This window comes from Mojavia sp. (genome assembly GCF_059505145.1).
Genome location: NZ_JCACKA010000063.1, coordinates 340,550 through 398,220 on the forward strand (window position 1 = coordinate 340,550; position 57,671 = coordinate 398,220).

Annotated in this window: 47 protein-coding genes, 1 tRNA gene and 1 CRISPR repeat array (2 of these 49 running past the window's edge); of the genes, 20 read left to right on the forward strand and 28 right to left on the reverse strand. The window is 41.9% G+C overall.

The features are described 5' to 3' along the window. The 4 genes from AC5JL8_RS13790 to AC5JL8_RS13805 form a co-directional block, all read right to left on the reverse strand. Positions 1 to 1,859, reverse strand: the 5' portion of a protein-coding gene (locus tag AC5JL8_RS13790) for a CHASE2 domain-containing protein (RefSeq protein ID WP_495880333.1). It extends 394 nt beyond the left edge of the window; the window shows 1,859 of its 2,253 coding nt (coding positions 1-1,859); its start codon is at positions 1,857 to 1,859; the stop codon falls past the left edge of the window. 333 nt (positions 1,860 to 2,192) lie between these two features. Next, positions 2,193 to 2,265 (reverse strand) — tRNA-Ala (locus tag AC5JL8_RS13795). Between the two features lie 72 nt (positions 2,266 to 2,337). After that, entirely contained in the window at positions 2,338 to 3,090 is a 753-nt protein-coding gene (locus AC5JL8_RS13800; RefSeq protein WP_495880334.1) for an HAD family hydrolase, read from the reverse strand. Next, positions 3,087 to 4,001, reverse strand: a complete 915-nt coding sequence (locus AC5JL8_RS13805; RefSeq protein ID WP_495880335.1) for a class I SAM-dependent methyltransferase — start codon at positions 3,999 to 4,001, stop codon at positions 3,087 to 3,089. Before AC5JL8_RS13805 ends, AC5JL8_RS13800 begins: the two co-directional genes overlap by 4 nt. Positions 4,002 to 4,326: 325 nt before the next feature. Between AC5JL8_RS13805 and AC5JL8_RS13810 the strand changes: the two genes are divergently transcribed. Together AC5JL8_RS13810 and AC5JL8_RS13815 are read left to right on the forward strand one after the other, a co-directional pair. Further along, positions 4,327 to 6,474 carry an intein-containing RctB family protein gene (locus AC5JL8_RS13810; protein WP_495880336.1) on the forward strand — a complete coding sequence of 716 codons (2,148 nt, stop codon included), beginning with the start codon at positions 4,327 to 4,329 and terminating at the stop codon, positions 6,472 to 6,474. A gap of 177 nt (positions 6,475 to 6,651) precedes the next feature. Next, complete coding sequence (locus AC5JL8_RS13815; protein ID WP_495880337.1) at positions 6,652 to 7,212, forward strand: sugar O-acetyltransferase; 561 nt, start codon at positions 6,652 to 6,654, stop codon at positions 7,210 to 7,212. A 27-nt stretch (positions 7,213 to 7,239) separates the two neighbouring features. Here AC5JL8_RS13815 and AC5JL8_RS13820 read toward each other — a convergent pair whose 3' ends face one another. Together AC5JL8_RS13820 and AC5JL8_RS13825 are read right to left on the reverse strand one after the other, a co-directional pair. Next, positions 7,240 to 7,620 (reverse strand): calcium-binding protein, encoded by a 381-nt coding sequence (locus AC5JL8_RS13820; RefSeq protein WP_495880338.1) that lies wholly within the window; start codon positions 7,618 to 7,620, stop codon positions 7,240 to 7,242. A 494-nt stretch (positions 7,621 to 8,114) separates the two neighbouring features. Continuing rightward, a complete protein-coding gene (locus AC5JL8_RS13825) occupies positions 8,115 to 8,291 on the reverse strand; it encodes a helix-turn-helix domain-containing protein (protein WP_495880339.1) in 177 nt (58 codons plus the stop codon). A gap of 214 nt (positions 8,292 to 8,505) precedes the next feature. Between AC5JL8_RS13825 and AC5JL8_RS13830 the strand changes: the two genes are divergently transcribed. Both AC5JL8_RS13830 and AC5JL8_RS13835 read left to right on the forward strand, forming a co-directional pair. After that, positions 8,506 to 9,096, forward strand: a complete 591-nt coding sequence (locus AC5JL8_RS13830) for a DUF2087 domain-containing protein (RefSeq protein ID WP_495880340.1) — start codon at positions 8,506 to 8,508, stop codon at positions 9,094 to 9,096. A 204-nt stretch (positions 9,097 to 9,300) separates the two neighbouring features. Next, complete coding sequence (locus AC5JL8_RS13835; RefSeq protein ID WP_495880341.1) at positions 9,301 to 9,762, forward strand: HIT family protein; 462 nt, start codon at positions 9,301 to 9,303, stop codon at positions 9,760 to 9,762. Positions 9,763 to 9,798: 36 nt separating this feature from the next. Here AC5JL8_RS13835 and AC5JL8_RS13840 read toward each other — a convergent pair whose 3' ends face one another. Together AC5JL8_RS13840 and AC5JL8_RS13845 are read right to left on the reverse strand one after the other, a co-directional pair. Next, the gene (locus AC5JL8_RS13840) at positions 9,799 to 10,590 is read right to left on the reverse strand and encodes an ABC transporter ATP-binding protein (protein WP_495880342.1); all 792 of its coding nucleotides are present in this window, start codon (positions 10,588 to 10,590) and stop codon (positions 9,799 to 9,801) included. After that, positions 10,580 to 11,713 (reverse strand): branched-chain amino acid ABC transporter permease, encoded by a 1,134-nt coding sequence (locus AC5JL8_RS13845; RefSeq protein ID WP_495880343.1) that lies wholly within the window; start codon positions 11,711 to 11,713, stop codon positions 10,580 to 10,582. The genes AC5JL8_RS13840 and AC5JL8_RS13845 overlap by 11 nt, the downstream gene beginning before the upstream one ends. A 197-nt stretch (positions 11,714 to 11,910) precedes the next feature. On the opposite strand from AC5JL8_RS13845, the gene AC5JL8_RS13850 reads away from it, so the two are divergent. The 5 genes from AC5JL8_RS13850 to AC5JL8_RS13870 all read left to right on the forward strand — a co-directional run bounded on the left by AC5JL8_RS13850 (position 11,911) and on the right by AC5JL8_RS13870 (position 15,285). Next, entirely contained in the window at positions 11,911 to 12,108 is a 198-nt protein-coding gene (locus AC5JL8_RS13850; RefSeq protein WP_495880344.1) for a hypothetical protein, read from the forward strand. A 163-nt stretch (positions 12,109 to 12,271) separates the two neighbouring features. Continuing rightward, entirely contained in the window at positions 12,272 to 12,529 is a 258-nt protein-coding gene (locus tag AC5JL8_RS13855) for a cytotoxic translational repressor of toxin-antitoxin stability system (RefSeq protein ID WP_495880345.1), read from the forward strand. A gap of 104 nt (positions 12,530 to 12,633) precedes the next feature. Then, entirely contained in the window at positions 12,634 to 14,220 is a 1,587-nt protein-coding gene (locus AC5JL8_RS13860) for a glucose-6-phosphate isomerase (RefSeq protein ID WP_495880346.1), read from the forward strand. 388 nt (positions 14,221 to 14,608) lie between these two features. Further along, positions 14,609 to 14,926: a hypothetical protein gene (locus AC5JL8_RS13865; protein ID WP_495880347.1), complete on the forward strand. Its 318-nt coding sequence runs from the start codon at positions 14,609 to 14,611 to the stop codon at positions 14,924 to 14,926. After that, complete coding sequence (locus AC5JL8_RS13870; protein WP_495880348.1) at positions 14,923 to 15,285, forward strand: aspartyl protease; 363 nt, start codon at positions 14,923 to 14,925, stop codon at positions 15,283 to 15,285. Before AC5JL8_RS13865 ends, AC5JL8_RS13870 begins: the two co-directional genes overlap by 4 nt. A gap of 80 nt (positions 15,286 to 15,365) precedes the next feature. On the opposite strand, the gene AC5JL8_RS13875 is transcribed toward AC5JL8_RS13870, so the two are convergent. The 3 genes from AC5JL8_RS13875 to AC5JL8_RS13885 are packed head-to-tail and all read right to left on the reverse strand — an operon-like array spanning position 15,366 to position 19,467. Beyond that, on the reverse strand, positions 15,366 to 16,847 hold the full coding sequence (locus AC5JL8_RS13875; RefSeq protein WP_495880349.1) for a DUF1802 family protein: 1,482 nt from the start codon (positions 16,845 to 16,847) through the stop codon (positions 15,366 to 15,368). A 29-nt stretch (positions 16,848 to 16,876) separates the two neighbouring features. Continuing rightward, complete coding sequence (locus AC5JL8_RS13880; protein ID WP_495880350.1) at positions 16,877 to 18,760, reverse strand: hypothetical protein; 1,884 nt, start codon at positions 18,758 to 18,760, stop codon at positions 16,877 to 16,879. 38 nt (positions 18,761 to 18,798) lie between these two features. Continuing rightward, positions 18,799 to 19,467 (reverse strand): hypothetical protein, encoded by a 669-nt coding sequence (locus AC5JL8_RS13885; RefSeq protein ID WP_495880351.1) that lies wholly within the window; start codon positions 19,465 to 19,467, stop codon positions 18,799 to 18,801. Between the two features lie 679 nt (positions 19,468 to 20,146). Here AC5JL8_RS13885 and AC5JL8_RS13890 point away from each other — a divergent pair. Both AC5JL8_RS13890 and AC5JL8_RS13895 read left to right on the forward strand, forming a co-directional pair. Beyond that, entirely contained in the window at positions 20,147 to 20,638 is a 492-nt protein-coding gene (locus AC5JL8_RS13890) for a hypothetical protein (RefSeq protein WP_495880352.1), read from the forward strand. Between the two features lie 95 nt (positions 20,639 to 20,733). Beyond that, positions 20,734 to 21,114, forward strand: coding sequence for a translation initiation factor (locus AC5JL8_RS13895; RefSeq protein WP_495880353.1), 381 nt, complete (start codon positions 20,734 to 20,736; stop codon positions 21,112 to 21,114). Between the two features lie 139 nt (positions 21,115 to 21,253). Here the strand turns inward: AC5JL8_RS13895 and mdh are convergent, their stop codons facing one another. The 5 genes from mdh to AC5JL8_RS13920 form a co-directional block, all read right to left on the reverse strand. After that, a complete protein-coding gene (gene mdh, locus AC5JL8_RS13900; RefSeq protein ID WP_495880354.1) occupies positions 21,254 to 22,234 on the reverse strand; it encodes a malate dehydrogenase in 981 nt (326 codons plus the stop codon). A gap of 26 nt (positions 22,235 to 22,260) precedes the next feature. Next, positions 22,261 to 22,476 (reverse strand): NAD(P)H-quinone oxidoreductase subunit O, encoded by a 216-nt coding sequence (locus AC5JL8_RS13905; RefSeq protein ID WP_495880355.1) that lies wholly within the window; start codon positions 22,474 to 22,476, stop codon positions 22,261 to 22,263. A 109-nt stretch (positions 22,477 to 22,585) separates the two neighbouring features. After that, positions 22,586 to 23,575, reverse strand: coding sequence for a DNA-formamidopyrimidine glycosylase (locus tag AC5JL8_RS13910; protein WP_495880356.1), 990 nt, complete (start codon positions 23,573 to 23,575; stop codon positions 22,586 to 22,588). Positions 23,576 to 23,919: 344 nt separating this feature from the next. Further along, on the reverse strand, positions 23,920 to 24,132 hold the full coding sequence (locus tag AC5JL8_RS13915) for a photosystem I reaction center subunit IV (RefSeq protein ID WP_495880357.1): 213 nt from the start codon (positions 24,130 to 24,132) through the stop codon (positions 23,920 to 23,922). A gap of 301 nt (positions 24,133 to 24,433) precedes the next feature. Further along, complete coding sequence (locus AC5JL8_RS13920) at positions 24,434 to 25,018, reverse strand: PAP/fibrillin family protein (protein ID WP_495880358.1); 585 nt, start codon at positions 25,016 to 25,018, stop codon at positions 24,434 to 24,436. Positions 25,019 to 25,269: 251 nt separating this feature from the next. Here AC5JL8_RS13920 and AC5JL8_RS13925 point away from each other — a divergent pair, with 251 nt between their 5' ends. Together AC5JL8_RS13925 and mraY are read left to right on the forward strand one after the other, a co-directional pair. Further along, complete coding sequence (locus AC5JL8_RS13925) at positions 25,270 to 25,509, forward strand: DUF3134 domain-containing protein (RefSeq protein WP_495880359.1); 240 nt, start codon at positions 25,270 to 25,272, stop codon at positions 25,507 to 25,509. A 79-nt stretch (positions 25,510 to 25,588) separates the two neighbouring features. Next, positions 25,589 to 26,686, forward strand: a complete 1,098-nt coding sequence (gene mraY / locus AC5JL8_RS13930) for a phospho-N-acetylmuramoyl-pentapeptide-transferase (protein ID WP_495880360.1) — start codon at positions 25,589 to 25,591, stop codon at positions 26,684 to 26,686. 67 nt (positions 26,687 to 26,753) lie between these two features. Here mraY and AC5JL8_RS13935 read toward each other — a convergent pair whose 3' ends face one another. From AC5JL8_RS13935 to AC5JL8_RS13950, 4 genes are all read right to left on the reverse strand, one after another. Further along, a complete protein-coding gene (locus AC5JL8_RS13935; RefSeq protein ID WP_495880361.1) occupies positions 26,754 to 27,257 on the reverse strand; it encodes a MogA/MoaB family molybdenum cofactor biosynthesis protein in 504 nt (167 codons plus the stop codon). 81 nt (positions 27,258 to 27,338) lie between these two features. Further along, positions 27,339 to 27,674 carry a photosystem II reaction center protein Psb28 gene (psb28, locus tag AC5JL8_RS13940; RefSeq protein ID WP_495880362.1) on the reverse strand — a complete coding sequence of 112 codons (336 nt, stop codon included), beginning with the start codon at positions 27,672 to 27,674 and terminating at the stop codon, positions 27,339 to 27,341. Between the two features lie 156 nt (positions 27,675 to 27,830). Further along, complete coding sequence (gene dtd / locus AC5JL8_RS13945; RefSeq protein ID WP_495880363.1) at positions 27,831 to 28,283, reverse strand: D-aminoacyl-tRNA deacylase; 453 nt, start codon at positions 28,281 to 28,283, stop codon at positions 27,831 to 27,833. Between the two features lie 78 nt (positions 28,284 to 28,361). Further along, the gene (locus AC5JL8_RS13950; RefSeq protein WP_495880364.1) at positions 28,362 to 29,492 is read right to left on the reverse strand and encodes a CobW family GTP-binding protein; all 1,131 of its coding nucleotides are present in this window, start codon (positions 29,490 to 29,492) and stop codon (positions 28,362 to 28,364) included. Positions 29,493 to 29,737: 245 nt separating this feature from the next. On the opposite strand from AC5JL8_RS13950, the gene cysS reads away from it, so the two are divergent. From cysS to AC5JL8_RS13965, 3 genes are all read left to right on the forward strand, one after another. Continuing rightward, complete coding sequence (gene cysS, locus AC5JL8_RS13955) at positions 29,738 to 31,222, forward strand: cysteine--tRNA ligase (protein ID WP_495880365.1); 1,485 nt, start codon at positions 29,738 to 29,740, stop codon at positions 31,220 to 31,222. A gap of 1 nt (position 31,223) precedes the next feature. Then, positions 31,224 to 32,663, forward strand: coding sequence for a TldD/PmbA family protein (locus AC5JL8_RS13960; protein ID WP_495880366.1), 1,440 nt, complete (start codon positions 31,224 to 31,226; stop codon positions 32,661 to 32,663). Positions 32,664 to 32,758: 95 nt separating this feature from the next. Further along, the gene (locus tag AC5JL8_RS13965) at positions 32,759 to 34,105 is read left to right on the forward strand and encodes a TldD/PmbA family protein (RefSeq protein ID WP_495880367.1); all 1,347 of its coding nucleotides are present in this window, start codon (positions 32,759 to 32,761) and stop codon (positions 34,103 to 34,105) included. Between the two features lie 240 nt (positions 34,106 to 34,345). Further along, positions 34,346 to 36,645: direct repeats of the CRISPR family, unit length 37 nt; unit sequence GTTCCAATTAACTAAAATCCCTATTAGGGATTGAAAC. Between the two features lie 213 nt (positions 36,646 to 36,858). Here the strand turns inward: AC5JL8_RS13965 and AC5JL8_RS13970 are convergent. Both AC5JL8_RS13970 and coaD read right to left on the reverse strand, forming a co-directional pair. Continuing rightward, positions 36,859 to 37,527 (reverse strand): ATP synthase subunit B family protein, encoded by a 669-nt coding sequence (locus AC5JL8_RS13970; RefSeq protein WP_495880368.1) that lies wholly within the window; start codon positions 37,525 to 37,527, stop codon positions 36,859 to 36,861. Beyond that, positions 37,437 to 37,988: a pantetheine-phosphate adenylyltransferase gene (gene coaD / locus AC5JL8_RS13975; protein ID WP_495880369.1), complete on the reverse strand. Its 552-nt coding sequence runs from the start codon at positions 37,986 to 37,988 to the stop codon at positions 37,437 to 37,439. Before coaD ends, AC5JL8_RS13970 begins: the two co-directional genes overlap by 91 nt. A gap of 389 nt (positions 37,989 to 38,377) precedes the next feature. Between coaD and lgt the strand changes: the two genes are divergently transcribed. The 3 genes from lgt to AC5JL8_RS13990 all read left to right on the forward strand — a co-directional run bounded on the left by lgt (position 38,378) and on the right by AC5JL8_RS13990 (position 40,784). Next, the gene (lgt, locus tag AC5JL8_RS13980) at positions 38,378 to 39,289 is read left to right on the forward strand and encodes a prolipoprotein diacylglyceryl transferase (RefSeq protein WP_495880370.1); all 912 of its coding nucleotides are present in this window, start codon (positions 38,378 to 38,380) and stop codon (positions 39,287 to 39,289) included. Between the two features lie 145 nt (positions 39,290 to 39,434). Next, a complete protein-coding gene (cobM, locus tag AC5JL8_RS13985; protein WP_495880371.1) occupies positions 39,435 to 40,244 on the forward strand; it encodes a precorrin-4 C(11)-methyltransferase in 810 nt (269 codons plus the stop codon). 186 nt (positions 40,245 to 40,430) lie between these two features. Then, positions 40,431 to 40,784, forward strand: a complete 354-nt coding sequence (locus tag AC5JL8_RS13990) for a phenylpyruvate tautomerase MIF-related protein (protein WP_495880372.1) — start codon at positions 40,431 to 40,433, stop codon at positions 40,782 to 40,784. Between the two features lie 238 nt (positions 40,785 to 41,022). On the opposite strand, the gene AC5JL8_RS13995 is transcribed toward AC5JL8_RS13990, so the two are convergent. From AC5JL8_RS13995 to AC5JL8_RS14015, 5 genes are all read right to left on the reverse strand, one after another. After that, entirely contained in the window at positions 41,023 to 49,617 is an 8,595-nt protein-coding gene (locus AC5JL8_RS13995; protein WP_495880373.1) for a phytase, read from the reverse strand. 394 nt (positions 49,618 to 50,011) lie between these two features. After that, a complete protein-coding gene (locus AC5JL8_RS14000; RefSeq protein ID WP_495880374.1) occupies positions 50,012 to 50,185 on the reverse strand; it encodes a hypothetical protein in 174 nt (57 codons plus the stop codon). A 396-nt stretch (positions 50,186 to 50,581) separates the two neighbouring features. Beyond that, entirely contained in the window at positions 50,582 to 51,370 is a 789-nt protein-coding gene (locus tag AC5JL8_RS14005) for a COP23 domain-containing protein (protein ID WP_495880375.1), read from the reverse strand. 69 nt (positions 51,371 to 51,439) lie between these two features. Further along, positions 51,440 to 53,122, reverse strand: coding sequence for a M48 family metalloprotease (locus tag AC5JL8_RS14010; protein ID WP_495880376.1), 1,683 nt, complete (start codon positions 53,120 to 53,122; stop codon positions 51,440 to 51,442). A 278-nt stretch (positions 53,123 to 53,400) separates the two neighbouring features. Continuing rightward, a complete protein-coding gene (locus AC5JL8_RS14015) occupies positions 53,401 to 54,603 on the reverse strand; it encodes a PQQ-dependent sugar dehydrogenase (RefSeq protein WP_495880377.1) in 1,203 nt (400 codons plus the stop codon). 286 nt (positions 54,604 to 54,889) lie between these two features. Between AC5JL8_RS14015 and AC5JL8_RS14020 the strand changes: the two genes are divergently transcribed. Then, entirely contained in the window at positions 54,890 to 56,485 is a 1,596-nt protein-coding gene (locus AC5JL8_RS14020) for an iron uptake porin (protein WP_495880378.1), read from the forward strand. Positions 56,486 to 56,573: 88 nt separating this feature from the next. Here AC5JL8_RS14020 and AC5JL8_RS14025 read toward each other — a convergent pair whose 3' ends face one another. After that, positions 56,574 to 57,671: the 3' portion of an alkaline phosphatase PhoX gene (locus tag AC5JL8_RS14025; RefSeq protein ID WP_495880379.1), read on the reverse strand. The gene runs 159 nt beyond the window's last position; 1,098 of the gene's 1,257 nt are visible here — the last part of the coding sequence; its start codon lies beyond the right edge, outside the window — the gene reads right to left on this strand; it ends in the stop codon at positions 56,574 to 56,576.

Consider the following 57,671-nt stretch of genomic DNA (forward strand, 5'->3'; position numbering starts at 1 on the left):
CCAATACCGCCAATTTGATAAATTGTGAGTGGCTGATGTACACCTTTTGGCTGTACCACTTGTTGCCCATCAATTCTAAGTAATGAGCCTACCTCTTTTAAAGTTGATTCTGAAACGAAAATTTGTCCCCCAACGGTATATGATTCGATGCGATAGGTGAGATTAACTTGGTCGCCAACAATACCATATTTAGTACGTTTCTCAGAGCCAATGTTGCCTACCACAACTTCACCAGTATTAATGCCAATACCCATTTCGAGATGAGGTAATCCTAATTGTTGCATGGTTTTGTTAACAGGCTCCATAGCTAACTGCATAGCCACAGCGCAAGCGATCGCTCTGGTGGCGTCGTCTTCTCTAACGGTGGGAGCGCCAAAAAGAACCAAGATACCATCCCCCATGAATTCATCAATAGTTCCTTGGTGCTGGGTAATCACATCAGCCATGTATCCCAAGTAGAGATTGATGATTTTAATTACTTCTTCAGCGGGTAAGCGTTCAGATACGGCCGTGAATCCGCGCAAATCAGAGGTGAGGATAGTAATCTTGCGTCGCTCACCTCCTAATTTGAGCCCTTCAGGACTTTCTAATAAATTGGCAACTACTTCAGTAGTTAAGTAACGACCAAAGGTTTTGCGAATTGCTCCTGCAGTTTTAGCTAGGTAAGCAGTTACCGCGATCGCACTTCCGACCAGAGCTAATAATGGTGGTACAACTGGTATCCACCAGCCTCCTAAAAAAGCTAAAAAAGTCATACCAATTAAAGCGATCGCTGCGAGAAAAGGAGCTACAACCTTATGAAATGAAAGCTTGCTCAGTCCGCCAGTGTATCGCAATTGCCAAATCAGATTAGCACCCACTCCAGACCATAACAAAATCCACAGCCATTCCCATAGTTCAGGCAAAGTTTTGATTAAGGGACGCCCATCAAGTACAGTGCTGAGAATTTGGCTGATGAGATTAGCATGGATTTCTACCCTTGGCGTTCTTTCTATCCCCAAAGGAAAACCACTATTGAAGGGAGAGAAAACAAAATCCTCAAAAATTTCGCCAAAGTTACCAATTAAGATGATGCGATCGCGTCCCCAATCTGATGGTACACGGTCTTTTAATATATCTGCCATCGAAACCGATTGAAAGTACCTTTTCGGCCCCCGATAGTTAAGCAAAATTTGGTATTTGCTAGCATTAGCTCGCACATAACCGCCATCATTAGCTGCAAAAGCCGGAAATAATTTTTTTCCCAATTGATAAGTTGACGACTCAATATTTGGAGAACTAATTCCTTCTTTTTGCAAATAATTTAAAGCTAAAAGCATTCCAAAGCTCCAAAGCTTTTTGTTCTTGCGATCGCTTACAGACAAAAAGCCGCGTCGGACTTTGGCATCTGCATCCAAAATTAAACCATTACCACCTACTTGACCTTTAGCTTTCAACACGGGTGATGGAGGAACATCTGCACCAGTCACTTGCTGAATGCCAATTATATTCGTAGCTTTTTGATAAACTTTGACTAGCTCTGCGTGTCCTGGTTCTACAGGTAAATCGCGGTAAATATCAACTCCAATGGCTCTAGGCTGTTTTGCTTGTAGTTTTACTAGTAACTGAGCCAGGATTTTGTCTGGTATGTAGTCTTGTCCGACAATTTCATGTAAATCTTGTTCATCAATACCAACAATTACAACGCGATCGTCAAGTGGTTCTTGGGGGCGTAAACGCATATATTGATCAAATGCTGCCCATTCCAAAAACTGAAGTACACCAGAGAAACGCAGTAAGATAATCAATCCGGTCACGCTAGGAGTGATTATCCATAAACTACGGGTTTGCCAAAGCCAATTTCTAAGCTTTGCCCACATTGAAGCATACCAAAATTATTTTTTACTGTATTGTGCTAACGTAAAATAATTGAATCGTAAATGATGTGCAACCCATTTGGTTAAAAACTTATCAAAGCGTAACTATACTTTTTTATAACTTTTATATCTAATCTTCTGCATTTATTTTCTACTGCATTTACATTTTTTCCACATGGTTGTTTTTAAAATACCTAGAGTAACTTATAAAAGTTATTGTTTGATAAGTATCAAATGTTAGTATTTTTTATTCATAGTGTTGCAGAATCAAAAGTTAAATTTGCTCACCAGTTAAAACCTCTAATTAAAACTGACAACAATTATTTAATGGACAGATGGAGAATAACGGATTTGAACCGATGACCTCTGCGGTGCGATCGCAGCGCTCTACCAGCTGAGCTAATTCCCCTTAATCAGTGTTGAGTGCTGAGTTATGATAAATATCACTCGCTAGCTCAATACCTGATCACCATAGAGTATTCTAACATTCAGTTACCGATGGCTGAGGCTGTTTCTGAGAATAAACTTCCTGCACTCGTTCAAGTTCCAAGTCACTAAGATAATCTACAGTCCAGTTACAGCAACGCTGGAGCATATGAAATGGGTAAGTATTCGCTACACCAACTACCTGCATTTGCGCTCGTTTTGCCGCTTGGATGCCGGCTGGGGTATCTTCAATTGCCAAACACTCTTGTGGTTGCAAGTTTAAATCGGGATATTCTCGATTCAGGCGTTCTACTGCCAAGAGATAACCATCTGGTTCTGGTTTGCTGGTGTTGATATCATCTCCTGCTACTATGACTTTAAAATGTTCCGCCAGCTTGGCACGGTTAAGTACTAAGTCTATTTCTTTGCGAATCGCACCACTGACTAATCCTAGTTTTAAATTGCGCGAATCTCCTGTGGAGATGCTTCGCGATCGCAGCTGAAATATCAAGTCGTCTAAACCTGGATACAAAGGCAATTTTTCGATTTTCTCTAGTTCCAGCACATATTTTTCTGCCTTTCGGTTGAGCAACTGAGTTACATATTCTTCAGTGACGATACGGCTGCGATTAGCCAGCAGTTGTTGAAAACAAGCGCGATCGCTGCGTCCTAAAGAAGCTTGGCGCTCGTTTGCCCGTTGGGGCTGGAGATTTTCCTCAACAAGAATCTCGTCTATCAACTGTAGGTGAATTCGTTCATCGTTGATGATGACACCATTAAAATCAAATAAAACTGCCTTTAAACTCATGCTCTTATGCCAAAAGCTGGGGAACCAAGTCCCTCTAAATCATGATCCACTGTGATATCTGTAGATTTTGACACGTAATGCCGAACTTTTTTTTGGCTAGTTACATCTTCTTTAGAAATCGGTTTGATGCCGCTAGTTATCTGATGTAACCACCAAATATCATGGCTTAGCAATGCTTCAAATCCCGCTTTGCTCATACTCTCATCCACATTGAGAGTGGCATACTCACGGAGATATGGCTCTTCAATAACATCATTCAGCCATTCCAGCTGACGTAGACCCCTTTGATTACCATCTAAAATTAATACTTGTCCACCAACTACCAGCAACCGGAAGCATTCTTGCAAAATTGCTTGGGATACGGCAGCTGGGATTTCCCGAAATAGTAAAGAAGCTGTTACTAAATCAAAAGAAGCATTAGGAAACGCTGTTTTCTCTGCATTGCCATGTCGCCAGAGTATGTCTAAACCAGTACTTGTGGCTTTATGTTCTGCCCTTACCAACATATAAGGGGATAAATCTAGTCCTATGACTTCTGCTTGGGGAAAAGCTTGTTTGAGCATTAAGGTAGTAGAACCTGTACCACAACCCAAGTCAAGTATGCGTCGTGGCTGTACTTTAATCGCATCAATTAAAGCCTGACGTACTAGGGTTTCATTGGGAGGCAAAAGGTACTGGATAATTGGATCGTAGGAAACTACTACCTTCGGGTTGAGATATCCACCCTCCATCCCCCGAAATTTGTAGTTACTGTAGTAATAGGGTATTGCAACATCAGCTCGTCGGAAGCGATCGCTCTGTTTCTCCCAGTCAATACTCAGAGCATAACGTTCTAACCCCTCTTCATCGATTAAAAGACGTACTACAGGGGATAATAAATTTTCCCAGATTGGATTTTGAGGAACCGCCATAGGATTGAGCCAGATGTGGATGAGCTATTGCAACCACAGTAATATTCTTTACAAATTTTAATGTATTCCTGCGAAATCTGCTTTTTCCTCTCAGGCGATCGCTAGAGAATATACTTCAGCCTTTGGTTGACGCTCGTAATTCTTTTGTAGTATGCTTGTAATACAAAATCTCCAACCTGGCAGTATTCCTTTAGCCTCACAAAAATTTCAGAAGCTAACAGAAATATCATGCAAAAAATAAAATAATACTGCTATTTAGCAAAAATATGCGTAATTTCGCGCAATATTCCAAAATTAACCATAAAAATTCAAAATAGAGAAAATTATGCCCTACGAAAAGTTAGAAATTACTACGCCAGCACCAGTCCTGTCTTGGGCAAATCACCCATTGGGGGCAGAAGAAACCAAAATGGCAAAGAATGTAGCATCACTGCCATTTGTATTTAAGCACGTAGCATTGATGCCAGATGTTCACTTAGGTAAAGGTGCTTTAGTCGGTTCTGTACTAGCCACAAAAGAAGCAATTATACCTGCTGCTGTCGGTGTGGATATTGGTTGCTTCACGGGAGATACCCTAATTCCTCTAGTGGATGGTCAGTCCTATACCATCCAAAACCTAGCAGAACAAGATCAGGAGTTCATTGTTTATGCTTGCACTCCCAGAGGAAAAATTGTAGCTGCTAAAGCAACTGCCAGGTTAACCAGACGAAATGCTCCACTAGTAAAAGTAATTCTAGATAATGGTCGAGAAATTACCTGTACTCCAGACCATCAATTTATGCTTCGGGATGGAACCTACAAAGAAGCTGAATTGCTTCAGCCTGGGACTTCTTTGATGCCCTTCTACTCACAAATTGACAAAGATGGCTATACCTTGATTGCTCAACCTTATTCTAGTAGATGGCAAAAAGCACACTGGATTATTGCCAGATCTGGGTTACTTGGTGAGATTCCCAAGATTGAGGGACAGAGAACAATAATTTATCACCGGAACTTTAATGAATCTGATAATCGACCAGAGAATCTTGAGTTCATGGGCAATCGCGATCATTCTGCTTACCACCGTTCTTTAATAGAGTGTAATCAACACTGGCACTCACCAGAATTTGAACATAAAAGAGTTACCTCGCTTGCTGAGAAAGCAAAAACTCTAGAAGGATACCAGTACTATGCTGAACGAGGAACTAAGAACATCCTTCGGTATATGGAACAGCAGCCAGAACATTTTAGAAATGCGATCGCAGGTAATGGTCATCGGGGTAAGCAATATCTAGTTGAATACAACAAAAGCGACAAAGGCAGAGTAAAGTCTCAGGAGATTGCAAACCGATACTACACCTGTGAAATTTGTGGTGCAGAAGTGAAAACTCCAATTGGACTGCATAACCACCGGAGGAAAGAACACCAATGCAATCACAAAGTTGTAGCAGTACTACCTTTAAACTACACCGAAGATGTTTACTGTCTAACAGTGCCGGAATACCATAACTTCGCGCTAACAGCTGGGGTATTTGTTCATAACTGTGGAATGTGCGCCATCAAAACGTCATTTACTGGTGAACAACTAGAAGGCAAGCTGAAGAAAATTCGCTTGGATATTGAAGCAGCAATTCCTACTGGTTTCAACGAAAATAAAGACGTTGAAAAATCTGTTACCAACTGGCAACGCTGGGCTGATTTCAAAGACTTGCATCGAGGGGTGCAAGACTTAAAAGGTAAAGCGATGAAACAGATGGGTTCTCTCGGTGGAGGAAATCATTTTATTGAAGTTTGCCTAGATACAGAGAACCAAGTTTGGCTGATGCTGCACTCTGGTTCACGCAATATCGGTAATAATCTTGCTCAGTGCCATATTAATACAGCCAAAGAGTTAGCGAAGATGGCAGGTAATCACTTGCCCGATTCAGATTTAGCTCACTTTGTAGCTGGTACACCTGAATTTCAAGCATACTGGCGTGATTTGCAGTGGGCGCAGGATTATGCCCGTGTCAACCGCGATGTAATGATGGCACGATTTAAGCGGATAATTGAGAAACATTTAGCGGGTGGCAAGTCAATTAAACCTTTATTGCAGGTAAATTGCCATCATAATTACGCCGAAAAAGAAGTACATTTTGGCGAAGATGTGTACGTTACGCGTAAGGGTGCAGTGCGCGCGCAAACTGAAGACTATGGCATTATCCCCGGTTCAATGGGGACAAAATCTTTCATCGTTAAAGGTAAAGGTAATGTCCACAGCTTCTGCTCTTGCAGTCATGGTGCGGGGCGTTTATTGTCTAGAAATAAGGCGAAAAACCTCTACACACTTGATGATTTAATTGAGCAAACCAAGGGCGTAGAATGCCGTAAAGATAGTGGCGTTTTAGATGAAATTCCTGGTGCTTACAAGCCAATAGACCAAGTAATGGAGAATCAAGCCGATTTGGTCGAAGTTGTAGCAACACTCAAGCAAGTTATGTGCGTGAAAGGATAAATTGGGTAAAGTGGGCAATGCCCACTTTACTGTTTTAGGACTTAGGCAATAACTCTCTGAAACTCTATAATTACTAATTCGTAATTTGTGATTAAAGCTACAAGTCCCTGACTTTAGTTATAGAGACAAATAAATTTCTCCCTTATTTTAAAATCTGATTCCTATAAATATTTTGTTATGGAAAGAACAGAAAAGCAGAAAATGCTGTCAGGCGAGTTATACATTGCCAATGATCCTGAATTGGTTAGTGAGAACAAGCGAGCTAGTCGTCTTTTAAGAATGTATAATGCTACTACTGAAGAACAGCAAGAACTGCGATCGCAACTCTTGCAAGAATTATTCGCAAAGGTAGGACAAAAAACATCAATTGTCCCACCATTTCACTGCGACTATGGCAATAATATTTACGCTGGCGACGGATTATATATGAACTATGGCTGTGTAATTTTAGACTGCAATACAGTTCATATTGGTGATAATGTATTGTGCGCTCCTTATGTGCAAATATATACTGCCTACCATCCTATAGAACCAGAAATTCGTCTTTCTGGTAAGGAACTAGCTGCCCCAATTAAAATTGGCAATAATGTCTGGATTGGCGGCAGTGCAATTATTTGTCCAGGTGTAACAATTGGCGACAATACTAGTATTGGTGCTGGTAGTGTAGTTGTCAAAGACATACCAGAAAATGTTGTTGCTGCGGGCAACCCTTGCCGCATCATTCGGCAATTATCCTAAAATTCAAATTAGCTAAACTTTTAACTTTTAAAATTTGTAGCCTCTGGCAAGCCAATATTGCCAATCCGCAAGTGCTTCTTGGGTTTCGCTATCAGCATCAATTGCTTCTAGTTCCGATAGCCGCGCAGTAAACACATCTTCATCCGTACCCTCCGGATAAACTACTTCCACAAACATATCTTTTAAGCACTCATCATCAGGTGCCATTCCCAAAACTTCGACTTGTTTCTCTTGCGATGGTGACGATTTGCGTCCCTTCTTCGTCCACTTAGCCATAAACGGGAAGTTCAGAGTATCGTCTAGGTAGTAATACCAACCCATCGCCCGATCCTCTTTGTCTTCAGCATCGACAATTATTTCTGTTTCGATGCGATGCTCTCTGGTTTGATCAGGTTCAACACTAGGCATAATATCAAGGCTTGCGTAGGATGAATTCTGAAATATAGTATCCCGTTTTGGTAATATCTGTCGACAAGATTCTGCACGTCTATGCTTATTAATTTTTTATCTGCTGTCTTACCTAAATCTGCATGACTCCGCATAAGATTACACTTATGTAACAGTTAAAGTGAGATATATGGAGAGTCGGGCATAATATATTGCCTCTACGCGTTTGGTCTACTCAAGTGAAAATCGCTGTAATTTAGAGAATTGCTCTAAAGCTATTACCTTAAAACAAAAATCCCCCAGTGGCTAGCTGAGGGATTGACTCTGGAACGCGAATTGACAGCAATTATCTATTAATACAATTGTACTATGATAACAGCAATTTTGTACTCAGAAAATTGCTATTGGTGAACAAAGGTATGTTTTAGCCTGGTAGCGAAATAACAATCGAACACAGTGCATCACAGCACACAGTTTTGTATTTGAAGTGTTAATGACTTAAATGAGCGAACTGCCTATAAGGTAGTCCGAGTTCTGGCTTTGTAGTCCATTAACGCGCCTTGAGTAATTACAGTTCGCCCATTTCGTCTGCTGGTGGGAATTTGTCCTTTTTGCAGAGCCATGTATAGAGTAGTTTGATCTATACCCAAGAATTTGGCTGCTTGTACAAATGAAGTGCCCTGCTTGAGCATACTTCCTGTCCTTCTCATCCTGCTTGATAATGGTTTGAACATAGCGAAATGTAAAGAACAACTTAAGAAATCTCAACTTTTGAGCGACAAATTACAAAATTAACAATAATTATCAATTTAGCAAAATATTGCCTCTGCCTGATCAGAGGGAGACAACAAGCCTGGTTTGTCTTCGGTCTAATTAGATTGAAATCGAATTAGATTATAACAAATTATGAGGAAAGAACAATTTCAGACTTTGCTGCAATTTTTTAAAGCGTTGGCGGACGAGAGCCGATTGAAGATTGTGAGTATTCTGGCGAACCAAGAGTGTAGTGTTGAAGAGCTAGCAGTGCTATTGCAACTCAAGGAACCGACAGTATCCCATCATTTATCTAAACTCAAGGAATTAAATTTAGTGACTATGCGCCCTGAGGGTAATAGCCGCTTTTACCAGTTGGATAGCGAAGCTTTGCAGAATATGAGCAAAGAAATTTTTACTGCTGAAAAAATAGCATCTTTAATTGAAGATGTGGATACTGAAGCCTGGGAAAGCAAAATCTTGAACAACTATCTACAGGGCGTTACCAACCACAGAGACGGAATACAACGCCTTAAGGAAATTCCCGCCAGCCGTAAAAAACGCTTAGTCATTCTCAAGTGGTTGGCCAGCAAATTTGAGGTGGGTGTTCAGTACCCAGAACGAACGGTGAATGAGACTCTCCAGCGCTACCATCATGACTATGCTACCTTGCGGCGAGAGTTGGTTGGCTACCAGTTAATGCAGCGAGAAAATGGAGTTTATTGGCTGCATAACAAAGTTTAAAAACGAGCCGAGCCTTTATCTCGTGAAAAGAGGAAACCTAAAGAGTAGTCTTTGGAATCTCCCGCTACACCTGCAAAGGTTAGCGGTGAGAGGATGTCAAATCGATTTCCTATAAGCTGGTTACAGATAATGACGCAAAAATTGATGAGAAGCAATATTTTTGAGAATTGGTATGAGATGTTTTTAACTTAAGGAGATCAGGGCGTGCTGGTGGATGGGTGTCTTGCGTGCAATGTCTTAACTGGAAAGATTAAGGCTCCAGGTGGAACCATTTATGAAGACGATTATTGGATTGTCGAGCATTCTTTGTCTCCTGTGCTTTTACCGGGTTATCTAATTATCAAACTCAAAAGACATTGCGAAAATTTAGCGGAACTGACACCAGAAGAAGCTATTGCTCTAGGGCCAATCATCCAAAACACCTGTTTAGCACTCTCAAGAGTGCTTAAACCAGCAAAAATTCATGTGTGTTCCTGGGGCGAACAAGTTAAGCACATCCACTTTCACGTTATTCCCCGTACCTCAGATATGCCTGTAGGTAATCTTCTATTGTTAATTTATATGCGAATTAAAAAGTTACTTAATCAACTTGGTTTGAGCAGGTGGGTGAGTGACGAGGAAGCAGCAGCAGTTGCAGCAAAAGTACGCCAAGAATTAGAGCAGTAACATCTAATCCTAGCGATCGCCAATTTCGTATACAAGCTATTTTCCTAAATAAGCTTCTAGCACTTTGGAATTACTTTGAATTTCTGCGGGTGTACCGTCAGCTAGATTTCGCCCTTCGGCAAGTACCCAAACACGATCGCACAAGGACATGATCACATCCATATTGTGTTCAATAATCAAAAAGGTCATACCTTCCTGGCGGTTCCAGGTGAGAATGCGATCGCAAATATCATCAATTAGCCTTGGATTCACTCCAGCAGCTGGTTCATCCAACAAAATCAACTTGGGATTAGTCATCAGCGCCCGTCCCATTTCCAGCAGCTTGCGTTGTCCACCAGACAAACCACCAGCATATTCATGAGCTTTTTTTGCTAATCCTACTGATTCTAATAAGAACATAGCTTGCTCTTGCAGCTGCTTTTCTTCCTTAGCCACAACGTGGGGTTGCAACTGCATCTGCCAAAAATTCTCGCCAGTTTGTTTTTGCGCCGCCAGTAGCATATTGTCTAACACCGACAACCGCGAGAGAGTCCGGGCAACCTGAAAGGTGCGTACTAGACCTTGCTGGGCGATTTGGTAGGGTTGTAAGTGATTGATTGGTTCGCCATCAAAAATCACTCGTCCCTTGTCTGGGCGGATGAAATTAGAAAGTAAATTAAAAAAGGTAGTTTTGCCAGCACCGTTGGGGCCGATCAAGCCTGTGATGCTGCCTTTAGCAACTTCTATGCTGGCTTCATTGACTGCTTTGATACCACCGAAGCTTTTACAAAGTCCCGTGGCTACCAACAAAGAAAGTGGGGATGATTGGTGATACTGGTTATTTACCAAGGGTAAGTTCCTCCTTTTTCCCTAAGATACCTTGAGGACGCCAAATCATCAGTACCATCAAAATTAAACCTATAACCATGATGCGAAATGCGCCTAGACGTGCTTCATCAAGGGGGATGATTCTGGGTAAAACTTCCCGCGTAATGGCATCGTAAGCAAAGAAAATCACCGCACCTAAAATTGTGCCAATGTTATTACCAGAACCGCCCAAAATCACCATAATCCAAGCGTCAAAAGTCAGCTGCGGTTGGAAATTATCTGGGTAAACAGCACTCAGCTGCCAAGCGAAGAAACCGCCAGCAATGCCCGCGATCGCACCTCCAAGCATGAGCGATTGTAGCTTATACCAAAAGACATTTTTACCTAATGCTTTGGGAATTTCCTCATCTTCGCGGATGGCTTTGAGGACTCGACCCCAAGGCGATCGCACCAATATTTCCAAGCGCCAGAATACAAATGCTAATACTAAAAGCGATAACAGCATTAAACCCGCTTTCGGGTTGTAATCATATAGTGTGATTACCCCAGAAATATAAATAGCTACTGCTAATAGCCCCAATAAAATCCCTACTCCCAAACGTGATGCGAATTCTTGCTTAGTAGTTTTTCTCGTCAATGACTCATTAACGCCGGAAATTCGGGTAGTACGCATCCACCGCCACAATGAATAGACAGTGACAGCAAAAACCAGTGTCAGCAGTCCAATCATCAAAAACCTAAAGAACAAATTGGGCGTTGTGGATATAGGTATAGGATAACTTTGGACACCAAACGCCCCAGAAATCCAAGTGTTACCTACAGGCAAATCCTGGTTATTTACCACCAAGCGAATTAGTTCTCCTACACCGATGGTGACAATCCCCAGATAATCTTCCCGCAAGCGCAAAGTTGCGAAACCAATTACTAAACCTAATAAAGCTGCTAAAACTGCTCCTGCGATCGCCGATATCAGTATCGGAACGCCCTTTAAGCTTAACAACACTGTTGTGTATGCTCCAAGGGTCATAAAAGCAATATGACCAAAGTTAATTAAACCTGTGAAACCCCATTGCAAGTTCAGTCCCAAACCGAACAGCGCAAAAGTTGCCGTAGAAATTGCCAGAAAGATTAAATATTCAAACATATTAATTTAGTTATTGGTCATTAGTTATTTGTATTCTTAATCTCCCCTATCCCTAGTCCCCAGCCCCCAGCCCCCAGCCCTCAATCCCCAATGCCCCAATCTCCCAGATTGTAGTGTAGAGGATCGTACCGTCTTGCAGTTAACCATTGCCAATTTTGTGGGCATACTATGGTTGGGTTACGGGTAATAAGTAACATATGAATTTACTGCGAACAAGAATCCATCACTTAATAGAGCAGTTATCCGATGAGGATCTGCAAGAAACTTGGAACGTTGTCCATAATTTGCATTGTGACTTTTATATGCTAAAAGCTATAGAACAAGTCAAGCGATCGCAACAACCGTGGGACATCTTAACCCAGGATGAAGCATTACGACTGTTAATGTTTTTCTAAATCACAAGTCTGTTTTAGCCAATGTAAGTAGCGGTCATGAACTGCATACTGAAGAGGACAAGAAGACAAGATGAAAGAACTATGAATATATCTTGCCCCTTCCAATTACCTCCATCCTCTGCCCAATGCCCAATGCCCTTAATTTTCCTTCAGGTGACGCCTAGTGATTCTGGAAGTGCGCTATGCCAGGTCTTTTTTATTAGACCTAAAGGATTTAGAACCATCTGCTTACGAGCGGGTGCATGATTTTGTCTTTACCGAGTTTGCCCACAGCTGGCAGATGCGTACTATCCCAGAACTGCGGCAACTTGATGATGATGGCATATTTCACCGTTTCACCGTAGATAATTATCTGATTGGGATTGAAGTTAGGGGTGAAATAGTAAAATTTTTGCGTGTCATACCTATGCCAGATGTCTAAGAGCAGGAATTAGTCAACACTTAAAACTGTATAAGGCAAAGCAGGGATCGCTACAACCTTACATTAAACTGGTTTTTGGAAAACACTTTACTTGAGATTTCCCTATGGATGCTAGGGCACTTTGGCAACGATACCAGAATTGGTTATATTTCCACGAGGGATTAGGGCTATACCTAGATGTGAGTCGGATGCGGTTTGATGATACCTTTGTGGAATCGTTGCGGCCGAAGTTTGACAAAGCGTTTGCGGATATGGCGGAACTGGAGAAAGGTGCGATCGCTAATCCCGACGAAAATCGCATGGTTGGACACTATTGGCTGCGAAATCCTGATTTAGCGCCAACTCCAGAACTCACACAAGAAATTGTCCAAACCTTAGAGCAAATCGAAGCCTTTGCTGATAAAGTTCAAACAGGTGCTATTCATCCTCCCAGAGCTAGCCGCTTCACTGATATCATCTCCATTGGCATTGGTGGTTCCGCCCTTGGCCCCCAATTCGTCGCTGAAGCGCTGTCTCCTGATTTCCCACCTCTAAAAATTCACTTTATCGACAATAGCGATCCCGCAGGTATTGATCGGATTCTCACTCATTTGCGTAACAGCCTCTCCAGCACTTTGGTATTGGTGATTTCCAAATCTGGCGGAACACCTGAACCCCGCAACGGCATGATTGAAGTCAAAAAAGCCTATGCTGGGCAGAATTTAGAATTTGCTCACTATGCCGTAGCCATTACTAGCGTGGATAGCTACCTAGATAAACTAGCACAAACCGAAGGCTGGTTAGCTAGATTCCCCATGTATGACTGGGTGGGAGGACGCACCTCAGAAATGTCTGCTGTCGGGTTAGTACCAGCAGCATTGCAGGGCATTGATGTTCGCGCCATGCTAGAGGGTGCAAAAGAAATGGATGATGCCACCCGCGTAGCTGATGTGAAAAATAATCCAGCAGCACTGCTAGCTTTGTCTTGGTACTTTGCTGGCAATGGCAAGGGTGAAAAAGACATGGTTGTTCTCCCGTACAAAGACAGCTTGCTTTTGTTTAGCCGCTATTTGCAACAGCTAGTAATGGAATCCTTGGGTAAGGAAAAAGACTTAGATGGTAAAACCGTCTATCAAGGTATTGCTGTTTATGGCAATAAAGGCTCAACAGATCAACACGCTTACGTACAGCAATTGCGCGAAGGTGTGCCAAATTTCTTTGCTACCTTAATCGAAGTTTTGGAAGATCGTAAAACTCCCTCCCCAGAAATCGATCCTGGAGTGACATCAGGTGATTATCTTTCTGGTTTTCTCCAAGGAACCCGACAAGCGCTTTACGAAAATCACCGCGATTCGATTACAGTTACTATTCCCCAAGTTAATGCCCGTACTGTAGGGGCGTTAATTGCTTTATATGAGCGTGCTGTTGGTTTGTATGCTAGTTTGGTGAACATCAACGCCTACCATCAACCAGGGGTAGAAGCTGGCAAAAAAGCCGCCGCCGCTATTCTCGACTTGCAAAAACGAGTAGTAGAAGTGCTGCAAAAAGAAAAATCTGAACTTTCTTTAGCTGAAGTCGCCGAAAAAGCAAACGCAGCCGATCAAATTGAGGCAATTTATAAAATTCTGCGTCATCTGCACGCCAATCATCGAGGTGTGATGTTGCATGGTAATCTTGCACAACCCAGCAGTTTAAAAGTTTCTGCCAGCTAACGGATATAGCTTTCACATCAATCGAAATCCGTTCTTGTACTGTTGCCAATGCAACAATTTTTTATGGTTAAGCATCCTGAGAATTGAAGTTTAGGCTTCTACTTTTAGGATGCTTAACTGTTAGTTTTTGTGCAGGAATTATTGCCTGGAGTTTCTTATTAAATTAATTCCAGCTATGGCGATCGCACTTTTGAAACGAACCGCAAAGTACACAAAGAGCGCAAAGTAAGAAATAAAATAAGTTAGCTATATTGGGTTAGTTGATACAAGGTTTTTAAAGTAAATGAAATACACAAGTAGGGGCACAACATTGTTGTGCCCTTACGATAATCTATAGCTGTAAGTGTAAAATGAAGTTAAAGCAGCAGTAATAATTGGGCTTAATAGTGTGACTCAATTTACACCAAAACAACCCGCACGTCGAGGGCGAATTTTTCCAGAACGGACTTTATCGCCAGAGGAACTTGCTAGACGCAAAGCTGAAGATGAAGCATTTGATCAGCGTTGTTGGGCAATTTTTGAGCGTGTACGTCCCGATTTGATTCACGAACACTATGGCTGGTATGTTGGCGTGGAGCCTGATAGTGGTGATTACTTCATTGATGCAGATAGAATGCAAGCTCACAAAAAAGTTCTTGAGAAATACCCTAATAGAGACCATTTTGTATATTGCCTGAATGAGACAGGAACTACTGGCAGAATATGATTCAGGGAATTTTTGATAGTGAGGGGCAGCTATTTTTTGAAATAAATTTGATTACTAGTGATGGACTAAATCTGCCTGTAGATGCCATGTTAGATACTGGTTTTACAGGCTTTTTAGCTATGAATAAACAAGACATAAATGATCTAAATTGGCTTTACGTTGGTAAAGAACGTTTGCGAACTGCACAGGGAGAAACAAAATTTTTAATTTATTCGGGTTCGGTACTCTTGGATGGACAAGAGTATCAAATTCCTGTTTATGCAGGGGATGAAATTACAGAGGTATTGTTAGGTTCAGAGTGGTTGAAGATTTTGCCGTTAGTAGTCAATTATCAGGTTGGGATATTGACACTGGGATAAAAGCGATGTCTACGACGAGCTACGCCTACGCACTTTTGAAACGAACCGCAAAGGACGCAAAGTACACGAAGGAAAGAGAACTAAAGGGGTAAGTCGCGTAGGTAATAAAAGTGATCGCTCTTCCAATCACTACCTTTTTCTCGTCCTAAATAGCCTGTCAAGGGTGATGATAGTTCAATAACTAACTCTCGAACTGTCTCATCAGTGTGCTTAGGGTTGTGCTTTGCATTGTAATGAGCGCGAATTTCTGTCACTGTAAAACACTGATGCGTAGCCTTTGAACTTTCGTCATCTTGCTCAGAAAGTTCTTTTACTGTTTTGATGATCTGCGATCGCAAGCTCATTTGTTTATAAACTTGGTCAATATATTTTTCAACTTCGTTATCACATTGACCAGCTTTTAGGTATTCTTTTAACTTAAATAAATCTATTGAATTTCGATAATTACTTTGTAACTTGACCAGTTTCTCTAGCGTTGCTGGGTTAATAATAGCCATATCTTGTACTTTCGCTGCATCTTGAAGTTGAGTTGTTGGTTGACCAGGGCCAATAATTAATTTAGTGGCTTGCTTAAATAATTCTTGACTTTTCAGGCGTAGTGTTCCCAAATTTAATAGTTGTACAGCAGTATCATTGGGAATTTTTTTACCAGCTTTGCATTCTCCAACAAGTGGATATGGTTGTGAACAGAATAAATCTACACCACCAGCACCACCTTTATGGAAATAATCAATGGTAAACCCTAAAAACTCAAGGCTCTTGCGAACTATATTTTCAAAATCTGTCCCAGCTTGATAATTACTTTTTCCCTCGTCTTCTTGTTGACTGCGATTACCCAAAGCTGCAATCTTATTGATCCAAGCTAAATCTGCATCAGGTTGCTTAATCGACTTGTCACTACTCAAACCCAAAAATATATTAATATCATTATTTAATTGTTGTGCGATTGGGTTGGTTGTGGCTAGTTGTGCTAATGCACTTTGTAATTCTTCCCATTCAGGATGCAGTTGCGGTTCTAACTTTTCTAATTGGCGTTTGCGTTGAGCGAATATTTGGTCACTTAATACGGGTTTCTCTTCAGAACCATTGATATTAGATAAACTAACAAATTTACCTAATTTTTCTTCTATGTTTACATTAACTGGAACTTCACATAACTGAGGTAAGTGATAAACGCGCAAGTAAGCCAGAAAAATGTTCTGCTGTTTCTGTAATATTGCCTCAAATGCTTCTGGTGTCCAGATTGTTAACTGAGACAAAACATCTAAAGGTTTAGTATGATCTAAAATTTGGCAAAGTTCACATCTTGCCCAAGCTTTAATTGCAACTGTCTCAGAATTAATTTGTTTGATAGCAGTTTGAGCAATGGACAAAAAATTTGTGCGGTAATATTGCTCAATTGAAAGCTGATTTGCTGAAGTGTCAAGGGGATAAAGTGCAAACCTTTGCCCAGGACGAAGAAACATCTTAGGTAAAGCTGCAATTGTTCGCCCCTGTATTAAGACTTCAATATCAGGGGCGGGTAGACACAGCGCTGTTGGTAGTGAAAACAGCTGATTCATTTATAATTAGCTATAGATTACGGTTAATATTACTCAGCATTAGCAATAGGCTGAGGAATAGCGATAGGAAATTCATTATCAACCCAATGCTCATAAGAAGGAGGACTAATAATTTCTCGAACAAGAGGATTATTTATTGCTATTTTTTTATCCCTCATAAAGTCTAAAACCTGATCCTGAAACTCTATAATCTCTTTTTCGCCTGTGATACCGTAATCTTCACTACCCCAGTAAACGGATAAGATCGCTAAAAGAGGTAGAATATCTTCGCTTTGTAATGCTACCCACTTTCCGCCCTTTTTTTTGTCCAATAGTAATCTCAATTTCTCTTTAGCTACTGTTGCACCTGAACTAATAATATTTGAGCGAACTAAGCAACCACGAGTTAAGTTAAATGTTTCGTATTCAATTAGTCGTTTCAATGCAGCAGTTACATTTGCGCCATCTTGCTGAACTACATCTACTCCAATCCTCTCTTTTTTCTTTTTACCAGGAATTTTGCAAATAATTTTAAAATCCATAAAACCATTATTTGCTGCGCTAGGCTCTACTTCTTCAAGTGATTCAATAGTTACTCCCTCTACAGTTTCTCCAATTAAGCTATAGATAGAAAGCCGAAGAGCGTTGGAAATTGTTGCCTCATCTTCTAAAAGTTCATTCATAGCTTCATTCACATACGCTAACTCTTGTTGGTAGTATGTTTCAACCTGTGATCGTGGAGGAGGAGGTGGTGGAGGTGGTGGTGGGTTATTATGAAAATTTTCTGCACACCAATTTAAAACTACTCTAATAGTAGGTTTACCTTTTCCAAAGTCTCTAAGTTTATTTTCATCAAATGGGTAGAGAGGATGAGGCAAATTTTGTTGATTTTCTTGATAAAAATCTTCTAGCCATTTTTGAACGAGAGCAATAATATCATCAGAGTTAAGATATTTTAATTCAATTGGTTGCCTATCAGCTTGTTCACTTACTAATCTGTCAATGGCTGCTTCAGCTTGTGGCAAAAATCTGATTTGATCATTCCAAGTTTCAGGATACATTGCCAGTAGGAAAACACCTCGTTTGAGATTGTTATATAAATCTTTAACCAAGCTGCCAATAACTTGTGCTGTTGTTAAACCATTTTCTGCAACGTCTGCATTATCTAATTCATCAAAGCAAATAACTGGAATTTTATAATGGCTAGCAATATCTAGAATCTGGCGAACATTGCGTAAAGATTCAGTTTCTATATCCTCTTGTTTTGGATTTGGCAATCCCATTACTTCAGCTTCCGCCTGTGTTATTTCTAAACCTGATAACCAGCGATTTGCATAATTAACATGGGCTGGAGAAAACGTCCATAAAATTGCTTGAACGATATAAGGATTGCTAATTTCAGGTACTATTGGCTGAACAAGTTTTGTCAATTGTTCAACGAATTTAGTTGAGTATTTATTTAACCACAGTGGATATTGACTAATATAATGTTGTGGTGTGTAGTTCCATTGCTTTGCTTCGTTAATTAAAGCCGTTGCAATTTCTTGCCACTGCATCACTTTTTGACTACCATTTGCTCTAAGGCTAGAGGTAACACTCTGCAAAAATTCATACTTAATTTTATTTAAGTTGTCATATTTACCCATGTAAATAAATAAGCTACTATCTTTTGCCTGCAAACGATGACGAATTCGACTAATAATATGGCTTTTACCTAGCCCTTTTTCTGCTGTAATCGTGATACCTACGGTTGTACGCTGCCCTTTAATTATTTTTTCAACTGCATCAAATACTGCATTAGAAGCATGAGCATTAATTGAGGGTACATCAGGAAAACTTTTACCCCATATTTGCTGCGGTTTGACAATAAGATGCCCTGCAAATGGGTTTTCTTTTTTAATCAGTTCATCAATGGTAGATATATTAGCAATCATAATGGGGTAAGTTTAATAAGTTAAAAATCGAAGAAAGTTTATGGTTTCAGACGCTTGGTGTAGCAGCGTAATCCATTAAGTTCTGTACTAATGGAATCTTCTATTTTGTTGCGTGCATTGTCTTCTACAGTTCCACCTTGTAGCTGCAAAATATCATCAGCTTGCATTTCCAGCAGCCAATCATTAAATTGTGTACGACTCACACGATCGCCTATTTCTCTTCTAATCCTGTAAATGGGCACTAGGTGATTAAAGTTGTATTCATAGTTCAACTTGTCATAAACTTGCAACGACACTGACTTAAACTCGTCGTAAGATGCGATCGCACTTTTCCCGTTACCTAATGCAGATGTACTAGCTACTGCAACATCGATCTGACTAATCCACCGCACCAACGCATTAGCCGCCCAAGTACCAACAATCGTCCCTTCAAATTTAAAATCGCTACTCTTCAAACCCTCACCCAATACCTCTAAACCCTTGGGAGATGCTAAAGAGTATCCCTTTTTGGAGATTGCGATCGCTCCCTGTTTTTGCAATTCCTCAAATAACCCCTGATACTCTTTTACTTTCTTGCCTTTGGGTACAATTCTCTTATTGACTAGACCTTTTGTTACTTCTTGCTGCATTCCTCCCAAATCCCATAAAGCCAGAAGGAGGCGAGTTTTAGTTTGGGTAGGCTGTAAACTATTTTTGGTTGAACCCATTAGTATGTATCCAAATTGACCGGGTTCTATTATGTTAGTTTGATTTTTTTTACGATGCCAGCCTAAGTAATAGAGAAATATTTGCTATTTAATCAACAAACTTGCTAAATCTATCCCTTAAAAAAGGATACTCTGAAGATATACTTACTTAAATAATAAGTATAAATATTACAGTTAATTTTTTGCGTAAATCTTCTGAATAGCTTGTGACAACTAAGTACCAGAAGCAGCATTTCGCGAAGTTAACGTTTCACCGACAAGATATCCTGCGATCGCTCTGTATTGCTACGCATACATGGACTTATAATTCCCACTTTTCTAGCATTCGCTCAGTCAGCTTTAGAAGACTTTCGCTATTAGCCTTGGAATTCCATTCCGAGGCGGGATAGCAACGAAGCAAGGATTTATCAGGTATGGATAAGGACAAGTCTTCTGGAGTAAGGGCATTTTGGCAGAGGTAGTTGATTCACAACATATTTCTATTGGATGAATACCGTTTCTTTCAAAGGCAGGATGGAATACTTGCGAAACTGAAGCATCATAAAAAGTGAAACGCTTTACTTGTGCTGTTGTGAATGAGTGGTCAATGTTTTTTAAGACCAGGAGAAACAATCGGAATTTTAATTCTGTTTTTGCAACAGCACAGCTTTTAGCAAATGCAGGGTAATAACAAAATACGATGAACACAACATACAAAGAGCGTAAATTCGTTTCGCGCCTTTTGGCGGTTTTTCTGTCGGCATTGCTAGTAGTACCATTGCTAACCAGCTGTGGAGGTTCTCGGAATGCTTCAGTACCACCACCAGTTGATGACACTGTTGGTAGAACGGTAAGCGATCGCAACACTACAAACCAACCCCAGGCTAAGAAAGGATTAGGTACAGGACAGAAAGTAGCGATATTGGCAGGAGCCGCAGCACTTTACTATCTCTACAACCAGCATAAGAATGCTCAACAAGAAGGAGCGCAGGGCAAATACTACCTTTCTAAAAACGGGCGTGTATACTACCGCGATGCTCAACACCGCGCTCATTGGGTAACTCCACCACCAGAAGGAATTCAAGTCCCTGAATCTGAAGCGCAAAAGTATCGGGAATTCCAAGGATATAACAGGCGTTCTACAGGACGGGATTTAAGTGGTCTCACTGCAACTGAAGCGCCAGCACTTTAGGTTAACTCAGACGTGTGTGTAAATTAAAGCGGTTTTCCAGAAGATAACGCCTATCGCGCACGTGGGATACACGAAATCAATTTAGGAGATATATCATGGTTGATGATTTTTTCCGTAAGGCGAAGGATCTTATCTTAGGGAATAACGACTCAGAGTCCGAATACCGCGATCGCCAAGTACGTCCAGCCAGCGAAGACCCCTACGGTGACCCCGCAGACGAGGATTATTACAGCAACGCCATCCCCGCTAGTCAAGACCCTTACGGCGACCCCGCAGACCAAGATTATTACGCCAATGCCATTCCTGCTAGCCAAGACCCTTACGGTGACCCCGCAGACCAAGATTATTACGCCAATGCCATTCCTGCTAGCCAAGACCCCTACGGTGACCCCGCAGACCAGGATTATTTCGGCAATGTCCGTCCAGCCAGCGAAGACCCCTACGGTGACCCCGCAGATCAGGAATACCGCTCTTAGAGCAAACTAATATTTAGTGTTGCTTTTGATGCAGCAGTAATTTTTGGCAAAAGCTCAACTTAGTGGAATAGCAAAAAAGGCAGTGCCAGTTGCGGCTACTGCCTTTTGTTTTTAAAACAATTTTAAGATTGCAGAAAACTTATGTGGTAACACCAGCTAATATTTCCTGCGCTCGGTCAATATTTTGACGTACTGCTTGAGCAGAACTATGTAAAGCAGCTAGTTCTTCATCGGTGAGATTCAATTCCAATACATTTTCAATTCCGCCGCAACCCAATCGGCAGGGAACGCCAATCATAATATCATTTAAACCATATTCACCTTGAAGATAAGCCGCCACAGGCAACAAGCGCGACTGATTCAGCAAAATCGATTCCACCATTACAGAGGTAGCAGAAGCGGGAGCAAAAAAAGCACCACCTGTCTGCATCAATTCCACAATTTCTGCACCACCGTTACGGGTTCTTTCTACTAAGCGTTCAATGGTGTCTGCATCCAACAATTCTGTAATCGGAATGCCGTTGACATTAGCATAACGAGGCAAAGGAACCATTAAATCTCCGTGGCTACCCAGTACCATCGCTTTGACATCGGCAGGTAAAACCCCCAATTCTAAAGCAATAAAAGTTTCAAATCGTGCAGAATCTAACACGCCAGCCATACCCATAATGCGATCGCGTGGTAAACCAGTGGCTTGCCAAGCTAAATAAGTCATTACATCTAAGGGATTGGTGACGATAATAAAAATAGCATTAGGAGAGTAGGCGATCGCATTTTTGGCAGCTTCCACCACAATCTTGGCATTGGTTTTGAGTAAGTCATCTCGACTCATACCTGGTTTGCGGGGAAGACCTGCCGTAATCACCACTATTTCAGAACCAGATGTATCAGCATAATCTTTAGTGCCGATAATCCGACGATTATGTAGTTCAATTCCCCTAGCCTCCATCAAGTCCAGTGCCAATCCTTGAGGCATTCCCTCGATGATATCCAACAACACTACATCTGCCAGATTTTTCTCGGCAATACGTTGAGCTAGAGTGCTGCCAACTCTACCTGCACCAATGATAGTGACACGAGGGAGATGACAGAGAAATGAGGAGTCAGCAGAAAAAGACATAAACTTAGAGTGGGGAGTTTCAACTGTTATTTAAATTCTTCTAGTTGATCTAGTCGTAACCAAATGTTAGGTGTTGATACTTGCCCAAACTTAACAAGGGCATAATCACCTTTAAGGTCTACAACTTCGCCTTTAGTTTCAAACAAGTAAGAAGGAAAGCGAGAATCACTAGCTTTTGCTTCTAAACTGTTTTCCAACTTTTCGCGGACAGCGCGAACCATATCCCCTCTTTTGACTGCCATAAGCTTTTTACCAAGTTTATAGATTGTTTTATACAGGATTTTAGCTTGCGCCAAGGGGTAAAAGCACAAACCTACTATTGGTATTTTTGCCTCTTAGCGCTGAACTACACTAATGTTGGCACTGGGGACAAAAATGGCTGGATCTGCCAGCTAACCTAGTTCGCTGTATTAAACTACTACAAACTCGACAGGGTTCTCCGGTACGGTTGTATACCAAGGCTACACCACCATAGTTACCGTTAATGCCCTTGACATTCAGGAAATTACTAAAGGTCGTGCCGCCAGCTTCTATACTAGCTTCTAATACTTGAATAATGGCAATACGTAAACGTTCTATTTGCTCTCGCTGCAAATTTGTACACAGAGTTTCTGGTAAAATTCCACTCTTAAAAAGTGCTTCATCAGCATAGATATTACCTAATCCCGCCACCACTGACTGATCGAGTAAAGCTGTTTTGGTCGGACGGCGGCGGTTTTGCAGCTTTTGAGCTAAATACTCAACTGTGAATTCTGGCGAAAATGGGTCTACTGCAAGTTTTGCTAAACCAGTAATCACACTTTCAATCGCAACTTCTGGCGGAACCCACCACATTTGCCCAAAGGTGCGTTGATCAACAAAACGTAATTCTTGCTGATTACCAAAGAACAATCTTACCCTTGTGTGCTTGTGTAATGGTTCATCTCGATGCAGCCACAACAGTTGACCAGTCATCCGCAGATGTACCCCTAGCCAGCCAGCGCCAGTGGAGTGCAGGGGCGATGCAACAAAGATAGTCTTATTATCCCCTTGTCCCCTTGTCCCCTTGACCCCTTGTCCCCTTGTCCCTTTGTTTCCTTGTCCCCTTGTCCCTTTGTTTCCTTGTCCCCGTGTCCCCTTGTCCTCTTCGGTGCAAGATGGAGACAATTGAGCGAGGAGATACTTACCACGGCGATACCAAGCCGCAATAGAACTCCCCTTAATTCCATGAATAAAATCAGCAGCAGAAAACGGGTAGGCGATGGTGCGATCAAGCAACACATCTCCACCCGTAATTTCTTGGTTGAGGGTCAATTGATTTAGACCCCTTCGGACTGTTTCTACTTCAGGCAGTTCAGGCATTCAAGCTGAGTAAAAGGGACTGGGGATTAGGGATTGGGGATTGGGTAAGAGCGCGGAAAAATTATCGAAGGGGCTTTGACCCCTCCCAAATTTGGGAATGTTTTCCCAGTCCCCAGTGCCCAGTACCCAATCCCTGAGCGGCCTTCCTCCCGCCAAAGTCCCTTCGGTATAGCGGGGGACTACTCGCCGCGACTAATTGAGCAAGCAATTTGATTATTTGGGGATTTAGGGAGAAGAAAGGGGAAGGATGAAGAATAAAGTTAATAAAAATCTTATGCTTCAAACTTCATACTTTACCTTATGTTCATCATCCCATTAAAACAATCCCCTTATAGCTTGAGTGCTTACTTTTTGGCCTTAGCCGCTGGAGGTGCAACCTCTATTAATTCTTCTGGGGCATAGTTGTTAGTGTTGATGCCTGCGTAATTTACGTTTTCAAACCGGACAATCACTGAATACTTGATACCGCTTTGGTCAATAGACGCCACGGTTCCTGTATCCTGAAACCAAAAGGATTCAGGTCGGAGAATACGTACTTTAGATCCACGTTGAACCATGAGTTTCTTCCCTTTTAGTTATCAATCGCCAATATATAAGGCTAATTGATTTCACTCTACAACCTGAAGGACTCCGCTTGGTTCATTGTTAAGTTATTTGTCCTGCTGGCAACTTGGGGGTTATTTAGTTGGAATTTATTTTCTGGATTTCGCCTGTTTGCTTAAGTGCTGTAGCTTCTGTGATCCCCATCTCACTAACTCCCTACTTGTAAGATTTTATCTCTAAGAATGGGAGAAAACCGTATTGACAAAGACCATGCGATCGCTTAATTTCATTCGCAGATACAACTTGATAAAAACTTCATACCTTGCTCAAAACAAACACACTACCCTCGTTACCTCTACCAATTCGCAGTTCGTTATCTATATAAGTGATATCCAACCAGCCTTGTTGCTTATCGCTGTTGAGGGGCGTATCAATTGCCATGAACTTGTCACCAGCTTCAATTTGTTGGATAAAATTTTCTGGAGAATTGTAGCCCAATAACCGTTGCCAACCGACGATAGTTCGATTAAATTTGACTAGGACGCGACGACCTGAGACTGGCTCGAAGTTGGCAGCAACGCTGACCAATCCTTCAAGATAAGGTAAGCCATAAATCTCGGCTATATTGTAAACGCTTGTAGTTTCTACGCGAATACACTGATAAATTTGCCCCAGTTTGCAAAAAGGTAATCGATCCAGATTTAATAGACCCTTGCTTGTAGTGTATAGTAATCGCCAATCGCCATTGAGCAAATCGGTAGCTTCTACCGGACGTGGTGTAGGATTCAGGTCTTCTAAAGTAGCGATCGCTGCTAAGATAGCCTGTTTCTGTTTCTCACTAGCCAGTAAACCGCGATTTGTAGGGGCGATCGCATCCAAAAGAGCCGCTTTTCCGATCATCGCTTGTAACCTCAAAAATCATCAGGATGAAATTGATATTGAACATATATAAATGTCAAATGTGTAGAGCCTAACTTGATCATTATTGATAACTTGTCATCTGCCATAAGTAGTTTAAATAAATAACTTTTGCCAGATGGCGGATTGCTCAACTAAAGAGTTGAATGAATAACTAAATTATCTCTTATCCAGTGATAGACTCTTAATGTCTATCTATCTAGTTACTTGAAAGTTCTCGTTTCTTGGGCGATATGTTGAATTCTCCATTACGTGAAGAACCCCGCAACCAGCGCGCTGCTGTTATTCCATTAAAACAAGAGACTTCCCTAATAGACTGGTTACAAACCAGCGGTCGGATCATAGCGCGTGACGTTCATGAACCTGATTTTCTAAATGAAGAAGAAGAAATATCAGAGTTTCTGGGTGGAGAAGACGGTATCGGCGATTATGACCTTGATGACGACGACGATATAGCTATCGCTGAAGATTAGCCTGTTCAAGCAGGGGACTTCGTAGTATGTATCGTCCCTATTGTTCAGTTATGTAAGTGTGGAGTGAAGGGAAATTTCCGTGGACGCTAAATTATCTCCTGACCAAGGATTAAACTTTTCTGGGATCGGTCTTGCTTCTTGCTTGGCACTAGGGCTAGGCTCGGCAGCAGTGGCTTTGGATTGGATGAGTAATAGGTTACCTTGGCAGGGTATGTCTCTGACCCTGCCACTATTGTTGTGTGCTGTAAGTTCGGCGGCTATGGGCTTCTGGGTTATCCCGTTGTTACAAGCACTCAAAACTGGGCAAATAATTCGTGAAGATGGCCCGCAAGCCCATCTGAAAAAAGCAGGTACACCAACAATGGGGGGTATCTTCTTTATCCCTGTAGCAGTGGTTCTGGCTTGCGTATTGTCTAATTTTGGTAAAGAAGTGCTGGCGGTTTCCGCATTGACACTTAGTTACGGTTTTATTGGCTGGCTGGACGATTGGCAAATTCTGCGCCGCAAGTCAAATAAAGGTATCTCTCCCCAGATGAAACTAGCTTTGCAAATCGGTTTTGCAGCAGTGTTTTGTCTGTGGCTGATGTTTAATCAACCTTCTAATATCACAAATATTGCTTTGCCCTTGGTAGGTTTTTCGATTCCTTTAGGTTTTCTATTCTGGCCTTTGGCTGGCTTTGCTTTAGTTGCAGAAAGCAATGCGACAAATTTAACTGATGGCATTGATGGTTTGGCAGGAGGAACCGTAGCGATCGCTTTACTTGCACTTGGTGCTTTGATCGCCCCTACTTCACCAGAATTGATGATTTTCTGTGCTTCTTTAAGTGGCGGTTGCTTGGGTTTCTTAGCCCATAACCGCAACCCAGCCCGTGTTTTTATGGGAGATACCGGTTCCTTGGCTTTGGGTGGTGCTTTAGCTGCCGTGGCATTATTAACTAACAGCTTAGTAATTCTGTTCGTTCTCAGCGGTATCTTCTTCGTTGAAACCCTGTCTGTAATGGCACAGGTAACTTATTACAAAGCTACTAAAGGCCCCGATGGTAAAGGTAAGCGTCTGTTTAAAATGGCTCCCTTACATCATCATTTAGAACTCACTGGCTGGTCAGAACTACAAGTAGTCTCCGTATTTTATATAATTGCTGCTCTGTTGGCTGCCATCTCTATGGTGATGCATTAATTCTGATTTAGTAAAAAAATAGTCAAATCAAAACTAACAACCCTTACTAGATGTAGGGGTTGTTTTTTTATTGATGCATTTGGCTGACTAAATGAACAAGTTCTGGCAAAATCAGCTTTTCCATCCCTAGTTGCACAGCATTACTAGAACCAGGAAGAGAGAAGATAAGTTTATTTTGATAAACACCAGCAACAGCACGAGAAGCGATCGCCCGTGAACCGATTTCTTGATAACTTAAAAAGCGAAACAATTCACCAAATCCTGGCAAAGTTTTCTCTAGCAACTTCTCAATCGCATCATAGGTTGTGTCCCTTGGTGCAATACCCGTGCCACCATTGAAAATCACAACATCTAAATTTGCACTTTTACCCAGCAGTTCTATTTGTTCTTGAATCTGTGCTGGCTCGTCTTTAATAATTTTGTAAGCTCCTATAGCATGGTTAGCATTTAGGAGTAATTTTTGAATTATCTGTCCACTTTTATCTGTTTCCGGGAAACGCGTATCGCTGATCGTCACAACAGCACAATTGACCATTATCCCCAGTGAGTCTGGGTGAGGTTGTTGCGTCATAAATAAATTTTTAACCCTCTATGTGAAGCTATTAGTCGTTAGTCTTTAGGTAATGACTAATGACTAATAACCAAAGACTGCTTAAGATTTGCTAAATCCCAGACCGTTTTCCTCAGCGTACCGTTCCATGAAGCGCATAAAGCGATCCCATTCTTCAGCAGATTTCATCAGGTGAATTGCTTCTAATGCCTCTGGTCTGCCGTTGACAAATCTAGCCTTTACTTCGCGGGTGATGATTTCCCCTTCTTGGTCAATCATGTACATCCCGGTGATATCTTCGGTGGTGGTTTGAGCCAAAGCTTTAGGATTGACAAAAATAAATGTTGCAGTGCCACTTTCACCAGTACGCGATCGCGTCAAGCGGACATCAGGTACTACATCTTCATCAATACCTCTAGAAAACTGGATTTTCGCCATGATGAGTGAACTTAAAGTTTTGTAATGTTTAATTTATTATTCTCTCATCATTTTAGAACTAAGCACTCTAGCTCTTACAAAAAGACGGCGGGAAAGCCCACTCCTTCAAGGTGTGGGATGAACCGTGACCGATCTTGTTTATTTACCAATAAATACTTAACTAGCTTCTCTCTCAAGTAGCAAAGTTACAGGCCCATCATTTTCGATTGTAACTTGCATCATTGCACCAAATTGACCAGTTTCCACATTTAAACCACTGCTACGTAAATTGGTAACAAATCTTTCATACAAATCTTGGGCTAATGAAGGAACAGCAGAACGATCAAAAGAGGGGCGGCGACCTTTGCGACAATCACCATACAGTGTGAATTGACTCACTACCAGCAACTCGCCACCAATTTCTTGCACAGATTTTTGCCAACGGTCGCCCCCTTCTTCATCAGGAAACAACCGCAATTCCAAACATTTACGCACCATCCAGTCGAGTTCAGCATCGGTATCAGTATCAGCAATACCTACGAGTAAGTTTAGCCCCCGCCCAATTTTGCCGACAATCTCACCATTAACGGTCACCTGAGATGATTTAACTCGCTGAATGATAACGCGCATGAAATCATTTGTCCTTTGTTTTGGCCATTTGCCATTTTACTAATCAATGACTAATGGCCAATAACTAATGACTAATAATTATTTACCAAAGCCTTTACCTCGACTTACAGAAGGAAGACAAATGCAGTTTTCTATCTGACTGAGCAAAGTTTCACTATCTAAATTTTGACCAATCAGCACTAGTTGGTTTCTTGGTTGACCTTTCCACTCATCATCATCCATTGTGAAACGCTTGCCACACAAATGGAAAATATGACGTTTAGGGCTTTCATCAAACCACATAATTCCTTTTGCTCGGAAGACATCAGAAGGTAGTTGGTTATCTAGGAAATATTGGAACTTCCTAATAGAAAACGGCTTGTCACTTTGGAAAGATAATGAGGTGAAACCATCATTTTCTAAATGGTTAGAATGATGGTGATGATGCTCATGTTCATGATCATGGGCATGATCGTGATGCTCATGACCACAGTTTGAATGATCGTGATCGTGGTCATCATGTTCGTGAGCATGGTCATGATCGTGATGCTCATGTTCATCGACCACAGTATCAAAATACTTGTCAGACTCAAACAGACCAACACTGAGGATTAAGGGAAGCGGTACTTCTGAACGCGTGGTGCGGAGAATTCTCGCTCCTTCTTTAACTTCATTAATTTTCTTTTCTAACTCATTTAAAGCAGATTCTTCAACTAAATCTGTTTTGTTGAGAACAATCACATCACCATAGGCAATTTGACTGTATGCTGCTTGAGAGTTAAATAAATCTAGACTGTAATTTGCCGCATCTACTACAGTGATAATCGAATCTAATCGTGTTAAATCACGCAATTCTGTGCCAAGAAATGTTAGGGCTACTGGCAATGGATCTGCCAATCCAGTTGTTTCTACAACTAGATAATCTAACTTTTCTTCACGTTCTAGAACTTTGTAAACGGCATCAACTAAATCATTATTAATGGTGCAGCAAATACAACCATTACTCAGTTCCACCATGTTCTCATCTGTGGAAACAATTAATTCGTTGTCAATGCCTATTTCACCAAATTCATTCACTAAAACAGCCGTTTTCAAACCCTGCTGATTAGTCAGGATATGATTAAGTAAAGTCGTCTTACCACTACCGAGGAATCCTGTAATAATTGTTACAGGTATACCTTGCTTCGGCGCATCCATTGCTTGAGATTCGGGAGAAACTGCTGATTGCATAGCGCTCGTATCAAAACAAAAAAGTCAAAAAATAGTAATGTAGCGCAGATAGTCCAGAAAACACTAGCATAGGGATGCTGGACTGTCATCCCACATGCTTTACCCTATTATTACGTATCTACCTATTTTCAAATTACTGTGTTGAGCTAACTTGGCTGGAATTTGCATATAGATATGTAGCCAGGATGTTTGTCACAATTAGGTTTTACGACTTTGAATTTTGAATGAGTGAATTTTGAATTGCTATGACCCTAACCCTTTACAATACTCTCACCCGTCGTCAGGAAACCTTTGAAACAGTAGAACCAGGAAAGGTTAAGATGTATTACTGCGGCGTGACGGTATACGACTACTGCCATTTGGGTCATGCCAGAGCTTGTATTGTTTGGGATGTAGTGCGTCGTTACCTCCAGTTTATCGGCTACGAAGTGCGCTATATCCAGAATTTTACTGATATTGATGACAAGATTCTCAATCGAGCGCGGCAAGAACATTCATCAATGGAAGCTGTATCTGAGCGCTTTATAAAAGCTTATTTTGAGGATATGGCAAGGCTGGGAATCAAAGAAGCTGATGAGTATCCCCGTGCTACGCACACGATGAATGGAATTCAGCGGCTGATTCACGATTTGGAAAATAAAGGCTTTGCTTATCCTGCTGATGGCGATGTTTATTATGCTGTACGGCAGTTTTCTGGGTATGGCAAGCTTTCTGGACGCAAGCTAGAAGATATGCAAGCGGGGAAAAGCGATCGCGTGAACCTAGAAGATCCAGAGTACCAAAAGAAAAAAGACCCCTTTGATTTTGCATTGTGGAAAGCAGCAAAACCAGGTGAACCTGCGTGGGAATCACCTTGGGGTGCAGGCCGTCCGGGTTGGCATATCGAATGTTCGGCTATGGTGCGCGATCGCCTCGGCGAAACCATTGACATCCACGCTGGTGGTGAAGACTTAATTTTCCCTCACCATGAAAATGAAATTGCTCAGTCGGAAGCTGTCACAGGACAACCCTTGTCGCGTTACTGGTTGCACAACGGCATGGTGAAAGTGGATGGAGAAAAAATGTCCAAATCTTTGGGCAACTTTACCACCATTCGTGACCTGCTAGATCGAGGAGTTGATCCAATGGCGGTGCGGTTGCTCGTGCTGACGGCTCAATATCGCACACCGATTGATTTTACCGATGAAGCACTCACCGATAAGACAAATGCTTGGCACACTTTGAAAGACGGGTTACTCTTCGGCTACCAGTACGGGGAACAACTCGGTTGGGGAGTGGGGAGTGGGGACTGGGGATTGGGTAAAAATCTTTCCAATACCCAATCGCCAATATCTAATCCCTACGTAGAACGTTTCCAAGAAGCTGTGAATGATGATTTTAATTTTCCTGGTGGGTTAGCAGTGATATTTGAATTAGCCAAGGAACTGCGCCGCGAAGGAAATATTATTGTGCATCAAGGAAAAACCGAAACACCAACGGATGAGTTACTCAAACAGTGGCAAACACTTGTGACTTTAGCTGAAGTCTTAGGTTTAGAAGCAAAGTTGGAAGCCGGAACTGCGGTGAATGATGGTTTAAGCGATGCAGAAATTGAAGATTTGATTCAACAACGCCAAGCAGCTAGAAAAGCTAGGAATTTTGCCGAAGGCGATCGCATCCGCAATGAATTACAAGCACAAGGTATTACCCTAATTGATAGTCCTGAGGGTACACGCTGGCACAGGAGTTAATATGTTTTCTGAATTAACAAAAGCGATCGCTCATATCAACATACCTGCTGATTGGATCGGTATTAGAGCTGTTAAAGAAACATCCTCTAACCGTCATGTCCGTGATGGCTTACCCCAAGCCAACGGCAAATTCTCCACGATGGGAGCTATGCTGGAAGTTTTGGTAAATGGCTGTTTAGGCTATGCAGCTACCAATTCTTTAGAAATTGCCAGCTTACAAACTGCTGCGGAAATAGCATACAAACACGCACTAATAGCCAGTGAGTGGTGGATATATCCTTTCCGTGAAACTGAACGCCCCAAAGTCGTTGGTGAATATCATTCGCCATTTTTAGAACCATTGGATGCTATCAGTCCAGGGGAAATCAACAATTTGTTGGTTCGCATTTGCCAAACGCTGAAAGTTAGCGACAAAATTGTGCAAACCACAGCTAGCTTTACCAGCAGTGAAAAAGAAACATGGTTTGTCAGTAGCAATGGTTCGCAAGTATACCAAAAATTTATTTCTATGGGCGTTCATTACGGTGCTACTGCCCAAGATGGAGCGATCGTGCAACAGCGTACTAACAATGGCTGGCACGCGAACTGTTACCAAGGCGGACTGGAACTGTTAAAACAAGAAGGCTTATGGCATCGGGTGCAGCAAGTTGGCGAACAAGCAATCGAACTATTGACAGCAGATGAATGCCCAAATACCCGCACCAATTTAGTTTTAGCGCCAGACCAGATGATGCTGCAAATCCATGAAAGTGTTGGCCATCCTCTAGAAATTGACCGGATTTTGGGAGATGAGCGCAACTACGCTGGAGGTAGCTTTGTCAACAAAACTGATTTTGGCAAGCTAGTATATGGTTCACCGCTCATGAACATTACCTTCGACCCCACCGTACCCGGTGAATATGCCAGCTATGGCTTTGATGATACTGGCGCTGTAGCAACACGAGAGTATGTGATTAAAGAAGGAGTGCTGCAACGGGGTTTAGGCAGCCTAGAAAGTCAAGCCAGAGCAAGTGTGCCAGGAGTTGCCTGTGCCCGTGCTTCCTCTTGGAATCGACCCGCGATCGACCGCATGGCTAACTTGAATTTAGAGCCAGGAAACGCCACCTTTGCGGAAATGATCGCTGGGATAGAACATGGTGTGTACATGGAATCTAACCGTTCTTGGTCAATAGACGATCGCCGATACAAATTTCAGTTTGGTTGCGAGTATGCCAAATTGATTGAAAACGGTAAACTCACCAAAACCCTCCGTAACCCCAACTATCGAGCCACAACTCCAGAGTTTTGGCACAGCTTAATTAAAGTAGGAGATGCCTCTAATTGGCAAATGTACGGTACTCCTTACTGTGGTAAAGGAGAACCAAATCAAGCGATTTGGGTGGGACATGGTTCACCTGTATGTGTATTTGCTAACGTCGAAGTCTTTGGCGGCGGTAGTTGAAAAAGTATCAAGTATGAGATATAAATTTTTTTTCATTTATATTTTATACTTGATTATTTAGCTTTAATATCTCCCAAATTAGCCAAATAATACCCATGAACATTGACGAATTATCTGGTTTAGAAGTCAGCTTTAATAAACTGATTGAAACTTTAATTATCAAAAAAAACGCAAGTGAAGAATTCACTGTGAAACTGAGCAGTGAGCGGAGTCAATTTACTCGTTTCAATCATGCTAAAGTCCGACAAACTGGTTATGTCGCTGATGGGTGGGTCGAACTCACTTTGATGGAAAATCAACGCAGCAGTTTTCGGCAGTTTCCCTTCACTGGCAATTGGGAAATTGATTGGCAAGTAGCATACAAAGCTTTACAAGAGCTACGTGAAGAACTTACCTTGTTACCTGTTGATCCATATCTTGTTTTACCAGCAGGAAATAATACTAGTAGGGAAGTAAATTTGGGAAAATTGTTGTCGGTAGAGAATGTAGTACCAACAGTACTAGAACAAGTTGCTGGCTTAGATTTTACTGGGATATATGCTGGTGGAGTTGTAATTAAAGCTTACGGCGATTCTAAAGAACAAAAACATTGGTTCGCTACCGATTCTTTTACTTTAGACTATTCTTTATTCACAGCAAATGGACAAGCCGTTAAAGGCACTTTTGCTGGTAGTGAATGGAATGAATCTGCATATATAGCTAAAATTAGCGAAGACAAAAAACAACTAGAACTGCTTTCTCTCCCTGCGAAACGATTGCTAAGAGGAAAATACAAAACTTATTTTGCACCCGCCGCAGTCGCCGATTTATTAATGATGCTTTCTTGGGGGGCTGTGAGTGAAGCTGATCTCCGACAAGGAAATAGTGCTTTAGCTGCACTGTCACGGCAAGAAAAACTACTTTCCTCAAAATTTAGTTTGAAGGAAAACTTTCAACGAGGGTTAGTACCGCGATTTAATGAGTGGGGAGAAATGGCAGCACCAATATTACCTATAATTGAAGAAGGAGTTTTGTTCAATACATTAGTCAACTCTCGCACTGCTAAAGAATATCAAAAAACTGCTAACGGTGCTAATAGCTCAGAAACTTTACGTGCGCCAGAAGTGAGTCCAGGCAATTTGGCATTTGAGCAGATTTTGCCAAGTTTAGACACAGGCTTGTATGTATCGAATTTGCATTACTTAAATTGGAGTGATCGCCCCACTGGTAGAATCACAGGTATGACCCGTTATGCCTGTTTTTGGGTGGAAAAAGCAGAAATCGTCGCCCCTATTGAAAACTTGCGTTTTGATGAAAGCCTATATCGCTTTTGGGGAGACAACTTAGTTGATTTAACTAATTTTCAAGAATTTAGTCCTGAAGTAGGAACATACGAAAGTCGCCAACTCGGAGGTAGTCTAGTTCCAGGAATGCTGATAAAAGATTTTACATATACGTTGTAGTAAAGTGCTTACTTGCGCGGATGGGTAGGTGTTAAAAAGTTAGACACCGAAAAGATGCTTGAATACACTGTACAGCAGGACTTTGGGGTTAAGAGCATTTTTAACCGTTTCGCGCACCTTATATAGAGCGGGTTTTGGGCATTTGACCTAGCCAGTTCAAGTTTCACCATGCTATGATTGAGGCGTTTAGCGCCACAGAACCTAGAAAACCAAATATACATAGGCTTTCAGAGAACCGCTGTTCCAATTAACTAAAATCCCTATTAGGGATTGAAACTCACTAGGGCGCTTGTTGCTAGGGTTAAAGATGCCAGGGTGGTTCCAATTAACTAAAATCCCTATTAGGGATTGAAACGCCAATGGAACACCAGGCGATCGCAGCTAATCACCCTGGAAAGTTCCAATTAACTAAAATCCCTATTAGGGATTGAAACTTTTGCTTTTCAAATATTTTACAACAATTCAGAAGTTCCAATTAACTAAAATCCCTATTAGGGATTGAAACAGATTAACCTTCTAGCAAGAGCCTGGACTTATGCCGGTTCCAATTAACTAAAATCCCTATTAGGGATTGAAACCCCTAATTCTCCAGCAAAAAAGCCATGATAAGAAGTTCCAATTAACTAAAATCCCTATTAGGGATTGAAACAGCCACACCGCGAATGTAGTTTCTGTGGTGCTTGTGGACGTTCCAATTAACTAAAATCCCTATTAGGGATTGAAACTAATAGCTTCTCCTTCATCAGCTTGGGGTAAGGTTCCAATTAACTAAAATCCCTATTAGGGATTGAAACGGCACCATTGGAGCCTTGAGGGGTATCAGTGCCGAGTTCCAATTAACTAAAATCCCTATTAGGGATTGAAACTTTGTGCTGCCATTGCTCCGGCTGCACCACCAGCGTTCCAATTAACTAAAATCCCTATTAGGGATTGAAACATTAGGACTCCTTAGAACGTTTCAGGAATGCGTCAGCGATCGCAAAGGTTCCAATTAACTAAAATCCCTATTAGGGATTGAAACAATCGGCTGAGGGAAGAGAACAATATTTTTGAACGTTCCAATTAACTAAAATCCCTATTAGGGATTGAAACTAAGCATATCCGCAAGCCAAGATAAAGTTTACGTAGTTCCAATTAACTAAAATCCCTATTAGGGATTGAAACGGTACATCTGATATCAGATTGACGGACTCCAGGTTCCAATTAACTAAAATCCCTATTAGGGATTGAAACGGAAACCTTAAGCGTGGTGGTGGGCTTATTGGAGGTTCCAATTAACTAAAATCCCTATTAGGGATTGAAACGCGAAGATGCCCACAGGTAAAACCCGTGCGATGTGTTCCAATTAACTAAAATCCCTATTAGGGATTGAAACATGATTCTTTTGGTTAGAGTATGCTGCTATTAGGTTCCAATTAACTAAAATCCCTATTAGGGATTGAAACCTTCGAGTATTACTAGGTCGTGTAACCACAGTATCGTTCCAATTAACTAAAATCCCTATTAGGGATTGAAACATACCAGAATGGCTCATATCCTCCATAAGAATTCACGGAAGTTCCAATTAACTAAAATCCCTATTAGGGATTGAAACAAGAACTGTAGCAGGAGCAGTACTTGTGGTAGTTTGTTCCAATTAACTAAAATCCCTATTAGGGATTGAAACTGGCCCTTGTGAAGGATGCAGGGACTACGAATCGAGTTCCAATTAACTAAAATCCCTATTAGGGATTGAAACACTTTGATGTGGCGCTTTTGCGCCGCTTTTATTTAAGTTCCAATTAACTAAAATCCCTATTAGGGATTGAAACGCGTAATCTTTCTGCTTTTCTAATCTGGCAAAAGTTCCAATTAACTAAAATCCCTATTAGGGATTGAAACCCGGCAATAGAAACTCCCAACCAATTTTGAGTAGCGTTCCAATTAACTAAAATCCCTATTAGGGATTGAAACACCAAAAGGCCGCCGGAATGATCGCTCGGCAACTTTGGTTCCAATTAACTAAAATCCCTATTAGGGATTGAAACAGTTAGGAGCAGTCATTTGCTGGGCATCAAGAACGGTTCCAATTAACTAAAATCCCTATTAGGGATTGAAACGCGCCTGTTGTAGTAGCTATCAGGGCATAGCACACAAGTTCCAATTAACTAAAATCCCTATTAGGGATTGAAACAGTTTTGTTAATCATAAAGTTGCGATCGCCTCTTTGTTCCAATTAACTAAAATCCCTATTAGGGATTGAAACTTATTAATGTTCTTGGCGAGTTCTGCTGGTTTCAGTTCCAATTAACTAAAATCCCTATTAGGGATTGAAACAAATTCAATTCCCCCTTGGTTGGATATTCCGATTGTTCCAATTAACTAAAATCCCTATTAGGGATTGAAACGGGATAAACCAGAAGTGCGAGGCGATCGCTTGCAACGCAGGTTCCAATTAACTAAAATCCCTATTAGGGATTGAAACCGACTAGTCTTGTGATCGCGCTTGCTATGCCACCTTTGGGTTCCAATTAACTAAAATCCCTATTAGGGATTGAAACTGACTATGCAGCTTAATAAAATGTTTTTTTAAAAAAGTATCTTTTTAAAATTAAACAATAAGTAACTTGTTACACATTTAATCTGTATATACAATAACAGTTAGGCTTGCTGCGATTAATTTTTTTATTTTAAATATTTAAGTATTAAATTATTGTATTCAACCTTTTTCTATATGATAATTAGTTTAAATAGATAAACTATAGAACTACAGTTTATCTCTTTTTGGATGATGAAGAATTACGCTGTGAGGGCATATCCGCTCGCAGCTCTTGTCTGCCATTGGTAACAATTCGCAACATATCTTTAAGATCCTGCTCGATGCCTTCTAAGACGCTATCAGCATATTGATCAGCACCGACTTCTATTTGTTGGGCTTGGGCGATCGCGGCTTGTCGCATTTCCTCCAATTCTTGCATACAGGCATTACGCTTGCGGTCAATTTCTGCAAGGGTTTCTTCCATCATTGCTTCACATTCTTGTTGCACTTGTCGCCGTAGTTGTTCAGCTTCTCGCTCGGCCTGTCTGATAACATCACTTTCAGCTAAAATTTGCGCTCTTTTAGCTTGGGCTGCTTCAACAACTTGCTGTCCATATTCTTCTGCCTCTAAAAGAATTTCCTCTTTTTGGTCTAAAATTGATGCTGCTTCTTGAAAAAATGATGGCAAAGAAAGCCTAATAAAATCTAGCTGTTCTAATAGCTTTTCCTCATCTACTAGAGTGCGTCCTGTCAGCGGAATCCGAAGACTAGACAGAATCATTTCCTCTAAGCGATTGAGTTCCTGCTCAATATCTACGCTTCCTGATCCATCGGGATACTCTTGCGGGGCGTAATTGCTTCCGTTGTTGTTGGGTTCGAGATTGGAGAGTTGTGGTTGTAACATTGGTATATTTCTAGGGCAATGTGTGGGGGAACGAGATGATCGACAGAGCCACCAAACCTTGCAATCTCTTTTATCACACTACTACTTAAAAAACTATACTCGTTGGAGGTGGCTAGAAAAACTGTTTCTATTTGAGTTGACAGAGTTTTATTAGTATGGGCCATCTGTAACTCTATTTCAAAGTCTGAGACAGCCCGCAAACCCCGCAACAACACTTGTGCTTGTCGCATTTGGGCATAGTTTACTGTCAGACCATCAAAGCTGTCCACCTCTACATTAGGTAAATGTCGGGTCGATAGCCGAATTTGTTCTAACCGTTGTTGCACACTAAACAGTGGCATTTTGTTAGGATTCCGCAGTACAGCAACAATCACCTGCTCAAACAGCCGACTACCGCGCTGAATTATGTCAAGATGTCCCAAAGTGATCGGATCGAAGCTACCAGGGTAAATAGCAATCACAATTTTAGTTGCATCAAAGTTATGTAAGCGATTATATAGGAACCTCCGTAAAACCCTGTTAAATCTTGAAAAAGGGGCTGGGGATTGGGTACTGGGAATTGGGGATCGGGAATTGGGATTAGTACCAATCGCTGTTGCAATATTTCAAGTCCTTCATGGACGATACAAAGGGACACTGCACTAAGTGCTACAGATACGCTAGGCAAACCCCGATCGCACCCATAACAAATCGTCTCTTTGTCTCCGTATCCTTTCGTCTTTGTGGCTCACAGGAGCGCCTCAAAGCAAAACCTGCTCTAATTGTTTATATAATCAAAAACCCCAGTTTCCAGCCGTAGGGTTGGAAGCTGCTAACGCTGATTGATAGTAATTATCGTAGGTACTTTTGCATGGCACTGGATCTTTCCATTTTGCCTTTGGCATTTCAATTTACTTCTCCAGGCCCTACTCTCGTGAGAATAGGGCCACTAACTATCCGCTGGTATGGCTTGTTAATTGCCACAGCAGTGTTAATTGGTGTCAGCCTTTCCCAGTACTTGGCAAAACGCCGTAACGTTAATCCAGAGTTACTCAGCGATTTATCAATTTGGCTGGTGATTGGGGCTATTCCCGCAGCACGGCTATATTACGTTTTGTTTCAATGGCCAGAATATGCTCAACATCCAGAGCGGATCATCGCCATTTGGCAAGGTGGGATTGCGATTCATGGAGCGATTCTTGGTGGATTGGTAGCAGCATTAATTTTTGCCAAACTCAAGCAAGTTTCTTTCTGGCAATTAGCAGATTTAGTAGCACCTTCGCTGATTTTAGGGCAGGCGATCGGTCGTTGGGGTAATTTCTTCAACTCTGAAGCTTTTGGTCGTCCCACCAATTTACCCTGGAAGTTATATATTCCACCGGATCGTCGTCCTCCAGAGTTAGCAAATTTTGAGTACTTTCATCCCACGTTTCTCTACGAATCTCTGTGGGATTTAATGGTATTCATCCTGCTGATAACGTTATTTTTTCGAGCTTTGCAGGGCAAGCCACGCCTAAAAGTCGGTACGTTATTTTTAGTTTACTTTGCAGCCTACAGTTTAGGACGTTTGTGGATCGAAGGTTTCCGCACTGATAGCTTGATGCTGGGGCCTTTAAGAATCGCCCAAGTCGTGAGTTTAATCGGTATTCTTGTAGGATTAGCTGGTTTGGCGTGGCTTTACATAGCTCAACGCCCTTTGCCCGATGTCGTTTCTGCCCCCAAGGGTGATCAGGGAATTGGGAGACAACCAGACAAGGCAACAAGGAAGACTAATGACCAATGACCCTAAATAAAAAATGCCCTAGAGGGTTCTCCAGGGCTTAACCAGGGTGCATCTACCATTACTCTCTACTAGTCAAATAGGGACTATCCGGAAAGTCACTGAGAAAATACCAAAAATTTTTTGAAGAATTGATTGATGTGATTTTATGAGTGAATATGCAGAGAGATTATGTTATGAAAAATCGTTAAATTCTGTTACACCAAGCATTTACATTGTGGGTGCAGGCCCTGGAGATCCAGATTTATTAACGGTTAAGGCGCAGAAACTGCTAGCTGTGGCAGATGTGATTTTATTTGCTGATTCATTAATACCTGAAGAGATTTTGGATCTTTGTCGCCCAGACGCAGAAATTATTCGGACTGCGAATAGAACTTTAGAAGAGATTGTACCGCTGATGATAGAACGGGTGCGATCGCACAAATCTGTTGTTCGCCTCCATTCTGGTGATCCTAGTCTCTACAGCGCTATCCACGAACAAATGCACCTGCTGTCAGAGGCAAAAATTCCCTTTGAAGTCATCCCAGGTATTAGTGCCTTTCAAGCTGCGGCTGCCAAACTCAAAGTAGAACTAACTGTCCCTGGTTTAGTCCAAACGATCATTTTGACGCGGATCAGTGGACGCACAGAAGTTCCTGCTAGTGAAGAATTAGCCACCCTTGCAGCACATCAGGCTAGCCTTTGCCTGTATTTGAGTGCGCGTCACATTGAAAATGCCCAAGCCAAACTACTAGAACACTACCCAGCCGAAACCCCAGTAGCTATTTGCTTTCGTATAGGATGGCCTGATGAAAAGATTCACGTTGTTCCCCTCAACCAGATGGCAGATTGTACTTATCAAGAACAGCTAATTCGCACTACACTTTATTTAATCAGTCCAGCACTCTCAGCAGCGACAGGGCGATCGCGTTTATATCATCCCGAACATAATCATCTGTTTCGCTCATCTCATCATTGAATTGGGCATTGGGGACTAGCACTCTTAAGGATGAATTTTGAATTATTCTCTTTCTCTAAAATTTAGCTATGTATAAATCTCCGCGTCCCCGCGTCTCCCACTCACCTCTACAACTCTGCGGTTCGATAAACTTAACCATGTGGAACCAATTAGCAAATTTACTATCCAAAATCTTGAATCGGTACTATGCCATTAATTAAAGTACAAACTTCTGCATCTGCCCCGGAAAAATCTGAAGTTGAGGCAATGCTTAAAAGCCTATCAGCTAAATTAGCAAAGCATACAGGCAAACCAGAATCTTATGTGATGACTTCATTTGAAGCGGGAATTCCTATGACCTTCGCTGGCACTACAGAGCCGGTTTGCTACATTGAAATTAAGAGCGTTGGCACAATGAAACCTGACCAAACCGAGGCGATGAGTCAGGATTTTAGCCAGCAGATTAACCAAGCTTTAGGCGTGGCTAAAAACCGTATTTATATAGAATTTGCCGATGGCAAAGGTTATATGTGGGGTTGGAATGGTACAACATTTGGATAATTTATTTGCATAAAAAGTATCAGCTTTGTAGGGTGGGCAATGCCTACCCTAAAATTATTTTTTTCCGAGTTTTACGGGCAGTAGTAACGGAACAACGAACCGCAAAGAACACAAAGGACACAGAGTAAAGAGGTTTTCAGAGATATTTTGCGTAAGTCCTATTAATAAATATTAACCGCATTGTAATAAATAAAGGAAAAAGGAAGCATAGAATAACTCCTCTTTTTCCTTTAACTATTTAGGCAATACTCAAATTCGCTTGGATCATGACATCATTGAAATCTTGATCGCCAGCATTTGCTAAATCCTCAAAGCCAAAGTTGTTATTTCCCAACACGCGAATATGGTCAACTTTGTCAGGATTTGCACCTAAGAATGGGAAGTAAACTGCTGGAGCGTTATTAGTATCGGCATTGAGAATGGCATCCGGTCTGCCATCAACAATCATAAATGGTGCGAAGATGAAACCAGGCTGGAAAGTGCCGCTGAAAGTTGCCGTACCTTGATTATTACCTATCAGGTCAATACCACCAACGCGCCCACGGACAGCGGCTTGAGTATAACCAGCCTGTCCTGGAAGAAGGTCTGCTTGGCGATCGCCGTTGGTGTCAATACCACCATTCTCATCAGTTACCTGATAAAAACCAACAAAGTTATCAAAAGCCGCGTCTCTGCTAACTATAAACTCAGCTTTGACTTGTTGTTTCACGTCCCGCAAATCAAACACTTCTCCCTGTGGCTTACCTTGCAGATTTGTACCTAAAGGTATTGGTTTTGTGGGTTGAAAATTCAGCGGTTTTTCTAACTCTATAATGATGGATTCATTGTTATCAATTGCTGGCGGTCGTCCAATTGAGAAGGGATAGTTATTATCATTGGCAACCAGGATAGTTTTTTCATCCAACACCAACACATCTTCGATAGTTTGAAATGGAAATGTAAACTCAGTGCTGCCATCTTGATTCAAGTCTTTGGGGTCTTGAATATTTAATAAGTCAGCAACTTCTTCTTTGGCAACAAAGCCATTGGCATCTTTTTGAGATAAGTTAACTTTGAATATCTTCTTGAACTCAGCAGTTGGGCCCTGACCACCATCTCGCTCAATTATGAGATATTCATCCTGGTTAATTACAGTAAAGTCACCAATGGCGTGACTGGGGCTTTCCATGCGGTAGTAACCCAGTACTCCTTTGTACTGCTTTGAAGCCACATCAAACTCATAAATGCGTAGTGAACCCGCAGGATCGCCAAAAACAGTGCCTTCTAACAACGGATACAGGGTTTTCTTGTCTGGGCTGATTGCCATGCCCTCAAACCCTCTAGAAGCAGCAAGGTTAGATACTGCTGGTTCACCTGCGATTTGGTCGCGCACCAAGTCGCCTGTACCAGGGAAATCAGTAAAGTAACCATCGACTCCTAAATTGATGAATTGTTCATATTCATTCTTCGGGTCGCCGTTGTAATCTGATGCTAGGTAAACGCCTTCGTTACGGAAAGTATATGGATGTACCAGTAACCCAGCAGCATGAGCATCTTGTACTAAGGTAGTTGGAGTAGTTGTAGTTCTGTCGGCATCGTTGACTGCACCATCGCCATTGACATCATCATCTTTGCCATCGCTATTTGCATCAACTCCCTTTGCTGGCACAATCAGGCGTTTATTAGGGCCAATACCAGCTGCATACTCGGCAATATTGGTTAGTTCGGCAGGTTTAGTAAGGTCGCCGTAAGTGCGGGAGTCACCACCGACTACAAAATCATAGGGTTTGTCAGTAGCCCCACCAAATAATTGAATTAATGGTAAGTTAATATTCGCCGTAGGCATCAGGACATCATTGAGTTCCTGAAGATTACCCACTTCAAAGGATTGGACAAATACCCGTTTGGGGTCAGTAAAGTTGTTGGCAACTAGCGTATCAACTAATAATTTGCCCAAATTAGTGTTGATGAGTGTGCCATCTAAACGTTGACCTTCAGTAGCAAAGTAGGTGGGATGCTTGGTTTCTGGATAAATGCCAATTTTACGCCCTGTATCTGTTTCTACCTGCTTCACCAAATCGATAATTTCTGTCAGGGTGGGAACCTTTAACTTATCGTTGTTAAATTTGGTTCCTCGTAGGTTGGGTAGGCGTTCAATAGCGTTTAAAGTTTTAAGTTCTGCTAGGGTCAAGTCTTCAGTAAACCAACCCTTAACAGTGCGACCATCAATAACTTTGGTGGTTAGGCGGTCTGCAAACTCTGGACGGCTGGCAATATCAGTGCTGGTATCGCTAAGGTTAACACTGTCATCAGCATTGAGAATTGCCAAAGCGTTTTCGTGACGCGCCACTAACACTCCATCTTTGGTAGCAACCAAATCTGGTTCGATAAAATCAGCGCCATCAGCGATCGCTAGTTTGTAGGCTTCTAAGGTATGTTCTGGACGTGAACCACTAGCACCACGGTGACCGATAACTAAAGGCGCATTGCCATCTAAGGTAGCAAAATCAGTCTTTTTCAGGACATCAGGATTTTGTGGCGATCGCACAAACTGTCCTGTAAGTTGGTCGCGTACAAGGTCGCCTGTACCAGGAAAATCAGTGAAGTAACCATCAACTCCTAAATTGATGAACTGTTTAAATTCTTGCGCTGGGTCGCCGTTGTAATCTGACGCTAGATACTGCTTTTCGTTACGGAAGGTGTATGGATGTACCAGCAGACCTGCATCATGGGCATCTTTTACTAGAGATGTTGGAGAAGTCAGGTTTTTGTCAGCATCGTTGACTGCGCCATCACCATTGACATCATCCGCTTTCCCATCCCCATTGGTATCCACACCTTTCACAGATACAATCATCCGCTTCCACGGGCCAATACCGTCGGCATAGGTGGCGATTTCTTGCAAACCTTGGGGTGTTCGCAGGTCTGCATAATTGCGAGTATTTTCGTTGACGACAAAATCGTAGGGCTGCGTCTCAATTAGCGAACCGTCAAGGTTAACATCAACTGCATCCAATAATTGAACCAGGGGGATATCCGTTTTCTGATTCAACTCTTTGAGGTTACTAACTTCAAAGGACTGAATATATACTCGGCTGGGGTCGGTAAACTCGGCTTTTTGTAGAGTTGCGAGTAAGGGTTCTTCCAGAGACAGACCCAGTGCATCGTGGAAAGTTGGGTGCTTAGTTTCTGGATAAATGCCAATTTTACGCCCCGTATCTTTTTCTACTTGTTTAACTAAGTCGATGATTTCCTCAAAAGTGGGAATTTCATACAAGCCGTTAAACACTTGAGTACGGAAGCCTTGGGGCATTATAGCCCGTAGTGTTTTGATTTCTGCGAGGGTAAAGTCGGAAGCAAAAAAGCCTTCTTCTTCCTTACCATCGACAATTTTCTTCGTTTTGCGATCGCTAAACTCTGGACGATCTGCTACATCGGTGGTGGCGATCAAGTTTGGCTCATGACGAGCAATTAGCACACCATCTTTAGTAGAAACTAGGTCGGGTTCGATGAAATCAGCCCCGCGTTCAATTGCCAGCTTATAAGCGCCTAAAGTGTGTTCTGGCAATTCACCACTAGCGCCCCGATGCCCAATTACAATCGGTGTTTTACCACCTAGTGTATTTAAATTTACTGGGTTGGGCGTAGAGATAGGAGCATCCAGCAGCTTACCAGTAGCATCGAAGTGTAGCAGGAAGGGGCCAAATTCATCGCCCACCCAGATTGTGCCATCTGAGCCGATGACAAAAGACTCCACATCAAAGTCTGCACCTGTTAACAGGCGATCGCTAGTATTCTCATTAACAATGTTGAAGGGAACTTTCTTATCTGGGTCAGATAGTTGAATAAAGTCCAACACCTTGACACTACCATCGCCTTTTGGTTCATAACCTCGGAAACTGGGGTTAAGGCGATAAATACGCAGCAGGTAATCAGCGCTGTTGTCTTTACTACCAAAACCATTATCAGAAAGGAACCAGAAAGAGTTTTTATCAGCTACTTGTACACCACTAAATCCTTGAACAGGCTGCTGGGGAAATGGAATAGTCCGTCCGTTAGTATTCCCAGTGATGGCGCTACCTGATGGCGGCCCTTCAGCGAAGGTATCGGCTGGGAGTGAAGCAAAGCCTTTAAGCGTGACCTTGGGAGGAGATGTCAGGTTATTAGGTAGCTCAAGAATGCCGAGTTTCTCAGCAGGCGTATTTCCTGTAACGTTAAAATCGTTGTCGTTTAGTAAAGCTAAAGTGTTGGGTGCGACTAGTGCTAAACCTTCCAGCTTTTCGACTCCGGTATAACCCAACTGAGCCGCATTAGCAATCAGGCTCTTGCTTACAGGGGTAATTTTGGCAGATGCTAACTCAGCAGGAGTGAGTTGTTCAATGGTTTTACCAGTCGGCAATTTCAACTTAGCAGTGTTATTGATGTTGGTCGCGCCTTTTAAATCAATTTGATAAATCAATTTATTACCAGCAGCAGTACCGTTATCATCTCGCTCAACTACAGCAAATTTACCGTTACCCAAGGATACAGCATCGCCAATTTTGTCAGTTCCCGGTAAACCTTCTAGAAGATATAAATATTCTCCTGTAACTCGTTTGCTGACAACATCAAACTCTAGAATTCGCAAGTTGCGAGAACCCTTAGAAGTTGCGTCATTGCTGACATCTGGATTATCAATGGCACTCTGAATAAAAGCATAAAGTTTAGAACCTTGGAGCGCCACAGCTTCAAATCCTCGGTTAGCGCGGCGTTGGGCGTAAACTTCTGGCAATACTTCAGTACCAAATGTTCCGGCTGGTTGATCTGGGTTGGGTGCAGTTGCAGTTCCTTTGGGAATGAAGCGGTCAATCAACTTACCGTTACTATCAAAGTGGTAAATCGCCGGACGGTATTCATCCACCATCCAGTAATCACCATTTGGTGCGACGACAATACCCTCTAAGTCAGCGCCCAAAGAATCGTTAGGTAAAGGTTTGTTGTCTAAGTCAACGCCAATCTCATCGGTATAAGCTGTGTTATTTGCCCCAGCTTGCAAATTAGGTAATCCAGTTAAGGGAGTTTTACCATCTTGGCGAAATAATCCCGTCCTCTTGGTAATGCTGATTTCGCCTGTGCTGCGGTTGAGTTCAAAGCTGACTATTTCTGGCTGAAAGTTGGGTAAGAAAAATGGTCTGTTAGCACCAACAGGTTCGCCATTCGGGCCTCGGTCTGTGTGGGTAACAAATTTCAAGTTGCCGTTTTCTGCTGTTCCTTGAAAGTACAACCCGGAGAAACCGCCTAAGAGAATATCTTGACCTTTGGAGGTTGTTCCTAACTTTGGAAGATTTTTAAAGTCATAGATAGTTAGCTTCGGTTGGGCAACAGGGGTGCGTGGATTGTAACTGGTGGTGTCAATTGTTAAAGGAGTGGGGAGGGCGTTAGCAATATTTTCCCAAGGTACTAACTTGAAGTTAGAGTTAATGTTTTCGTCATCAGCTATTTTTGCAGGTTCATTAGAACCATCTTGAGTAACAAATAAACCAGATGGAAAGTTAGGCCCCAATGGCACATTCACCACATCCGCTCCATCAGACTCTTGCACACTGTCAATAGTCCCATTGCTACCAATAGCAAAGTTACCCACATATTCGTTGTTGCCCTCACGAGTATAAGCAACAAAGGTGTTATCGCCTTGGCTAGATGCGAGTAGATAGCCTGTGCCGTTTTTGCCGTAATAAATAGTTAGTCCTTCTACATCACTGCTAAGGTGAGAACCGCCCAAATCTTTGACTTTATCAATTAGCTTGCCAATTTTGCCACCGTTGGGTTCGGCTTGGAACTTCCAAATCCCGACATCTTCTTGCCCAATGTAGAGAAAGCCAGTTTCCTGGTCTACTACCATACCCTCAGTTTGGGGTGTCAGTTCTCCAGTTGTGGGGATGGTGAACTCCCGGACTCTTTCAGCACCAATTTTGCCATTACCTTTGTCAATCAGTTTGAATTGCGCCACATCCCCAGTTTCTCGGCGACTAGTGAAGACGTAGTAATCATTAGTGATGGGGCTACGATATAGAGCCAGCCCGTAAGCGCTGCGAGATGAGGGGGAATAGGGAGGAGTAAAGGGTGCTGCTTGGAAGAGAGTGCCAATACTGCTATCGGTGATGTCTTCTAGATATTGACCGGGGGTGCTGGGATTGGCGTTAATTTTAAATATTGCCAATTTATCGTTGCCGCGTTCCCCGGAGGGGTTGCCGAAGGCATCGCTCGCTACGGCAATATCTATAGATTGTCCACCTAACTTAAAACCGTATTGCAAGTCTACATTGTTGTAGCGAATACCACCGGGATTAACTTCCTGCAATAATTTACCAGACAAGTCATAAACCCGCAGTCCGGCATTTTTTACCGAGGTCAATACCAAGCTGTCAGCAGCGTTGTTGGCGTTAACATAAATAGCTGGGTCATCTGCATCAGCACGCTGGTCGATAGGTAGAGTCTCATCGTCAAAGAGATCGGGTCTAGTTTCTACGCTAGGATTTGCGGTATTCACGATATCTGCGCTCAAGGTTAATATTTGGGTAAATTGGGTTGGGCTGAAGTTGTTATCACTCACCAGCACAATTGACTGGCTACCATCTGCTAGTTTGGGGCCGAAGGTAATGCCTTCGATGTTATCTGTGCCGTTAGGTAGGTTCAGGTCGTTAAGATTTAATAGCAACCGCTTTTGTAGAGGTTGAATTGCTGTTAGTTGAGTTTCACTCAAATTGCTGAGAGAGTTGATGGTGCTGATATCAGTTGCACCTTGGAGAGAAACTTCGTAGATTTTGATAGTGTTGCCTGTACCGGGAAGCCCAGCGGAGAAAGAACGCTCCAGCGCGAGTAATGTACCTCGGTTATCAATTGCCAGTAAATCTACTAAGCCGTTGGTATTAAATCCATTAGCTGGGTTGGGTGGCTGTGCTACTGCATCGGTGATGTAGAGATATTCCTTCTCTGGTTGTCCACTCACCAAGTTGTATTGTAAAATCCGAGAACGAGTGCCGTTTGTAATAGAAGCGAGTGGCCCGTCTTGGAACAAAGCATTTTCAGTGGCGGTGAATAGAGTTTTTTGGTCAGGTGTGATGGTAAGGCTTTCAAAAGCTAAGTTATTGGCAACGCCTGAAATTTGAGTATCGCCTGTGTCTACAATACTGTTGCCGTTGGTGTCCTCAACCACTGGTAAAAACTTGCTTGGTACAGGTAGCGATCGCAATTCCTGTCCTGTGGCGAGTGAAAATTCTTTAATAAAGGGATTGCTAACACGACCTGCGTTAGGATTGGCTTCACCTTCAGAGGAAATAAAAACTGTGCCATTGCTAGTTAAAGCAATGCCTTCTGGATCTAGGCTATTGGCAGAAAAAAATTCACCATTAACATTTTTGAGGGCGGTGACATTGGTAAAATTTGCTCCAGCTGTAGCAATGGTGGCTGGGTCAACACTGAAGGTATAGAAACGTGCAGGAGCAAGCTGAGAGCGATCGTCTGAAATAGCGTAATAACGATTGTTAGCAGCATCATAAGTGACACCGGATAGTCCACCTAAGTTAGTCTGTGTTCCATTTACTGTTCCTGCCGCACCAGCAGGCGTAAAGTCAGTAGCAAATGTAGTCTGCCCTTGAAATTCTATATCAGTAATGGTTTTACCTGCTTCGGTTGGGCCTACTTGCACATCTGCAAATACTAAGCGATGATCTGAGCTAGGGAAACCACCAGGAAGACTAGGGTTAAAAGTGCCTACCAAAGGAAAGTTCGGGTCAGTGCTGGCTGGCCAAAAGACTGCTGAGTTAAGAATTGTCAAATCAGCCGAAGGCAATACATAGTCAGTTCGCAGGTTTCCAGGGGTTGTATCGGCAAAGTCTGCGGTATCAAAATTAGGATTGCCTTTTTGACTCGCGTTTGCACCACCTTGCAAGGCGGCTTGTTCAGGCGCACCAGGGCTGCTAGGGATAAAATTAGTATTGATGCTGGGATTTTGTAACAGTTGCGATATAGCATTGTTAAAACTGTCACCATCAAATGGATCAGCATTCTGGTCGCCCATAATCACAAAGCTAGAACCAGTAGCAATACCGCCTTTTTTGCCTGCATCATCATAAATGTAATCGCCTTTACTAGGGCTAATGTAGTCTGCCCAAAAGCGGATTTCATCATGGTTGCGCTTACCGTTGCGGTCTTCGGAACCGTCAAATACTGGTGGCGTGGGATGGCTGGCTAGGACATGAATTGTCTTACCATTTACTTGAATGGGTACATCCCAATGACTTTTAGAGGAAAGGCGTAAAGCGTTTTGTTCTTCTGGCGAGTACCAAGGAGTATTAGAATCAGGAGTGGTGATAGTAGAAAGTAGTGATTCTGGCATATCCTTCCAAAGAAAATTTTGAAAGGTACGCACATTAGCAGTATCAATAGGATATTTGGAGAGTAACAACATTCCGAATTGACCAGGAAAATTCCCGAATCCGAAAGCATCATCGCCATATCCTGGTGCGCCTGGGGTGGTAACTACTGCGCCGTTGTTGTTCAAGTCAAAGCCAGAGGCAATACCCGTATTTGAAGGAGCAATATAAACATAGGGATAGTTAACGGGAGTTGCACCGTTCTGGCTGACAGCAAGATAATTTTGCTGGAATAGTTGAACTGGCTGTAAAGGATTTTCTTGAACGTAATCGAACTCGTTAATTAGTAGTACATCAGGATTGTTCCGCTGGATAATTTCTGCAACGGCTTTTGCTTGAGGATTATTTGGTGTAGATAAATCGGTGACTAGTTGACCTTCACTATTGCGGTTCAGGGAAGCATTGAACTGGGAAAAGCGAATTGTGTTCGTAGTTACCATGAGTTAGTTTTGAGGTAGATACATAGTTGACAAAATTAAGCCATCATTGGAAGCAAAAGTTTGTAATTTTGCATCAATGCAATGACTGCTGACCAGTAAATTCCCTATTCAAAAAGTCAGAAAAACGCTATCGTGATTTACTAAAAATCTTTATTTTTAAGAAGTTTCCAAAAGACATTTATTTGCCTGATGGTAAATGATTAATACGTATTCAGTCCCTCAAGTTATCCGAGCAAGATTAAGAAACATCTAGCAAAAGGTTAAAAACTCATAATCATGTCAAAATAAGTTTTTTCTTGGAAAAGCATAAGCTGCTCATATATGCAATATCAAATGCAAAAAAATTTCCTTGCTCAGTAAAGAGGAGGAAAAATTGATACTTATAATTTCAAACTCAAAACTTTTTTAGATGTAGGGAATGAATAAACTGATACTTTTTGCTTAAGCAGATATTGCTAATTTGAATCACGGCGATCGCAACTCTGGGTAAGTTTGTAAAATTGCGATCGCCTGGTGTGTACACAGCTACATTAACATTGGGGATCAATCGACAAAATGCTTTCAACAAAGTTTTTCACCACCGTAGCTTGCTGGTTGCGTTGCGTCTCGCTGCTGAGGGTTGGGGGTTGATTTGGCCCAAATAATGGTTGATCGCCACCTTTGGAATTAAAGTGGTTTCTAACTACATACGCAGTCTGACCGTTGAAAGCAAATTTACCTACTAATGGTTCAATACGTTTCAGTTAGTGGTATTTGGTTTCGGAAGATCCCCCAACCCCCTTTTTAAGGGGGCTTAATTCCCTCCTTAAAAAGGAGGGATAGGGAGGATCAACTCTTATCTGAACCGTATTGACTAATGGTTTGGATCTGTAGGCTTATTTTGGAGAATAGGTATTAGTTCTAATACAAAAACGCGCTACTAGAGATTTGTAGCGCGTTTGAGTCAGAAAACATTGCCAGATATTTAACGGCGGAATCTATCAGGATTAAGTCTGAGATTAGGTGTTTGACGATTGTTGGTTTGGCTGTTGGAACGGGAACGAATTGCCACGCCATTTTTCAGTCCGCTACCATTGCCGCCATCTTTGCGATCAAGGAAAGGTTTAAGATTGATACCACTTCTAGAGGAAGAAACTCGATTGTTATTACCTAGAAGTGTGCGGCCTAAGTTGTATATATCACCTAATCCGCTTTGATTGTTGCGATAAGTGTTGACAGCTGTAGTTTGTTGTCCACTGTCAGCAGTAGTCAGGTTTTGGAATATACTATTGCGAACAGCATAGGGGTCTCTATTACGAGGTACTGTCAACACGATGCGGCAGCTGGGATCAGCCTCAGTGGTAACACAGATGATGTTCTCGTTATTTAGTACACCTGTTTGAAGTTCTTGTAAGCCATCTGGACGATAGGTTTCCAAGCGGTTGGCAATGGTTTGGCAACGAAGTTGCGAATTCCAGCCACCACCCAAAGCCGCAGGTGCTGCCCAAGGAAAGTATTGCCCTGGTTGGCTTTGGGGTTGATACATGATGGTGTACTGTCCATTGTAAGGCTGGCAGCTAAACCGAGTATTACTATCAACAGTGGTTGAAGTTGGTATGGTTGAGTCTGTTGGTATTGGTGTCTGTGTTGATGAACCTGTTGTTGGCACAACAACGCCACCAGAATCAAATTGGGCCATTGCTACAGAATTACCGAGGAAACAAGTTAAACCCAAACTGCTCAAAAAAATAAATTTAAAGGCTTGTGATGACATAAATCATCCTCGAATGAAAGAAGGTGGGGATATTGATAATTTAAGTGACGAAAGATTTTATTTTTTGGTTCATTTAGAAGATTGTTTTTTTTCTTCTTGTTCTTTTTTCTCTTTGAGTAGCTGTTTGACTCTTGCTCTAATTTGTGCATGACGTTCTACGCCTTCGTAGGCATAGCGGTTGTAACTACTACTAGCAATCAAGTTTTCTAAATAACTCACACGCTCGCTACCTCCTGGGTGTGAAGATAACCAACTAAGAGGAACATTTTTTTGTTGTTTTTCTAGAGTCATCATTAAGTTACGCAAGCCATCAGCAGCGTAGCCACTGGCAACAATCAGGCGTGTACCAAGGGTATCTGCTTGACGTTCCATATCGCGTCCATAACTGAGTGCAGAGAGTTGACCGATAATGCCGCCTAAAGGGATATATTGAGTGACGTTATAGACTAGATTACCTTGGGTGACTAATTGAAAACCGTGAGATAAAACTACATGAGATAATTCATGCCCAATTAACCCAGCTAATTCTGCCTCGGAGTTTGTTTTAGCGATCGCACCTGCATTAATAAATATTTTCCCCCCTGGCAGTGCAAATGCGTTCAGGCTTTCTTGGGGAATAACAAAAAATTCGTATTTAAAATCATTGCGTCCTGTTACCTTTACCAGTTTCTGTCCGATTTCATTGACATAGGCGACAACTGTTTCATCAGTAATTAGTTTCAGTTGTTGTTTTGCTTGCTTGGCTACTGATTCGCCAATTGATTCTTCGCCTCGTAGCAGCAAGATCGTAGAGTCAAGGGCGGAAAAAGGGCCAGCTAGACTGCCTGTGACAGCGTAACCTAATGCACCTGTAATAATGTTGGCGATCGCATTGCCTCTAATCTCTCCTTGAATATAAGATTTATAACGTTTGAGATTATCTTCGGCTAACTTTGTAAACTCCGGTGCTTGCGGATTTTTCGGGTTGAGAATGGCAAATTGACGCGCTGCTAATGAGGCTTCCATCCATTTTTTTGCCTCTGCGAGTGCTGTGACTCTAGCTTTAATTAATTCTGGTTGATCTGGATAAAGTGAAGATGCCCGTTCTAATATATCCAATGCTTGTTGAGGGCGATCGTATTGTTTGAGAACTTCAGCAAATCGAATATGTCCAGGGATAAATTCTGGATACTGCTGAACCAAAAGTTCCAGTGGTACTAGAGTTCTTGTTTGCAGCTTACTAGCTATCCCCGCTTCTGCTTCTCGCCAATATACCTTACCCCCTGAAGATAGTTGCGTGGGGTCGATTATTGCTGCTTTACGTTCTTGGGATTTGCTTGTTTTGGCAAAAGGTTCTTTTACCTCACGATAAATTTTTTCGGCTTCTGCAATTTGTCCTGCTAAATAAAGCTTGTCTGCTTCTATTAGTTTTTGCTGACGGGCGATTTCTTCAGGACTGGGTGCTGGTTCCTCTGCCAAATCTGGTTTTTTTGGTTCGCTTGCTTCAGGCTTGGGTGTAGCTTGTGGTATGACAACAGGCTTTGGTGTGTCAGTTGCTTGTGGCGTTGGTGAGTTTTGCAGCGCGTCCCGTAGCTGTTGTTCTCTTGTCTTTTCTGGATTGGGTGTATTCGCAGCTTCAATTTTGCTAAATGCAACAGGTTCTTGTGCGGGAACGGATGCTGTCGGTTGCGTCAGAATAATTAAAATAGATGTCCCAAATGACAGTAACACCCAGTTCAAGGCTAATAGCAGAGACTTTCTAGTTCGTTTCATACTGGGTTCCACTTATGTAGAAGGCACTTTTTTCAAGTATGAGGAATGACCTAAAAAGTAATTAAAAAATTTTGCTAAAAATAACGTTTAGTTTTGATTATTTTTAACTGATTAACAATTTATCTCATCACTTTAAGCTGCGATCGCAGCTGATACCAATTAGCACTCATGACTCATTACAATAATTCACCAGATGCGTATTCATCGCGCCTGGTGAACAGAATGTAGTTTTAACACATGAACATTACTATGATTGCCCGTTTCTCGCCTAACCTCTGCTACTTACCTGTACCTGTATAAGAAACTCGGTAAATAACGCCATTAGTATCATCTGTGAACAATAGCGAACCGTCTGGTGCAACGGCAAGACCCACTGGTCTACCAAATTGTGCCGTTCCTTGAGAGTTCAAAAATCCTGTGATGAAATCTTCAAATGCTACAGGTTTGCCCTGTTGATAACGTATCCGTACTACTTTATAACCTACGGGAGGGTTGCGATTCCACGAGCCGCGCATAGTTACAAAAGCATCGCTGCGGTATTCTTGAGGAAACTGAGAGGCAGTATAAAAAACCAAATCCAGTGGCGCACTGTGTGCCGTATAAGTTAAAACTGGCGCTTCGGTTTTAGCACAGTATTCTTCCTTGGTTTTGCCTTGCGGGTTTGATGATAAATATACATCAGGACGGCGATCGCCCCAACAAAACGGCCAGCCGTAGTCTGCACCCTGCACAATTTTATTCAATTCTTCTGGTGGTTGATCATTACCACGCCAATCTGAACCATGATCTAAGCCCCACAATTCTTTAGTTTCAGGATGCCAAGCAAAACCGATAGTGTTGCGTAAACCTTGAGCATAAATTGTCCGCTTGCTACCGTCAGGTTGTGCCCGTAGTAATGTAGCGCTCTCGTTGTTTGTTTCGTCACAGGCGTTACAAGTGCTGCCTACACTTATGTAAAGTAACCCATCAGGGCCAAAGGCAATTGTGCGATTTGGGTGTTGTCCTGCATCGGGCAAGTCATCAATCAACAGCTTTGGCTTGCCTACATTTCCGCCCTTTCCTAAATCTAGTGCGTATAGCTGTCTGTCTGTGACAAAGTAAAGACGATTTTGATGAATCGTGATCCCATTAACATATTTATGCCCTGATGCAACAGTCTGTATTTGATCAGCACGTCCATCGCCTTTAAGATCACGCAGCGCTAACACATCACCTTGTTCGCGGCGGGTGACATAGACAGTACCATCAGAAGCAATTGCTAAGTTCCTGGGGTTGCCTAAGTCTTTGGCAAACACATTAATGCGAAATCCCGCAGGCATCTTAAGTTGTTGTAAGAGCGATTCTCGAAATTCTAAACGCTCAGGCGTTGCAAGGTAGCCTTCCATACGCTCTATTCTTTGTTGCTGCGGTTTTTGGGCACTGCTAGGAAAATTCATACTCAGCAGCAAAGCAAAACCGATGTATAAGCTTTTCGCTTTCACGGCATTATTCCTTTAATTTTTAATATTAAGAAGACTGGGTAAAATTTCAGTTGCCTAAGAATCCCAATGTTCAAAAAATACAATCTTTGTGCTAATTTCAAAAAGTATTTTCAATAATTTCCGACATATAAAATAATACATTGTTCATGTATTTACATCTTTCTATTGGAATAATTAATACAATCTATAAATAACAAATCCCTCTAATTAAAAAAGTAAATAACCCTTTAGATAGATTTTCTAACTCAACTACATTAGGGAAATTCTTGTGATGAGCAGGACAAAAATGTCTGTAATTTCAGAAAAACTACTGTCTATTTGCACAGTGAGTTTTAGTTTTCTGATAGTCTTCTTCAATTCTGTTTTAGCGGAGGAAGTTCAGCATGAAAGAACATTTACACAACTTGAGCATGAGGAGCAAACAGAGCTTCAAACTACATCTGTTGAGCAGCTTTCAGACGTACAATTTACTGATTGGGCATTCCAAGAGTTGCAATCCTTAGTTAAACGTTATGGTTGCACTACTGGATACCCTAATACCACTTATAAGGGTAATCAGAGATTAACTCGTTATGAGTTTGCTGCTGCATTAAATTATTGCTTAAACACAGTTCAACAACTGACAGAAAATCAAAATATTATATTTACTTCTGCTGAAATTTCTACTTTACAACGTTTAAAAGATGAATTTGCTGCAGAACTAATGTCTTTACAAAAGCGGTTAGATAATTTAGAAGCAAAGAGTGCAGAAATAACAGCAAATAAATTTTCACCTATAACTCGATTAAGCGTTTCTGTTGTGCTGGCAGCAAATGATGCGATAGGAGACAGTGCTGATGGTAACCCCAATTCTGCAATTGATGCTAATTTAGCATTGAACTACCGCGCTCGAATGAATTTCCTCACCAGCTTTACAGGTAGAGATAGATTGCTTGTACGTTTGCAAGCTTCAAATAGAGTGCCAAATTTTAATGGCGCAACTGGCACAAACATGACGCGACAATCTTTTGAAGTTGGAAATACAGATAATAATATTGCTCTCAATTTATTAGAGTATCAGTTTCCTGTCAGTAAAAATTTTAAAGTTTATCTTTACGGAAATTCTGCTTCTCATCATTACTACGCAACAGTAATTAACCCATATTTCGCTAGCTTTGGTGGTGCAAAAGGTTCTCCTTCACGTTTTTTGGAACGTAATCCTATATACCGTATTGGGAATACTACAGGTAGCGGTTTTGCCGGAGTTTATAGATTTAATGATTCACTAAGACTGGATTTAGGGTATCTCGCACAAAACGCTGAGATTACTACTGGTGCGGCAGGATTATTTAATGGTACTTATAGTGGTTTACTACAGCTTTCTTATCAACCAGTCTCAAACGTTGAACTGGGATTGTTGTATGTACGTAACTATTCTGCGAACGGCGATTTATCGCATCGAACAGGTAGTACTTTCTCAAACATTCCTTTCGGTTCAGGTGTACCCCTTACTTCTAATTCTTATGCTGTTGGAGCTTTATGGAAGATGTTTCCTCAGTTTGCTGTGAGTGGGTGGTTTGGATATATTAATGCTGAACGAGCGGATGGGATAAAGGGCAATGCTGATATTATAAACTACGCTGTAAATCTTGCTTTTCTTGATTTATTTAAAAAAAGTGCTGTAGGTGGATTAGGTTTTGGAATGCCGCCTAAAGTTATTTATAATACGATGGCAACACGAGAAGATAAAGGAACAGGATTACATTTTGAAGCTTTTTATGAGTATCCTTTAACTGAGAATATTAAGCTTATACCAAGCTTATTTTATCTTACTAATTCTAATCATAACAATGTGAATAGTGATATTTTTGTCGGCACAATGAGGACTGTCTTTAGTTTTTAACGGCTATTGATTCTGATTCTTCTGCCGGAAAATTGCAACATTTTCCGGCAGAAGATTTAGATTGACTTAACTTGTCAATGCCCAAACTTTACCAAGGGCCGGAAATAGCAAAGGTAATTCCTGGTGTCTGCATATTCACAAACATAATTCGACCGTCGGGTGAGAAACAAACTCCAGTCAACTCATTTGAGTTCAATGCGTTACGGGCAAATTTATAAAGTGCGCCAGTCGGTGTAATACCCACAACAAAGTCAGTACCGCCACCATCTTCGGTGAGGAATAAATCACCGTTGGGCGCAACGACAATGTTATCTGGAAAATCTAGAATATTCGCATTGTTAGGTTCTATGTACAGCCGCAGTGTGTTGGTAGCAGGGGTGTAGCGCCATATTTGACCCACTCCAGCACTACCACCACTAGTACAGCAAAAATACATATCTCCATTGCCATAGAAAATACCTTCGCCACGAGCAAACTTAGCAGCGCCTAAACTAAAGCCCGTAGTCCTTACTGTATCACTAGAAGGATCGGGGTTGGTAATCCGAACCCAATCCACTGTGTACGCTTGACCGACTGTAAACCCTGTGGTGGTGTTTGCTTGGGGTCTTGAAGGAATTCTCAAAGCATACAACGCACCACCTGCACTCAAGTTATTCGGTGTGTTAGGCACGAAGCGATAGAATAAGCCATCACCTCGGTCTTCGGTCATATATACATAACCTGTGTTGGGGTCTACAGCTGCTGCTTCATGATTGAACCGCCCCATCGCTACTAGGGGTACAGGCGTTACGAACCCAGTTGCACTACTAGGTACTTCAAATACATAACCATGCTTTTTGTTACCTACCTCAAAACTTTCTTCGCAACTGAGCCAAGATCCCCAAGGGGTTGGGCCACCAGCACAGTTGCGGTAAGTGCCTGCCAAAGAGCCGTAGTGCCTAATTAAAGTCCGAGTCGAACTGACTACCAAAGTTGTTGTGCCACCTTTTCCTTGAGTGTCGTATTTACTCGTGTTAGGTGCGCCAATGCTGGTAGTTGATGCCGGGTTGAGTTCGTGGTTGCGGATCAGAATTGTATTACCATTAGCTCCTGAAAACGCTGCCATTCCGTCGTGACCACCTGGAACTTTGTAGCCATCGGTCATTGTTTGCCCAGTTTCAGACAATCTTACATAAGAGAATCCAGC

What these genes read in the sequence shown, in the direction of transcription:
- AC5JL8_RS13800 (WP_495880334.1), bottom strand. Translation starts at nt 3,090, where the DNA reads ATGAGTTTAAAGGCAGTTTTATTTGATTTTAATGGTGTCATCATCAAC.
- AC5JL8_RS13805 (WP_495880335.1), bottom strand. Translation starts at nt 4,001, where the DNA reads ATGGCGGTTCCTCAAAATCCAATCTGGGAAAATTTATTATCCCCTGTA.
- AC5JL8_RS13810 (WP_495880336.1), top strand. Translation starts at nt 4,327, where the DNA reads ATGCCCTACGAAAAGTTAGAAATTACTACGCCAGCACCAGTCCTGTCT.
- AC5JL8_RS13815 (WP_495880337.1), top strand. Translation starts at nt 6,652, where the DNA reads ATGGAAAGAACAGAAAAGCAGAAAATGCTGTCAGGCGAGTTATACATT.
- AC5JL8_RS13820 (WP_495880338.1), bottom strand. Translation starts at nt 7,620, where the DNA reads ATGCCTAGTGTTGAACCTGATCAAACCAGAGAGCATCGCATCGAAACA.
- AC5JL8_RS13825 (WP_495880339.1), bottom strand. Translation starts at nt 8,291, where the DNA reads ATGCTCAAGCAGGGCACTTCATTTGTACAAGCAGCCAAATTCTTGGGT.
- AC5JL8_RS13830 (WP_495880340.1), top strand. Translation starts at nt 8,506, where the DNA reads ATGAGGAAAGAACAATTTCAGACTTTGCTGCAATTTTTTAAAGCGTTG.
- AC5JL8_RS13845 (WP_495880343.1), bottom strand. Translation starts at nt 11,713, where the DNA reads ATGTTTGAATATTTAATCTTTCTGGCAATTTCTACGGCAACTTTTGCG.
- AC5JL8_RS13850 (WP_495880344.1), top strand. Translation starts at nt 11,911, where the DNA reads ATGAATTTACTGCGAACAAGAATCCATCACTTAATAGAGCAGTTATCC.
- AC5JL8_RS13860 (WP_495880346.1), top strand. Translation starts at nt 12,634, where the DNA reads ATGGATGCTAGGGCACTTTGGCAACGATACCAGAATTGGTTATATTTC.
- AC5JL8_RS13870 (WP_495880348.1), top strand. Translation starts at nt 14,923, where the DNA reads ATGATTCAGGGAATTTTTGATAGTGAGGGGCAGCTATTTTTTGAAATA.
- AC5JL8_RS13875 (WP_495880349.1), bottom strand. Translation starts at nt 16,847, where the DNA reads ATGAATCAGCTGTTTTCACTACCAACAGCGCTGTGTCTACCCGCCCCT.
- AC5JL8_RS13880 (WP_495880350.1), bottom strand. Translation starts at nt 18,760, where the DNA reads ATGATTGCTAATATATCTACCATTGATGAACTGATTAAAAAAGAAAAC.
- AC5JL8_RS13885 (WP_495880351.1), bottom strand. Translation starts at nt 19,467, where the DNA reads ATGGGTTCAACCAAAAATAGTTTACAGCCTACCCAAACTAAAACTCGC.
- AC5JL8_RS13890 (WP_495880352.1), top strand. Translation starts at nt 20,147, where the DNA reads ATGAACACAACATACAAAGAGCGTAAATTCGTTTCGCGCCTTTTGGCG.
- AC5JL8_RS13895 (WP_495880353.1), top strand. Translation starts at nt 20,734, where the DNA reads ATGGTTGATGATTTTTTCCGTAAGGCGAAGGATCTTATCTTAGGGAAT.
- mdh (WP_495880354.1), bottom strand. Translation starts at nt 22,234, where the DNA reads ATGTCTTTTTCTGCTGACTCCTCATTTCTCTGTCATCTCCCTCGTGTC.
- AC5JL8_RS13905 (WP_495880355.1), bottom strand. Translation starts at nt 22,476, where the DNA reads ATGGCAGTCAAAAGAGGGGATATGGTTCGCGCTGTCCGCGAAAAGTTG.
- AC5JL8_RS13910 (WP_495880356.1), bottom strand. Translation starts at nt 23,575, where the DNA reads ATGCCTGAACTGCCTGAAGTAGAAACAGTCCGAAGGGGTCTAAATCAA.
- AC5JL8_RS13915 (WP_495880357.1), bottom strand. Translation starts at nt 24,132, where the DNA reads ATGGTTCAACGTGGATCTAAAGTACGTATTCTCCGACCTGAATCCTTT.
- AC5JL8_RS13920 (WP_495880358.1), bottom strand. Translation starts at nt 25,018, where the DNA reads ATGATCGGAAAAGCGGCTCTTTTGGATGCGATCGCCCCTACAAATCGC.
- AC5JL8_RS13925 (WP_495880359.1), top strand. Translation starts at nt 25,270, where the DNA reads ATGTTGAATTCTCCATTACGTGAAGAACCCCGCAACCAGCGCGCTGCT.
- AC5JL8_RS13935 (WP_495880361.1), bottom strand. Translation starts at nt 27,257, where the DNA reads ATGACGCAACAACCTCACCCAGACTCACTGGGGATAATGGTCAATTGT.
- psb28 (WP_495880362.1), bottom strand. Translation starts at nt 27,674, where the DNA reads ATGGCGAAAATCCAGTTTTCTAGAGGTATTGATGAAGATGTAGTACCT.
- dtd (WP_495880363.1), bottom strand. Translation starts at nt 28,283, where the DNA reads ATGCGCGTTATCATTCAGCGAGTTAAATCATCTCAGGTGACCGTTAAT.
- AC5JL8_RS13950 (WP_495880364.1), bottom strand. Translation starts at nt 29,492, where the DNA reads ATGCAATCAGCAGTTTCTCCCGAATCTCAAGCAATGGATGCGCCGAAG.
- cysS (WP_495880365.1), top strand. Translation starts at nt 29,738, where the DNA reads ATGACCCTAACCCTTTACAATACTCTCACCCGTCGTCAGGAAACCTTT.
- AC5JL8_RS13960 (WP_495880366.1), top strand. Translation starts at nt 31,224, where the DNA reads ATGTTTTCTGAATTAACAAAAGCGATCGCTCATATCAACATACCTGCT.
- AC5JL8_RS13965 (WP_495880367.1), top strand. Translation starts at nt 32,759, where the DNA reads ATGAACATTGACGAATTATCTGGTTTAGAAGTCAGCTTTAATAAACTG.
- AC5JL8_RS13970 (WP_495880368.1), bottom strand. Translation starts at nt 37,527, where the DNA reads ATGTTACAACCACAACTCTCCAATCTCGAACCCAACAACAACGGAAGC.
- lgt (WP_495880370.1), top strand. Translation starts at nt 38,378, where the DNA reads ATGGCACTGGATCTTTCCATTTTGCCTTTGGCATTTCAATTTACTTCT.
- cobM (WP_495880371.1), top strand. Translation starts at nt 39,435, where the DNA reads ATGAGTGAATATGCAGAGAGATTATGTTATGAAAAATCGTTAAATTCT.
- AC5JL8_RS13990 (WP_495880372.1), top strand. Translation starts at nt 40,431, where the DNA reads ATGCCATTAATTAAAGTACAAACTTCTGCATCTGCCCCGGAAAAATCT.
- AC5JL8_RS13995 (WP_495880373.1), bottom strand. Translation starts at nt 49,617, where the DNA reads ATGGTAACTACGAACACAATTCGCTTTTCCCAGTTCAATGCTTCCCTG.
- AC5JL8_RS14005 (WP_495880375.1), bottom strand. Translation starts at nt 51,370, where the DNA reads ATGTCATCACAAGCCTTTAAATTTATTTTTTTGAGCAGTTTGGGTTTA.
- AC5JL8_RS14010 (WP_495880376.1), bottom strand. Translation starts at nt 53,122, where the DNA reads ATGAAACGAACTAGAAAGTCTCTGCTATTAGCCTTGAACTGGGTGTTA.
- AC5JL8_RS14020 (WP_495880378.1), top strand. Translation starts at nt 54,890, where the DNA reads ATGTCTGTAATTTCAGAAAAACTACTGTCTATTTGCACAGTGAGTTTT.